We start from the raw sequence: 55,305 nt of genomic DNA on the forward strand, positions 1-55,305 counted from the left end.
TCCGAGGAACGCGCCGCGCGGTCGATTGGCATGTCGGGGGTCGTTATTCGACGCCGAGGGTGACCTCGGTGGACTTGACGAGGACCTTGACCGCGGAGCCTTCGGCGAGGCCGAGGTCGTCGGCGGCGGCGCGGGTGATCGAGGAGGTCATTTCGTCGCCGCCGTTGAGGCGGACGCGGACGACGGCCATGGCCTCGCCGAGGGTGATAGCGGTGACGGTGCCGTCGAGCTGGTTGCGGGTGCTCAATTTCATGGGGCCGACCCTACGCCGGGGGACACCGGTCGAGCGGTATTTGCTGCCGCACCGAAATGCGGTCTGATCAGGTCTTATTCCGCGAATGCGGCGGGGCGGAGGGAACAGTTCCGAGACTGAGGATCACACGCCCGTCCAGGACCGTGACTGCGGATTCGAACCCCGATCGGAGACGGAACCCCTTGTGCGCAACTCAGGCCCGGAGCTGATGAGCTCCGGGCCTGAGTAGCGAGTCGGGTGGGGATCAGCCCTTGACGCCCGGGAGGGCGCGGACGCCGTGGCGCTTGGCGGCGTCCAGCTTGTCCGGGTTCTCGTCGAGCAGCTTCAGGATCGACGGGGCGATCTGGGTGGTGGTGACGGCGTCGTTGACGACGTCCTTCTTGACGCCACCGCCGAAGACGACCAGCGGGACGTCGCGGTCGGCCGGGTTGGCGCCGCCGTGCTCGGCGATCTTGCCCTTACCACCGGTGTAGACGGTGCCGACCTGTGCGACGCCGACCAGGTCGGGGTGGCGCGGGTCATTGGCGGGGGCGCCCAGGTAGTTGGCGGCGTCCGCACCGGCGTGCACGTCGGTCAGGCCGGACTTGGTGTACGCCTTGGCATTTCCGTTGATGTCGTTACCGGTGCCGTTCTGGGCCAGCAGGAACTGCTTGGCGAAGTCGGCGGCCTCCTGCGAACGGTCGCTGAGCCACAGCAGCATGGCGTCGTCGTCCACGCTGAAGGCGACCAGGTCCTGCTTGGCGTCGGCGTGCTTGGCCTTCCAGGCCGCGTTCAGGGCGGTGATGATCGGGGCGTCGTCGATGCGGGTCAGGTCCGCAGGCTTGGTGGGCGACTGGCCGTGCTTGGCGGAGAGGATGACGGTGGTGGACTTGTCCACGCCCTTGTTCTTCAGCTCGGCGAGCAGACGGGCCAGCTGGCCGTCGACGTAGTCCAGCGCACCCGACAGCAGCGGACCGGGGGTCACGCCGTCGGCCTCGTAGCCACCGGTCTGGCCGTCGGACTTCGGCAGCTTCTGCGCGACCGAGACGGACTGGAAGTTCATGCCGAAGATGGCCGGCACGCCGACCTGCTTGGCGCCGGAGTGGTCCTTGCCGTCGATCTCGTTGAGAACGGCCTGCACCTTGTAACCGTCGTACTGCTGGGTGGACTTGTCGTCCTTGGTCCAGTCCTGGCCCGCGATCGGCGAGTTGGAGTTGACCTCGGGGGTGAACAGGTCGTCGATCGAGTTGCCGGACTTGCCCTCGAGGATCGAGTAGGCCGGGTGCTTGTCCGACCAGGCGGTCAGCTTGCCGGCGGCGTGCAGCACGTCGAAGACCGAGTTCACCTGCAGGTACTGGCTCGGGTAGACCGGCTTGCAGGTGGCCGGGTCGACCGGCATGGCGGCCGGGTTGAGGACGGTCGCCGGGTTGCCGGTCATGCCCAGGATGCTGCCCGGCAGACCCGACAGGCCCTGACCGGCGTCGAGCGCGGTCTGGTCCTTGTCCATGGCCTCGGTCATCGCGACCTCGGCGCCCTTGGTGGCGTGCGCGCAGTCGGTGGTGCCGGCGGGCAGCAGATCATGGTTGAAGGTGTCGTCGTAGTAGACGCCCGACTGACCCGCGGTCGCACCGGTGAACTGAGCGACCATGCCCGGGAACGAGTCCGACGGGTTGGTGGTCTGCGCGTGGGTGTACTGGAGGCCGTTGTTGGCCATGGCGGCCAGCGCCGAGTTCGGGTGCTGCTTGATGTACCAGGCCAGATCGGCCTGGTGCATGCCGTCGACCGAGATCAGCAGGACATGATCCTTGTCCTTGCCGCCCTTGTCCTTGTCGTTGTCGGGGCCGGCGCTGGCGATGCCGGTCGCCGTGCAGGCCAACGCGACCGCGCCGACGGCGGCAGCCACTCGAATACTCTTGCGGGACATGGATCCTCCTCATCCGACGGCACACAACTCTTGTGCCGCAGCTCTCTACACGGCACGTGCGCAGCACGGACCGGAAACATGTGGGGTTGTTACGGGATCGGCGAAGGGTCAGGCGTCGTAACCGGTTGCGGCACTGCGCACTTGGCCGACATACACCGAGGAATGGTTGTAGGCGAGGATGGCCTGGCGCCAGCCGTTCGCGGTGGATAGATCGCCGCCAGCCGCGCACAGATAGCGGCCCGCAGCCAAGGCGGCGTCGTCGATATTGTCGGGGTTACCCGAAAGATCATTGGTGGCAACAGGTTTGGCGGCTTGCAGCGCGGCCGCGAGCGCCTGATAGTCGGCGCCGGCGCGCACACCCCAGTGCTTCCAGGTGTCCGGGATGAACTGGAACGGCCCCATCGCCCGGGCATAGCCACCGTGCCCGGACTTCGGATCGAGAATGACGGCATTACCGGCGGTGCCGTTGAGCGGCACCCCACGGATCGGCGGCGCCACCAGCCCGTCCGGCGCGATGGTGGCCCCGCCGAAACGAGCGTGATTGCTTTCCACCCGGGCGATTCCGGCCAGCGTCGTCCAGCCGAGATGACATCCGGGCTGGGCCTGTGCCATCACGACGGTCGCGTACCCGTACGCCTCGAGCGCCCGCAGCGGAATGCCGTACTTGTCGGCCCGCGGCCGCGCCCACGCCTGCAACTGATCGATCTTGGCGGTCACCGCGTCGAGCCGGATGGCCGGAACCGGGCCGCCCGCGCCCGGGGCCGCCGGGGCGGGATCCGGCGCTGCGGAACACCCGGCCACCGCGACCGCGGTGGCCGCGACGACCAGGGTCAGCCGTGCCCCGGCCAACCGTCGGCCCGAACCGTACGAGTTCGTCATCATCTGCCGAAATTCACTGTCGCAATCGAGATTTCGTTCCGGTCCGCTAGCCGCAGGGGTGCACGGCGGGCGGGGCGACCGGAGCCTTGGACGCCGGGGGCGCGGCGGGCGCGGCCGTGGCGGGCTTCGAAGGCGCGGGAGCCGGCGGCTTCGCGGTTCCGGGGGCCGGGGCGGGAGCCGGCGGCTTGGGGGCGGCCGGTTTGGGCGCCGCGGGAGCCGGTGGCTTCACGACCACGGGCGGATGGGGCACCACGGTGATGATCGGCGGACCGTCGTGCAGCTCCAGCGACACCGGCTTCGCACCGACCGCCGGAATCACGCAGGTCGGCGAGGCGGCGGGCGGCTGGGTCGCGGACTGGACCTGGACCGTCGTCACCGGCGCCGTGGTCGCGGCGGGCGGCTGGGTGGTCGCGGGCACCGTGGTGGTGACGGCCGGCGCGGGGGCCGTGGTGGTCGCGGGCGGCGTGGTGGTCGCCATCGGCGTCAGCGAGATCACCGCGGACGTGGTCGGCGCGGGAGTCGTTGTGCCGGTGCCTGGATCGGGTGTCGTGGTGGTCGCGGGCGCGGTGGTCGCCGGCGTCGTGGTGACCGGGACGGTGGTCGTGGTGACCGGAACCGTGGTGGTCGAGTTCGGGTCGGCGGTCACCGTGACGGTCGTGGTCCCCGGATCCGTGGTGTACCCCGGATCGGTCGTGCTGGTTCCCGAATCGCCGCCGCCCAGGGTCAGCGACGCGCTCACGTCGACGGAGATGCCCGGCATCTCGGTGGTCGTGGCGGCGTCGGTGGTCGTCGTCACCGGCGTATCGGTGGTCGTGACCGGCGTGGTGGTCGGGTTGTCGGTATCCGTGGGCGCGGCGTCATCGGTCGTCTGCAGCGGCGAGTCCGCGGCGTCGAGGGTGGTGCCGTCGCCCGGTACCGGAGAATCACCCGGCGTCGAGCCGTCGGTGGAATCGAATGCCGCGGTGGCGGTCTGGTCGTCGTAGCTCTGCGTCGCCGGGTCGGTTGCCCCGACGGCGGTGGCGCTCGCGGCGGCGGCCGGGCTGTCGCCCCGGGTGTCGGCAGCGGCGACGGCACCGACGACCAGGCTCATCATGGCCGCGCCTGCGGCCACCTTCGTCAGATTGCGACGCAGGCGCGGCGCGATGCTGATGCCCGTGATCCACTGCCACCGTTCGGAGCTTTCGATGAAGGGCTGCTCCGAGGCGTTCGAGTGGTCGAGTTCAGGCGCGTTGTTATCCAATGGTGTCCCCAAGTGAATTCGTCGTCCACCATGAGTCGCCGCGTCAATTAGCTCTGCGGGCAGCGAATTTCAGCGTTCACTTTTCCCGGACCTTCTCAGGCGGGAATCAGGAACCTCATAGCGACGAAGACTGTGCAAGGCGCCCGAGCGGAACGCAACTCCCGCCAGACAATAAGACAAATCGGACATCACTGCTCCGCAACAGGGCAGCGGTAGCGCCGGACAGGCACTATGAGCCGCCTTAGCCATCAAGAGAATTCGCAGCAAACGGCCGCCAGACCGTTCCCGGCCACCCGCCGACCGCCGCCCGGCCGTCCGCCGAAACCACTGCCGACAAGCGACTTCCAGACCGCCGAGAAACCCGGTAGCACCGCCCCGGACCTGCCGACAGACACAAATTGTCACGCCATCCCGACGGGTGAATATGCCGTGTTTACAGGTGAATACGAGACATCTTGGCGGTGACGAGACAATCGCCGCCGTTCACGAATGTTTAAGCTGGCAACCGGTGTGATCCACCCGACATGGCGCCGATACTGTTCGGCGGGTAAAAGTTCTTGAGCGAATCTGTATTGCGTGGCCAATGAATTCGCCAGCTCGTGACGATCGATGGAGAGGCCGCCGTGCAGATCACCGCAACCCCCCTTGCCCACCCCGAGGCCCGGCCGGCCACGAAACGGCGCAAGGCGGGTCAGCGCACCTGGCCCTGTGAGCGACCGGAGATCGGCGTCTACCTGCGCCGCCGCCGTGAGGCGCTGGGGCTGACCCAGGAGGAGGTCGCCCTCGCCGCCTCCACCACGCTGTCTTCCCTGCGCAAATGGGAAGCGGGACTGCGCAATCCCTCCGTCGAGGGTCTGGCCGCCTGGTGCCGGGTGCTCAATCCCCCGGACTGGATGCTGCGCAAGATCACCTCGCTGGCCCTGGGCGGCCTGGACAACCTGCGCGCGGAGATGTCGCCACCGGTGGTCGGCGCCGACGATCTCGACCACCTGGAGGCGTTCTCCGGCCCCGCCTACTACCTGGGCTTCCCGCAACTGGACGTGCTGGCCGCCAATACCGCCGCGCGGCAACTCGTTCCCGGATTGATCCCCGCCGACGTCGGGGCGGATCGCCCCGCCAACGTGGTCGAGTGGATCATGACCGAGTCCGCCCGGGAGCTGGTGGTCAACTGGAAGGACACCGCGATCCGCGCGATCCACGCGCTGCGGGTGATGGGTCCCGGCACGGTTCCGCAATCGCGCCTCGACGAGATCTTCAACTCCTGCTATTCGCAGTCGCCGGTGGAATTCAAACGCTTCTTCACCACCGACCCCGCCGAGACGTCCGACAGCGACGACCTGATCATCCGAAACCCGTTGTCGGGCACCGTGGAACGCTATACGTACCGGACCCTCCGCCCGATGGGCCCGATGCGGCCCTACGAACTCGTCCAGCTGGCCCGGAGCACCACCGCCGGTTAGGTCACCGAGTCGAGCGAGGAGAAGACGACCACGTTGGACTCGTAGCTCTTGGCGGCCTGGTCGAAATTGCCTCCGCAGGTGACGACTTCGAGTGTCGCACCGCCGCGCGGACCGAAGACCAGCTGATCCGGGAATTGCGATTTGAGGTACATGCGGACGTCGGTCACCTTGAAGTGGGCGGTCTTACCGTCGGCGCGGGTGACGTCGATGATGTCACCGGGCTTGGTCTTCTTGAGCGAGAAGAAGACTCCCTCGCCCTTGTAGGAGTCGACGTGTCCGAGGATCACGGCCGAGCCTTCCTCACCCGGCGCGGGACCCTTTTGATACCAGCCTGCCTGCTGATAGTCGGCGGGAACCTGCACCGAGCCATCGGCATTGAGGCCCACCGAGATCAGCGAGCCGGTGGCCTTGATCGAGGAGATCGCGAAGGACACCGGAGTCGAACGAGTAATCGCCGCAGCGGTTTTCACGGCGGTGGTCGTCAGCGGTGCGCTGGTGACAGCCGCTGGATGGGTGTCACCCGAGGACGAGCAGCCCGCCAGCAGCGCGGTGATCGCCACCGCGCAGGCGAGCAAGACCCGGCGAGATCGTCCCAGTCGCAGGGTATTCCGGCCCGATGGGATCATTTGGCGCTCACCTGCTCGGCCATGCCGCCCGCACCCGTCTCCGGGGCGCCCTTGGGGATCACGTAGCCGCCGGCCGGAACCTGGTCGGTGACCGCGGTGCCGCCGGGAATCCCGGTGGTCGCGCCGACGGGAATCGTCATGCCCTGCACGGTGTCCGCTCCGGCCGCGCCCGCCCCGGCGACCACCAGATCGACACCGCCGAGCCCGCCGCCCTGCACGTCGCCGCCGATATTCGTGTTCCCGCCGACCTGGGCACCGCCCCCGACGTTCCCACCGACCTGCACACCGCCACCGACTTGCGCTCCCCCACCGGCATTCCCGCCGATCTGGGTTCCACCACCCACCTGCGCACCGCCGCCGACATTCCCACCGATTTGCGTACCGCCGCCGATCTGCGCACCACCACCGGCATCCCCGCCGATCTGGGTTCCGCCACCCACCTGGGCACCGCCACCGACGTTGCCGCCGACTTGCACACCGCCCCCGACGTTTCCGCCGCCCTGGGCATCCCCGCCGCCCTGGGCACCGCCGCCGACATTCCCGCCGCCCTGCGCGTCCCCACCGACTTGCACACCGCCGCCGAGGTTTCCGCCGCTTTGTGCGCCGCCGCCCACCTGGGCACCACCGCCGACATTCCCGCCGCCCTGCGCGTCCCCACCGACCTGAACGCCGCCACCGACATTCCCGCCGCTCTGGGCGCCGCCGCCGACCTGCACGCCACCGCTGGTGTTTCCGCCGACCTGGGCACCGCCGCCCACCTGCACGCCACCGCCGACGTTCCCGCCCGGAGCGGCGCTGGTGGTCGCCGGAGGTGTGGTGCCGCCCCCGGCCTGCACCCCGACGCCCACCTTGACTCCCCCGTCGCCGACGCCCACATCGACGCCCAGGCCGATGCCCGGGGCGGGAGGGGTGGTGGTGGCGGGGTCGGCGGAGGCCGACGATGCGCACAGCGCAACAGCGGCCGCGGCGAGCGCGGCTGCTGTGAATGTCCTTGCCGACATTGTGAATTCGCTTCCAGAAGTTCTTGTTCGACTCTCTTCCGTCGAATGGACCGGGCGGTGTGTTACCCCGTATCGGCCCGGATTCCGAAAGTTAGCGGCCGTGCCGGAGCATTCAAGACTGGACGTTTGCACAACTCCCTAATGGGCAAGCCCCGAGACGCCCCGATCCCCTAATTCGCGCCACTCGCCACCGTGGCGGCCTGCCATGTGAATCCGTCCGGATCGGTGAAACGCGCGGCACCGCCGCCGATGACCAGGCGATGCGAGCCACTCCCGTCCGAGGACACGCCGGCGTCCTTGGCCAGCGCGCGCCGCTTGTAGAGCGCCAGCTTGACCGGGCCGGACGCCTCGAACTCGACATACATCGGCCCGAAGCTCTTGCCCACGGTCAGCCCGTGCTCGACATAGAAGCGTTTGCTCGCGCCCACGTTCTCGACCCCGAGCAGCAACACCAGGGACTCGAAGCGCTTGACGGCCGGGCCGCTGTTCTTCTTCGACGAGGTCGCCACCTTCCAGATGGCCCCGTCGGGCGCCTGCACGACGCCGCCGTATCCCCACATCGACTTGGCCGCCGGTTTGAGCGAGGTCGCACCGGCGGCCAGCGCCGCGTCGAGGTAGGCGTCGGCATCGGCGGGCTGGGCCACGGTCAGCGAGAGGGTGAAGCCCCGGAATCCGGAGCTGGGCTCCTGCGCGACCCGCAGTCCCAGGCGCGTATCCAGGCCGAAGGCGGCCGCGTAGAAGTCGGCGGCGGCCTGCGCGTCTGCGACATCAAGAGTGATGTTTTCAATGGAAGTCATGTCCGCAACGCTAAGTCGGGCACGCTGACCAGCGCTTCTCGATTCCTGATCACTTCCCGCCGCCGCACCCGGACTCAGGCCGCCGGGAACTCCTCGACCGCACGCACTGCCTCGGGCAGTTCGATGTGATCCTCCGGGTAGGCCCCGAGGTGCCCGCCCGCCGGCAGGACCGTGGCCACCGCGCCGAGCTCACGAACGAAGATCCCGACATGCTCGAGCGGCTCGGGGGCGTTGACCGGATCGTCGATGGCCTGCAGCACCCGGAACCCGTTGGCGGCGGCCCGAATTCGCGGCCAGTCGAAGCCACCCTCGAAGAAGGAGGCGAGCAGGTCGTAGCCGACCTCGTGCGCCGACGCCGACACCAGCACCACGCCCGCGAAGACGCCCGCCTCGGGATCGTGGGATTCGAGCAGGCGCAGCACATTCACCGCACCGATGCTGTGCCCGACCAGGATCGTGTCTTCGGGCTTGCCGGATACGGCCGCAGTCAGCGCCGTGCGCCACGCGTCGCGTTCGGGGGCGTCGGGGCGGGGCAGATTGGGGATGACCACGTCGTGGCCGAGACGGGTCAGTTCGGCGCGAAACGTGGGGAACCAGACGCTGTCCTCGCGGGCCTGCAGGCCGTGCGACACCACGATGTTGCTCATGAAGTAACTCCTAGATCGACTGTGGAGAACCGAACGTGGCACGCGCGCCTGTCATTCCCCTGGCAGCGACCTGGACCGGGGATCGCCGTGATCAGATACCCCCGAGGGGTTACCAGCCAGGCGGCGACTATGCTGGCTGACGTGGCCGACCAGCACGTTTCCCGACGAGCCACCGGAGTCCTCCGGTGGCTGGGTGTGCTGGCCCTGCTTCTCGGCATCGCGGCCATGCACGTCGGGGTGTTCTCGGCGGCGACCGCCGGAGCACACGACATGTCGACGGTCGCGGCCCACGATCTGCGGACGGCGACCACGTCCGATGCGACCGAGCTCGCGTCGCAGACGGTCGACCACTCCCTGCGGGGGCTCCTGTCCGCCTCCGCCATGGGCAGCCATCCCTCCCCGATCCATATGCAGCACGCGTGCGAGGTATTCACTCTCGCGACCGCCGCATTCGCGCTCGGCCTGGTGCTGCTCGGCTGGTTCACGCGCGTATCGGACGCCGATCGACTGCCCGGTCCAGGCTCCCGGCGAACCCACCCTGAGCGGGCGCCACCCTGGACCGTGCCGTCTCTGAGCCAACTCTCGATTCTCCGCATCTGATGGATATGCGCGCCAACGCGATTCATACATCGCGCCGGCACTCCGCTGTGCCCGCTCGCCGACGCTGTGCCCGCTCACACGATTCCGGCGACGCGGCTCTCGATCCCTCTCGAATCCAGGAGATTTCGCATGTCCTCGAACGGTTTTCGCCCACCCCTGACCCGCCGCGGCTTCTTCGCGCTCGGCACCGGCCTGGCCTCCGCCGCCGCACTCGCCGCCTGCGCGCAGGATGCGCCGCGCACGCCCGCGCCGGTGCGACCCGACTCCGACGCGGTTCGCGCCGCCGAGCAGGCCCGGCGGGTCGCGGGCGCGGCCACCCGCGACGTGGGGTTGCGCGCCGCGCCTACCACCGTGGATCTCGGCGGGGTGCAGGTGCGGACGTGGGCCTACGGTGACGCCTTGCCCGGCAAGGAGATCCGGCTGGCCAAGGGTGAGGTACTGCGCGCCGAACTGACCAATGCCCTGCCCGCGCCGACCACCGTGCACTGGCACGGGCTCGCGCTGCGCAACGATATGGACGGCGCGCCCGACCTCACCCAGCCCGCGGTCGCACCCGGCGGCAGCTTCCGCTACGAGTTCACCGTGCCGGACGCGGGCACGTACTTCTTCCACCCGCACGTGGGCGTGCAACTGGATCGTGGCCTGTACGCGCCGCTGATCGTGGAGGATCCCGCCGACGGCAAGGACTACGACCTGGAAGCCGTTGTGGTGCTGGACGACTGGCTGGACGGAGTCGACGGGCGCGATCCCGACCAGCAGCTGCGCAAGCTCCAGCAGCAGGGCATGGGTGGGATGGACATGGGCGGGATGGACCATGGCGGAATGAGCATGTCGGGCGATCCGAACGCGCCGCTGGGCTCCGACGCGGGCGATATCACCGACTACCCGTACTACCTGCTCAACGGCCGAATCGGCACGGACCCGGTCACTTTCACCGGCCGCCCAGGGCAGCGGATGCGGCTGCGCATCATCAATGCGGCCTCCGACACCGCCTTCCGCATCGCCGTGGGCGGTCACCGGTTGCGGGTTACGCACAGCGACGGCTTTCCGGTGCAGCCCGTCAGCACCGACAGCCTGCTGCTGGCCATGGGTGAGCGCTACGACGCCGTCATCGATCTCGCCGACGGCGTCTTCCCGCTGGTGGCATCCGCCGAGGGTAAGAACGGCCAGGCCATCGCGTTGATCCGCACCGGCGGCGGCGCGGCACCGGCGGCCGATGTCCGTCCGGCCGAGCTGTCCACGCCGCCGCTCACCGGTGACAAGTTGGTCGCGGCGGAATCCGTGCGACTACCCGCACGCAAGCCCGACCGCATCCTGGAGGTGGCGCTCGGCATGGGCAAGGGCAACTATGTCTGGACCATCAACGGCAAGGCCTTCCCCGACCACGACATGCTGAATGTGTCTGCGGGCGAACGGATTCGGTTGCGCTTCGCCAACCACACGATGATGTTCCATCCCATGCACCTGCACGGCCACACCTACCAGGTGGTGAATCCGGCGGGCACCGGCGCGCGCAAGGACACCTCGATCGTGCTGCCCATGCAGACGGTCGAGGCCGACTTCGACGCGAACAACCCGGGACAGTGGATGATCCACTGCCACAATGCCTATCACGGCGAAGCCGGCATGATGAGCGTGCTGTCCTATACGTGATACGGGTGGCCGCCCAGGGCGGCGGTGTGGACCGCGACGCGGGAGCGCGACAGCCGGAGGTTGGCGCGCTCCTGATCGGTCAGGGTGTGCCGGGCACGGGCACGGCGGACCGGACCGGCGAGCACCGACAGCACGGTCAGCGGGGTGTTGTTACGGGGGAATGCGATGACGGCCATGATGAAACTCCTCCATGGGAGATAAGGGCCTACCGCGAGAAACTCTGATTAAAGGCGCGCGAAATAGGAACGTCGGGAAAAGCCGACGAACGGATTCGAATCAAGCGGCAATCAGAGTGCGGCAAGCCGGGAACGAGAATTGTTTTCGAACCGGACTCGGATACGGACTATCGCCGGACTTCATGTCGTCTCCCACCTCCTTGCCGCCAGGGCGCACGGGGGCGCCACATACCTTGATACGCAGCAACAATGGGGAGATCGCAGCCCCGAAACCGGTGGCGCGGGCACCCCTCTCGTCAGAGCTTCGGCACTGTACGACGTGATCCCGCGAGGGGAAGCCACTTCGGGTGACCCCTTAATCCGGGGAAACCTGTCCTAACCCTGGGCGTCTCTCGACGTCGTCGGATCAGTGGCCTGTGTTCGTACAGGAGCCTCGCCTAGCGAGGTGCTGACGAACCCATACTGGCCGGGAATCGCCATAAAGTCAAACAGCCGGAATTCGACGAAGGGCCGGCCCGAATATCGGACCGGCCCGTACCCCGGATCGAATTACCCTACGTGGACCGGAGATTCGGTCAGCGTGGTGCGGCGGACCGCGCCGGTGCCGACGGCCTCCAGGTTCTCGGTGCCGTGGATCACATCGGTGAAGGCGCGGGCGACCGTGTCGTCGTCCAGTGCCCGTTCACAGCGCCGAGCCAGCTCGAAACGATCCTCGGCCGGGTATTCCAGTGGCTGCAAGGCGATTTCGGCGACGACGCCCTTGGAGCGCAGCACTCGCCGGATGGAGTCGCCGAGCGAGTCGACGCCGACGAAGCCTGGGACCGTGGACAATTCGCCGTTTCGGTCCAGGTAGCGCAGCCGCATGGGCTGGATCGGCGTCCCCGAATCGACGGACGCCTGGAACAGTGCCGGGCGCAGGGTGCCGTGGGCGCGACCACACCAGGTGGTGCCCTCCGGGAAGAACGCCACCCGTTCCCCGGCGGCCGCGCGACGGGCCATGGTCTCGATGACGGCCGGAAGTGCCCGCAGCCGTTCACGTTCGATGGGGATCACACGCACCCGCTTGGCGACGTCGCCGAGCATGGGCCAGTCGATCAGGTCGGCGCGGGCCACGAAACTCATGGGCTCGACCACGGTCAGCGCGACGATATCGGTCCAGCCGACATGGCGGGCGGCGATCAACAGCCCGCCCTCGTGCGTGGACTCACCGCGATTGTCGACGATGCGGACCCGAATTCCGCAGCAGGCCAGCAGGGCTCGCGCATAGCGGCTCTGCAGTCCGGCACGGCGGCGGCGCGGGGTGACGAAGTGGGCGAGCGGGAAGCTCAGCAGCACCCCGGCGACACCGGCGATGCGGGCGGCCACTCGCAGCGTGCCGGCCTCATCGGGAGCATCGACACACGAAGGGCCACAGGGGCTGTGCGGCATCCAGGCGTGCGCGTCCGCCTCGGCGGGCGGACACGACAGCGAACCGGCGTCAGGGGAAAGAAGAGCAGGCATCATGGGGCATCACCGGGCGTCCAGGCTGTTGGCCGCGCCCTGTAGGCGCTCCAGGTAACGGGTATTGATGGTCGAAAGTCCGAGCAGGGCCACGAAATCGGCCACCGCGAAGTCGGGGTCGTGCGCGGGCTCACCGCAGATCTCCGCACCCAGGCGCAGGTAGCCGCTGAGCAGCGGGGGCAGCTTCGGGCGGGCCGGGGCGGTCAGCTCGTCGAGGGTGCGACCCTCCACCACGACCGGGTTGTACGGGCGCACATGGCGTTCCGCGTCCAGCGCGTGCTTCTTGAGCAGCATGTCGCGCACACCGCGCACGTTCACGCCCGGCTCGTCCTCGGGGTTCATCTGCATGGGCACCGAGACGCAGCCCATCACCCAGTCGTATCCGGTGAGCTGGATGTAGTGCAGGATGCCGGCCCACATGAGGGTCAGCACCGAGCCGTTGCGGTGATCGGGCACCACGCAGGCGCGGCCCATCTCGACGATCCGATTGCCGACGGGATCCAGTGCGGCCAAATCGAATTCGGTGGCGGTGTAGTAGCCGCCGGCCGCGGTGACCTTGTCCGGCGGCAGCATGCGGTAGCAGCCGACGAACTGCTCGGTGAGCTCGTCGCGCACCAGCAGGTGATCGCAGTGGTCGTCGAAACGGTCGGCGTCGAGGCCGGTTCCGTTGTCGGGGATGGTGAATCCGGGCTCATTGGCGAACACCTGGTAGCGCAGGCGCTGTGCGGCCTCGCGATGCTCGGCATCGGAGGAGACGACCAAGGAGTACTGGGACCGCCCGGACGTGCGGGGCGCTTCCGGAACGGACTTCGGCGCGGCTGCTAGCAGGCTGGAATTCGACGCTGCCATGGCTGTCATACGCTTGATCAAGCCAGTCCCAGACTGCGCTGGAGCGACTGCCGGATTACCTGCCGATGCCAGTCCGGTGAACGCGACGCAGACCGCACCGGGAGTTCATCCGGGCGCCTCGAAACGTTCCCTACCAGGACAAATGCTCGTATCCTGGCTGGGTACCGGCGAGGCCGGAGGCCCTGAATCGTGGTGCACAAGCGCCCCGCGAAACGTGGAAGAGGCAAGACTACGCCCGCCCCTCGGGGCCCGCACCACGGGGTCCAGCCCCCGATACACGACGCGTCCGAGCCTCGGAAGAACGGTGCGGTTCAGCCCGGAGAACCAGTCGGTTCAGTCCCGGAACAGCAGCGCCGAATCCCCGAATTCGTGCCACAGATACCCGGACTCCAACGCCACCCGATACGCCTCCCGCACCACCCGCGGCCCCGCCACGGACTCCAGCAGATGCAGATGCGACGCTCCCGGCGCATGCCACCCGGTAATCAACCCGTCCACCGCCCGCGCCGGACGTGACCCGTCGAGCACCAGATCCGTCCACCCCGCCACCGCCCGCACCGAACCATCCACGCCCACGGCGGATTCGAGCGCCCGCGTCACCGTCGTCCCCACCGCGACCACCCGCCCACCGGCCGCCCGCGTCGCATTCACCAGCCGCGCCGTCATCTCCGGCACCGCGAACCGCTCCGGACTCGGCGGCTCCCCCGCCTCCGGCGACGACACCCCCGTATGCAACGTGATCGGCGCAAACCCCACCCCGCCCGCCACCAACTCCGTCACCAGCGCCTCGGTGAAAGGCCGCCCCGCACTAGGCATCTCGGCACTCCCCGGAATCAACCCGAAGACAGTCCGGTAATACGACGCCGACCACCGCTCAGCCACATACGAATACGTGACCGGCCGCCCGTGCTGCGCCAACAACGCCCGCACCTCCGCTCCCGCGCCAGAAGCGGCGGATCCACCGGTACCGGTGATGTGGGCCACCCAGAGGCGGTCCGAATCGGGCAGCCAAGGTCTGCGCAGCTCGGCCAGGTGGTCGGCTGGGAGATGCACGCGCGCACCCGGTTCCGGTCCTTCTCGGCGCCACGGCACACCGGCCGGATCGCGCAGCTCGACCACCCAGTCGCCGTCGTCGAGCCAGGTCGAGAAGTGCAGGACTGCCGCGTCGCCGTTGTAGTGCGCGTCGACCGCCGCATTGATCATGGCGGAGTTGTTGACCACCACCAGGTCGCCGGGGAGCAGGAAGGTCGGCAGTTCGCGGAAGCGGGCGTGGGTCAGGGTTGCGGCGTCGGCGACCATCAGGCGGACCTGATCGCGCTCGAGTCCACGGGACTCGGGCGGACGGGTGGCCGAGAGCTCGTCGGGGAGCAGGAAGGCTAGCTCTTCCATGCCGAGTGTCATTGCGTCACCTGCATTTCCGAGGCGAGGTATCTGCCGCTGGGCGGCCGCGAATCGAGGAGGTGCAGGAGGGCGGGGACGACCGATTCCGGTTCGGGGCGGTCGGAGATGTCCTCGCCGGGGAAGGCGGCCTGGTGCATTTCGGTGCGCATGTCGCCGGGGTCGAAGCTGTAGATCCGGAGGGCGGGGTTCTCGGCGGCGAGGACGTTGGTGAGTTGGTCCAGGGCCGCTTTGGAAGCGCCGTAGCCGCCCCAGCCTTCGTAGCCGCCGACCGCGGCGTCGGAGCTGATGTCCACCACGGCACCGCCGGAGGCGCGCAGCGCCGGCAGGGTCAGTTGCAGGATCGCCAGCGGGGCAATCACATTGGTGGCGAGAACGGATGCGAGGTCGTCGAGGGGGTAGCTCTCCAGGGCGGGCAGTGGGCTGGGGCCGAGGCTGCTGGCGTTGTTGAGCACCAGGTCCAATCGGCCGGTGCCGACTGCCGCCGCGATGCGTTCGCGGACCGCCGGATCGGCGACATCCCCCGCAATGGCAAGAGCGCGAGTCGCGGACCGTACTCCTTCGAGTCGGTCCGCGCCCCGCGCCACAATGATCAATTCCCAGTCTCGGTCGGCGAGCGCGAGCGCGACCGCTCGGCCGAAGCCCGCCGATGCCCCGGTGATCAGGGCTCTTTTCTTGTTTTCAGGCATACCGCCATCGTGAAACCTGAACTTCACTCGAGGTCAAGGAGTTTCTCCCGGAGCGAATCAGGCGTTCTCCCGGGCGAAGCTGCGCGCGGCGACGACCACCAGCACCACGGTCACCGCGAGGGTCACCGCGCTGCCGATGTAGACCTCGTGCGCCCCGAAGTCGCCACGGAACAGCGCCCGCGCGGCATCGACGGTGTGCGAGAACGGATTCACCTTGCCGATGTTCTGCAGCCATTTCGGTCCGACCGTGAGCGGTAGGAGGATGCCCGACAGCAGCATGATCGGCACCGATACCGAGTTCAGCAGCGAGGCGAGGGTGTCTTCCGAGCGCGCCCACAGGCCCAGCGCGTAGGACGCGGCCGCGAGACCGCCGCCCATGATCGCGATGAGTACCAGTGACAGCACCAGTCCGAGCGGGTTGGGCCGCAGACCGAAGGCCACGGCCGCCACGCCGACCAGCACCAGCGCCTGCACGATCAGCACCGTCATATCCTTGAGCACCCGGCCCAGCAACAGTGCGCCGCGCGGGGCGGGCGTCACCCGCTGCCGTTCGATGACACCGGCCCGTAGTTCGGCCACGATGCCGAAACCGACGAACAGCGCGCCGAACAAGCCGGTTTGGATGACCAGGGCGGGGGTCAGGATCTTCCAGGGATCCGCGCCCGGCCCGAACGAGGACGAGACGCCCTTCACGAGTGGCCCGAACAGCACCAGGTAGATGATCGGCTGCATCAGCCCGATGATCACCCAGACCGGGTTGCGCAGATTGGCCCGCAGTTGGGACCAGTAGATCAGTCCGGTATCGCGCAGGAATGTCATGACCGGTCTCCTTCCCGGAGCGAACGCCCGGTGAGCGTGAGGAATACGTCGTCGAGGCTGGGCCGCTTGACCGTCAGCGCGCCGGGCCGGATGCCCTTGTCACCGAGCGCGGACAACAGCGGAACCACCGCGGCGTCACCGTGTTCCACGGTCAGATGCACGAGACTCTTTCCGGCAGGGGCGTTTTCGGTGCGCAGCCGCGAACGCAGTTCGAGCACCTCGGCCGCCACGTCCATGGCGAGATCGGCGGTGGCGGAGTCGATTTCGAGGCTGATCACGTCACCGGAGATGCGCCGCTTGAGCTCGTCGGGGGTGCCTTCGGCGACGATGGTGCCGTTGTCCATCACCAGGATGCGGTCGCACAGCGCGTCCGCCTCCTCGAGGTAGTGGGTGGTGAGGACGATGGTGGTGCCCTCGTCCCGCAGTCGCCGGATGTGATCCCACAGGTTGGCGCGACTCTGCGGATCGAGCCCGGTGGTGGGCTCGTCGAGGTAGATGAGGGTCGGGTGATGGACGAGCCCGAGCGCGATATCCACGCGCCGCCGCTGCCCGCCAGAAAGCTGACTGCATTTGCGCCGCTCCAGGCCGTCGAACTCCAGCGCCTTGGCCAGTTCGGCGGCATTACGCCCGGCCTCGGCCTTGGACAGCCCGAAAAGCCTTGCCTGCAACACCAATTCGTCGCCGACCAGCTCGTTCTCATTGGTCGATCCGCCCTGGGGCACATAGCCGATGCGGGAGCGCACGGTCCGCGGCTCGGCCCGCAGATCCGCCCCGACGACCGTGGCTTCCCCGGCGGTCGGCGCGAGCAGTGTCGAGATCATCCGCAGGGTGGTGGTCTTGCCGGCCCCGTTGGGACCGAGCAGACCGATGATCTCCCCGTAGTGCACGTCGAAGTCGATACCGGTGACGGCTTGCACGTCACCGGTTTTGGTTTTGAACGTCCGGGCCAGCCCGCGGACCCGGATGACCGGATCGGTGGGTGCACCGCGGACGGGTGATGTCGTTTCCACGTCTCAACGGTAGAAACGACAACCCGTTTAGTCAAGCTTGAGTATTAAAACTTGATTAGCTGACCGGCGGCGGCACCACCACGCCGCCCATGAACCCCGACCAGGCATCCAACTCGCCGCTCTCGATCCGCCCCAACGTCGCGCGCGACCACTCCAGATCCGCACGCACATGCGCGGCGGCCAGCCGCAGCGAATCGGCGACATGATGCGGAATCGCCTCGCGGGGATCGCCGCTGCCCGCCAGGATCCGCGCGATCTCGGTGTCGAAATACAGCAGATCCGCCTCGAACTTCAGGATCCGACTGTTCAACGCCGCCACCACCTCCGGCTTCGCGGCCTGCGGAAACAGCGCCACCGCAGCGAAATACGGATGCTTGACCATGTCCGCGGAAAACAACGCATCCCGCAGCATCCCCGCGAACTCCTTCTCCCCATCCCCCGTCAGCCGATACGTCCGCCGCTCCGGCCGCGCCCCCTCATGCCCCACACCCTCCACGGAAATCAACCCATCCCGCTCCAACGTGTTCAACGCCCCATACACCGACCCAGGCTTCACATTCGCCCAGTTATCCGCATCCCAGGACAACAGTTCACGCCGAACGTCATATCCGTGCACAGGCTGCAGCAGCCGAACCACCGCCAGCACCAGCAACCGGGTTGTAGGAAGAGCCATCTTCGCAGGTTAGCGCGAAGCCCGGGGCTCACCGAAGCCGGTGAGACCCCGCGCGGCAATCAACCTCCCGTGCACAGGAATCCGACCGGCTCGCCGTCGCGCGGCACGTCCTAATCCTCGGACAGATCGAATCGATGCACCGCGATGCGCTGGTTCTTGCCCATGGCCAGCACCAGATAGTCGATCCGCACTTCGTCATGAGTGAGAGCCGATGCGAGCGCAGGACGGTTCGACAGCACCTGACGCAGGTCGGGATCCACCCGGACCATTCCGTGCACGAACGCCCGTGAGCCCTGCTCCACGCGTCGCCCGTCGAAGGCACGAACCTCGCGGTCGAAGTGATCCGGGTCGTCGAGATCGACCACCACATCGACCACCAGCAGATGATCCGAACCGACGAGGCCGATGAAGTCCACGGTGCGATCTCGACGCGGCCAAGCCTCGTCGCCTCCGGTGAGAATCTCGACGCCTCGCTGTTGCAGATAATCGGGGCCGATAATCGCCCGCAGCTGATGCGGAGCGCGCGCGACGTTCTTGTCCGCCTCTATGATGCGGCGCTCGAGCGCGACGAGTTCCGCCCACGTGGACAGCGGCTGAGTCCGGAAGTTTTCGGCCGCATAACCTTTCAACCCCAACGCGCGGACATCGGGCAGCTCGCCACGATTGTCGTGGATGGTCTCGGCACGCAGCTCGAACGGCAGCCAGACTCCGAAGACGTCGCGAATGACCGTCACCACGTGTCCGGCCAGTTCCTCGTAGCCACCGAATTGCGCCGGCCAGGCGAGTTCCCGGACCCAGTTGTCACCTTCGGGCTCGCGCCAACCCCGCGCCGCCAGGAATGCTTCCTGATCGGGTGACATCTGATCCTCACCTTGGAGGCCGCCCCCGTTGGCGGGAACTTCGCACTGCATCCCACCCGAGTTGCGCACGAACTGCGCGCACCAGTGCTTGTCGGTCGTCAAGACCACGGCACCGCCCTCGGACAAGTTGAACATCGTCCATGCGAGCGCGGCGGTAAACCAGTCCCACGCCTCGGCTTCCAGCGCCGCCGGGTCCATCTGCTTCGGCGATCCTGCCGAACGACTGCGCCCACGGCCCCACAACTTGCCGATCCCCACCCGAAAACTCCTATCGCACATCGAATCACCGGGACCATACCCGGACAATCCGACAGCGTTGAGTCAGGCGCGTGCGGCACTCCGAACGGCGACGAGCTCCCGCCGGCAGCGTCGGCGGGAGCTCGTTCAGTGCGATCGCGGGTCAGGCCGCTACGCGGTCCTTGTTCGGAGTCTTTGTGGCGCGGGGCTTTTCGACCTCGTTGAAGCCGGGGCGGGCGCTGCCGATGAAGGCGACCAGCCAGGAAGCTACGGCGGCGAAGCGGTTGCGGAAGCCGACGAGGTAGAAGAGGTGGACGGCGAGCCAGGTGACCCAGGCGATCAGGCCGGTGAACTTCACCTTGTCGTTGATCTTGGTGACGGCGGCGAAGCGGCTGATTACGGCCATCGAGCCCTTGTCCCAGTACTTGAACGGGGTGGCGGCGGGCTTCTTACCGCGGATGATGTCGGCGACGTGGCGGCCCTCCTGCATGGCCACCGGCGACTGGCCGGGGTAGCCGTTGAGGAAGGTCATGTCGCCGATGGCGAAGATGTCGGCGTGGCCGCCGACGGTGCAATCGGCATTGATGAGAAGCCGTCCGGCACGATCGGTCTCACAACCGGTGGCCTCGGCCAGGATCTGCGCGAAACCGCCCGCGGCGACGCCGGCCGACCACACCACGGTCTCGGCGGCGATGCCGCGCTCGACACCGTCCTTGCTCTTGACGGTGACCTTACCGTCCTCGATATCGGTGACGAAGGTGTCGACCAGGACCTCGACGCCACTCTTCTCCAGCGACTGCTTCGAATACTCCGATAGCCGTCCGCCGAAGGGCGGTAGCACGACGCCCGCACCCTCCACGAGAGTGACCGTATCCTCCAGGTGGAAGTACCTTTTCGCGAGTTCCTTGAGCTGACCGGCCACCTCGACGCCGGTCGCGCCCGCACCGACCACCACGAAGCTGAGCAGGCGGCGGCGGGTCTCCGGGTCGGCGTCCTTGGCCTGCTCGAAGACGCGGGTGATCTGCGCGCGCAGGGCGCGGGCGTCATCGATGGTCTTGAGCGAGAACGTCTTGTCCGCGAAATCGTCGCGGCCGAAGTAGGACTGGTTGGCGCCGGTGGCGGCGATCAGCTTGCCGTAGCGGATCTTGCGCGGGCCGTCGGCCGTTTCGTAGGTGAGGACCGCGTTGGGGGCGTCGATCGAGGTGACCTTGCCGAGGCGGGTTTCACCGTTGCGGTGCTTGCGCAGGATATTCGCGATGGGTGGCGCGATCTCCTCCGCAGCCAGCACACCGGTCGCTACCTGGTAGAGAAGCGGCTGGAAAAGATGCTCGGGGGTACCCGAGATGAGGACATAGTTGACACCCGACTTGTTCAACTGCTTGGCGGCGGCAAGACCACCGAAGCCCGAACCGACGATGACGACATCGGCGGTTTCGATATCCGCCTCCACGTTGCGCATGACTGCTCCCTTCTGTCATGACTAACCGCGATTCGGAACGTCGTTGTTCCAGGTGTCAGGGCGCATAATCTAGATGACTCTTATCTACGTTGATCATGAATTGGAGAATTGCCGTGGAGCTGCGCCAACTGGCCTACTTCGTGGCGGTCTGCGAGGAGCTGAGCTTCAGCCGGGCCGCGAGCCGCTGCTTCATCTCGCAGTCGGCCATCAGTCACCAGATCGCCAGGCTGGAACGCGACCTCGGCGTGAACCTCTTCGAGCGGTCCACAAGATCGGTCGTGCCCACCGACGCGACCACTCGGCTACTTCCCCTTGCGAAGCAAATGCTGAGCCTGGAATCCGCCATTCGCGCAGCTGTACGGGCCTCCGGCCCACGAATTCGCCTGGCAGCCAATATGAGCTTCGCAACAAGATCGCTCTCGGCCATCGCCGGAGCACGCGAGGCGCATCCCGGCGCGGAGATCGAATTCGTCATCAAGCCCTTCCGCCAGCGCATTCAAGCCGTAGCCGACGGCGACTGTGATCTTGCTCTCATCCGGGGCAGCGTGGATCAGCCCGGCCTGACCGTCGAGAAGCTCTGGGTCGAGGATCCGGTCATCGCCACCTCCACCGCGCACCCCCTCGCCCAGCGCGGCGGCGACGCCACCCTCGCCGAATTGAGCACCTTCCCGCTGCTGCTCCCACCCGAATCCGAGCAGGTCCTGCTGCACAACGTGGTCCGCGGCGCCTTCGCCGACCTCCCCTCGGGCCCGGTCTTCGGCCCGCCCATCCCACCCGACCACACCGCCACCATGGAACTCATCAACCGCCCCGACGCCTGGACCATCCTCTACGCCGACACCCAGACCGAAGGCATCGCCACCCTCCGCCTCACCGGCCACCCGCTCCGCATCCCGGTCTCCGCCGTCACCCGCAGCGAGGGCCGCACCTCCCCCATCGTCACCACCCTGTTGGCCGCCCTGCACTGCTCCTAACCCGGATGCGCGGCCGCGTAATTCGCGAGACCTGCCGCGAAGGACTCGAACATCGGCTCGAGCATGGAACGCACGAAGCGCGCCTCGACGGGTACGAGCGCCGCGGCCGGATCCACATGCACCTGCCAGGTCAGGGTGCAGTGCTCGGCGTCGAGCGGCGCGAACGAGATGTCCTCGATCATGCGACGGGCCAGCGGAACCGACATGGCGTCGGCACCGAAGGTGAAGCGTGTCGCCGGTTCCCAGGCCAGAAACCGCTCCCGCACGGTGATCCAGCGCAGGTGGATATCGCGAATCGCGCCCGCCGCCCGGGCATTCGAATACCAGGTGGTTGCCCGATAGCCGCTCGCCCAGCGGGTCTGCCCCTCCCCGGTGGCGAGAATGTCGAAGGTGCGCGCGGCCGAGGCCGCCACCGTGCGCTCGCTGCGCAGATGCAGGCGCATGGCGTCGATGTCGCCGAGACCGCTGGGCTGTAGCGCGAACATCATTTCGCCGCCACCAGCCGCCGGGTCACCCGGATGGTGCTGCGGCGAGGAAGGATTCGCGGTAGACCCGACGAGAACGCATTGGCCAGGCCGGATACGACACTCGGCGGTGGAGTCTTGCGGTCGAGGGCGCGCAGCGCGGTCGCCACCACCTGTTGCGGGGTCTGACGGCTGCCGACGCTGGCGGCTTCGCCTGCCACGTCGAAGAATTCGGTGTCGGTCGCGCCCGGGCAGACCGCGAGTGCCGTCACTCCCGAGCCTTCCAGTTCGCCCCAGAGCGCCTCGGTGAAGGAGAGCACGAAGGCTTTCGTCGCGCCGTAGACGGCCATGAAGGGAATCGGCTGGAACGCGGCGGTCGAGGCGATATTGACGATGACGCCGCGATCGCGGCCGACCATGGGCGGGAGTGCGGCATGGGTCAGTTCCGCGAGGGCGGCCACATTCACCGCGATCTCCTCGCGGACCTTCGCGGCCGCGTGGTCAGCCAGCGCGCCGTGGGTCGCGAAACCCGCGTTGTTGATCAGGATGTCGATGGGGTTCGCCGGATCCTCGAAAAGCGCGGCCACGCTGGACAGTCCATCGGCCGACGCGAGGTCCGTGGGCAGCACGCGTACCGAGACGCCGTGCGCCGCCTGCAATTCCGTTGCCAGTTCTCGCAGCCGCGACTCGCGCCGGGCCACCAGGACGAGGTCGCAGCCGCGAGCCGCCAGGGCGGTGGCGAAGGCCGCGCCGATTCCGCTGCTCGCGCCGGTCACGACCGCTGTCGCCGGATACCAATCCCGCATGATTCCTCCTAAGTGAACAGGTGTTCAGCTATGTATACTTAACAGCTGTTCAGTGATCGATGTCAAGGAGGAAAAGTGGCGGAGACCCGTCAGCGCCGAGCCCGCGGGCAAGGAGAACAACTCCGCGCCGAACTGGTGTCGGCCGCGATCGATCTGCTGCTGCAACCGCAATCGCTGGCCGCGCCGTCGCTGCGCGCCATCGCCCGCGCCTCCGGGGTCGCACCCAGCGCGGTCTACATGCACTTCGCCTCACAGGACGAGCTGAACTACGCCGTCACCGCGGAACTGTTCGATCGATTGCGCACGGCGCTGGATACCGCAGACCCTGTCGACGCAGCGCCCGACCGGCGCATGCACGCCCTCCTGGACGCCTACCTGAACTGGTCGGAAAACCAGCCGGGCGCATATCAATTGCTGTTCGAACGCCCCGACCCGCTCGGGTCGGAGAGCCAGGGCCCCGGCCTGGACTTGCTCGACCGCATCGCCCGACTGCTACCCGGTGACGATCCCGAGGCTCACCGCGCCACGGCCCTGCGCATCTGGTGCGCCGTGCACGGAGTGGCCTCGCTGCGCGTCCACAAGCCGACCGCACCCTGGGCCTCGGACGCCCGCGCCGACGCCTGGGCACTGGTTTCCGGACTGCTCGCCGAGCCCTGATCACGCGCCGCAGCACGTGAATTCACACGGCGCGGCATCACGATTCGACCTACGCTGACTGCGTGGGGAATGAGAACATGCGCGCGTCCGATGCCGACCGCGAGCAGATCGTGAACAAACTGCGGCTGGCCATGGACGAGGGGCGGCTCACGCTCCACGAATTCGATTCGCGGCTGCAGCAGGTGTATTCGGCCCGGACGTACGGGGAACTCACACCGGTACTGTCCGACCTACCCGCGCAACGGGTTGCCGGCAAGGCCGCGAAGGGCGAGCCCGGCAATGTCCCGGTCTGGGTCAAAATCATGTGGACGCCCTGGGTTTTCGTGAACCTGCTGGTGCTGGTGGTCTGGGTGGCCACCGGCATGGGTTACTTCTGGCCGATCTGGGTGGAAGCGCCCTGGGGCCTGGCCCTGCTCATCCCCACCACCATCGGCATCGTGGTGCAGCGCGACTCGAACCGGCGGCGCGCCGCACGCGAAGAGTTTCGGCCGCAGTAGGTTTCGGCAGGGCAGCCGGTTTCAGTAGGCCAGTGCCGACGCGACCGCGAGATGCAGTCGCAGATCCTCGGGCTCCTCGTCCTCGATCGTCCACACGATCTCCTCCATCGCCCGCATGAACGCCCACGCCTGCGCCCGATCCGGCGCGACATCCAACGCCGCCGCCGTCCGCCCGACCACTGCCCGCGCATGTTCCGGCGTCCACTCGCTCTGCACCTGGATCATCACCAGGAACCCGGCATCGAACGCCGCCTCCCCCAGATACGCCTTCGGATCGATGAGCAGCCACGGCTCCCGCTCCGCCGCAACAATATTGCCCAGGTGCGTATCCCGATTCACCACCAGCAGCGGCCCCTCCGGCACCGCCAACTCGGCACACCGCTCGGCCGCCCGCTCCAACAGCCGACCCGGAATCACCTCGGCGACTTCATCTTCCGGCTCGAGAAACATCCGCTCCCACCCGGCCACCATCCCCGCCGCCGTCGGCAACTCCGGAAATCCATCCGGAACCCCCACCGCTTCCCGCCGCAGCCGCGAATACAACCGGCACGCCAGCTCAACCTTCCCGACATTCTCCGCCCGCCCCTCGAGACTCGGAAACCCCGGCTGATAAAGCAATTCCGTCCCCGGCCGCGCCCACTCCAACAACATCGCCCCGGTCTCCGCGTCGTACTCGAACAGCCGGACAGCCCCCTCCCCGCCATAGCAGTACAGCCCGGTCGCCTCCCCACAGTTCTCCTCATCCACCACCGGCACCTTCAACACCGCGACGGACCCGTCGGTACGCCGCACAGGCGCAACCCACGAATGCGTCCCGCCCCCAAAGCTTTCCCCGATAATCTCCAACCCCCACGCCCGACACCGCTCCTCCACCATCCCTGGCAGCGCCGCCAGCCACACCGGCCCCCGCTCCCCGAAGTACTTCGCAATGCTCTCGGCGACATTCGGCGGCAAGGAGATCGGCATCAGCCCACCTTGCCACGCCGATGCGCCGCCACCCGGATGCGCGTCGCGCAGGTGGTGCCGCAGTACTTCTGGGGTTGCCGACGGCCGGTGTCGATGAAGTAGCGACCGCAGTCTGCGGCAGCACAGCGACCCCAGGCGCAGCGGCCGCGGTCGCTCAGCCACAGGCCGAGCGCCAGCGCGGCCTTCGCCAGCAGCCAGTATTCGGGATCGGCGTCCTCAGGTGGGCGCGAATGCATCGACCAGGGGCGGCCGGGAAGTTGGACCAGGGTCGGGCGGGCGGGATAGTCGGCCAGCAGGGCATTGATGGCGTGTGCGGCGTCGTCCGGGGCGTCCATGTCGAGGATCGCGGCGACCTGGAGGGCGGCTGGACGAATCTCGGCGGGGTCGGCGCCGCTGTAGCGCTCGGGCGCGCGGTGGGCGCGCAGGATCCGCCGTATCTCGTCGTCCCCAGCTCCGGCCCGCACCGCGTTCGCGAGGTCGGCCAGGAAGTACAGCCCTCTCGGGTTCTGGTCATCCGCCACCCACGCAGTGTAACGTCAAATGAAACAAATGGCGTTACAGGAGGATGATGCGCACCTCGGTACTGATCGTCGGCGGCGGCCCTGTCGGGCTGACCCTGTCGATCCTGTTGTCGCGGATGGGAATCGACCACCGGGTCATCGAGGCCCGCACCGAGCCGTCCCCGCACCCGAAGGCACGTGGTATCTCCGCCCGCTCGATGGAGATCTTTCGCAGGGTTGGACTGGAGGCGGAGATCCGGGCTGCCGGATTGCCTGCCGAGCATGTTGCGTTCTTTCGCGGGCGGACCCTCGACGATCCGGATTACGTCCGCACAACGCCGGATTCGCAGGGCACCGAACACACGCCTACGCCCGGAGTGCTGTGCTCGCAGGATGCGTTGGAGCGGGTGCTGTCGGCGCGGGCTGGGGATCGGGTGCGACGGGGTGTTCGGCTTGTTTCGTTCGAGCAGAGCGATTCCGGCGTGGTCGCGACTGTTCGCGAGGAGCGAACCGGCATCGAGTCGGTGGTGCGGGCGGATTGGCTGATCGGGTGCGATGGTGCGCACAGCACTGTCCGGGAGGGCAGCGGCATCGCGATGACGGGGGCGAGTGGCCTCGGCGAATTTCTCAGCGTCCGTTTCGAAGCGCCGTTGGGTGCGGTGGTGGCCGATCGGGTCAGCGCGTCCTATTTTCTCGCGCGCGGGGGCGGCTTTCTGGCGGTCGACAATGATCGGCAGTGGATCTTTCAGCATCCGCTGGAGGGAGAACAGCCGAGCGAGCTCGATGTGATCGAGTTGATTCGGAGCGGGTCCGGTCGGGCGGATCTGGATGTCACGATTCGGAGTACCGCTGTCTGGCGGGTGAATGCTCGGCTGGCCGATGCCTACCGGTCGGGCCGGGTCCTGCTGGCAGGGGATGCTGCCCACGGTATTCCGCCGACCGGCGGGCACGGGATGAATGTGGGTATCGGCGATGCCGACAACCTTGCGTGGAAAATCGCCGCGGTCCTGACCGGCAAGGCTGACGAATCCCTGCTGGGCACTTATGAATCCGAGCGGCGGCCGGTGGCGCGGCAGGTCATCGATATTTCGACCGCCAATTCTCGTAATCGGGCGGGCTATCGCATCGACGATGAGCTGCTGCTCGGCACCGCGTATCGCGACAGCGGAACCCTGCTCGCCACTGACGGTTACGTGCCCTCAGGTGAGCCCGGCGACCGGCTCCCGCACGCTTGGCTGCCCGACGGACGCTCCACCCTCGATCTGGTCGGGCTCGATCCCGGCGGATCCGGGTACGTTCTGCTCACCGGATCCGAACTCCCCCAAGGGCTCCGCGACAGCTGTGGGCTCTCCCCCGCCGCTGCTCTGCTCGTTCGCCCCGACGGTCACATCGCCGCCCGCGTTCGCGATTGACGGCGGGGCCGGGATCGGTTGCGATGCGGCGGTTTCGGGGGCGGGAGGTGGGGTGGGGGGAGCTGGTTCTGGGACCGGGGTTTCGTGGACGGTGCGCCACAGGTGGGTGCGGCCGTCGGTGACGAGGACGGCGGTTACGGTGCGGCGGCCGGTTTTGACGGCTCCGAGGCGGTTTTCGGCGACGAAGCGGACGACGATCAGTTGGCCGCTGCGGGCTATCTCCTGGACGTCGGAGACTTCGATCTCCACGCCTGCCAGCACGTTTCGCGCCGACCACATTCCGGCCAGGAACGTCTCGCGGTCCACTGCCTGCCCGGTCGTCACCACCGAGGTGAACTGTTCGTCCAAGGCTCCGGAGATCCGGTCGAACACTTTCGGCAGCGCGTCCGAGCCCAGCCATTCGGCCAGATCGAAATGCAATGCCGCGACGATGTCGGTCAGTTCGACCGCTTCGTCGCCGGGTACAGCGGCCTCCTTGGCCCTTCCGGCTGTCGGCTCGACCCGTCCACGCCGGGGATCGAATCGCCCTCGCACCGGGCAAGACTGCCCGACCCCCGCCGCGGCGGCAACTGCTACGTCAGTGCCCGACCGGCCAACTGCCTCAGTGCACGACCGGCGGGGTGTAGGTGCAGGGGCCGAGGGAGCACAGGAAGTTCCAGATCCCGCCACCCATCGACTGGGCCGACCCGGAGGTCTGCGCCGAGCCCGAGGCCAGGTCGGAGGAGCCGTCGCCGGAACCGGTGGAGGCGATCTGGGTGACATCCGCGGCGGCGGGCCCGATCCCGGCGATCAACGCGCCGGCGACGGCAGCGGTGGCGAGCAGAGTACGCATGGTGAAACGCCTTTCGTGAACCTGCGGCCGAGAGGAGTTCCGCCCGCAGGGACAATCTAAACGGCCTCGTTTCACAATGCGCCGGAACTCCGAAACCCGCGACTAACCGACGGGCCCGCCCTCGCCCCAGCAGTGACCGTTGGTCAGCAGGCAGAAAAGTGTGCCCATGCTTTGAGCGCTTTGCGACGCGCTGCCCGTCGAGCCGCCGCCCGACCCTGAGGTATCAGTCGCCGCCGGGGTTCCCGACACGTCGATCAGCGGCAACGGCGCGGCCGCCGCCTGACCGACCCCGGCGAACAGCGCGCCGGCGGCGATGCCGACACAGATGAGAGTGCGCATGGTGCACTACCTTTCGATGAGCAACGACCCGGGCCATTCCGAGCCGCACTCAAACTTAAGTGACCATGTTTCATAACTGGCCCGAATCTGCCGCTCCCCCCTGCCCCCAATTCCCGTGCCCCTCATACCGAGGCCCCATACCGAGGCCACCGGAACTCCCGGACCCCAAAACAACTGTCCCCCGGCCGATTCCGGCCGGGGGACAGTCGATTGCGCTCAGCGCGAAGGGTTTCAGCCCTTGTGAGCCTTGACCGCCTCGGTCAGCTGCGGGGCGACATTGAACAGGTCGCCGACGATGCCGTAGTCCGAGATCTCGAAGATCGGGGCCTCTTCGTCCTTGTTGACGGCCACGATGGTCTTCGAGGTCTGCATGCCCGCGCGGTGCTGGATCGCGCCGGAGATGCCGAGGGCCACGTACAGCTGCGGGGAGACCGTCTTACCGGTCTGACCGACCTGGAACTGACCCGGGTAGTAGCCGGAGTCGACGGCGGCACGCGAAGCACCGACGGCGGCACCCAGCGCGTCGGCCAGCGGCTCGACGACCTTGCCGAAGTTGTCGGCCGAGCCGACGCCACGGCCACCGGAGACCACGATCGCGGCCTCGGTGAGCTCGGGACGGTCGCCGCCCACGTTGGGCTCACGCGAGACGATCTTGACGACGCCCTCTTCCTGCGCGGGCAGCTCGACGACGACCTTCTCGCCCGCGGCGGCGGCCGGGGCGGCCTCGATGGCACCCGGGCGCACCGAGATCACCGGCACGTCGCCGGTGGCCTTGGCGTCCACGGTGAACGCGCCACCGAAGATGCTGTGCTGCACCGAGCCGTCGCCGTTCACGGCGATGACGTCGATGAGCAGACCGGAACCGATGCGGGCGGCCAGGCGACCCGACACCTCCTTGCCCTCCGCGGTGGCGGCGACCAGGATCGCGGCCGGGGCGGCGGACTCGGACAGACCGGCCAGCACGTCCACCTTGGGGGTGACGAGGAAGCCGTCGGCCTGGTCGCCCTCGGCGACGTAGATCTTCTCGGCGCCGGCGGCGGCCAGGGCGTCGGCCAGCTTGTCGGCGGTGCCGGGGGCGGCAACGACGACGGCGGCCGGGGTGCCCAGCGAGCGCGCGGCGGTGAGGAGTTCGGTGGTGACCTTCTTGGGGGCACCTTCAGCGTGCTCCACGAGCACGAGTACTTCTGCCATTGTTCTTTCTCCTGAAGTTCGTTCGCTCGGGGGGCTTTAGATGATCTTCTGACCGACCAGGTAGGTGGCGATCTGGTTGCCGCCCTCACCCTCGTCGACGATCTTCGCGCCCGCCGTGCGCGCCGGCTTCGGGGTCACACCGGTCACCTGGGTGCCGGCGTTCGCAACGCCCACGGTCTCCGGGTCGACGCCCAGATCCGCCAGCGTGAAGGTGGAAACTTCCTTCTTCTTCGCGGCCATGATGCCCTTGAAGGACGGGAAGCGCGGCTCGTTGATCTTCTCGGTGACCGAGACGATGGCCGGGAGGGTGGCCTCGAGCTTGAAGACGCCTTCGTCGGTCTCACGCTCACCGGTGATGCGCTCGCCGTCGACGACCAGCTTGCGCAGGTGCGTCAGCTGCGGCAGGCCCAGGTACTCGGCGATGATCGCCGGAACCGCGCCCGCGCGACCGTCGGTGGCCTCGTTGCCCGCGATGACCAGTTCGATGCCTTCGATCTGGCCCAGCGCGGCGGCCAGGATGTAGGCGGTCTGCACGGCGTCCGAGCCGTGGATGGCCGGGTCGTTGATGTGGATGGCCTTGTCCGCGCCCATGGAGAGGGCCTTGCGGATCGCCTCGGTCGCCCGGTCCGGACCTGCGGCCAGCACGGTGACCTCGCCGCCCTGCGCCTCCTTGATCAACAGCGCCTCCTCGACGGCGCGCTCGTTGATCTCATCGAGGATGGCGTCGGCGGCCTCGCGGTCGAGGGTGTAGTCCCCGCTGGAGAGCTTGCGCTCGGACCAGGTGTCGGGAACCTGCTTGATCAGTACGACGATGTTCGGCATGGGTCTTCGTCGACCTCCTGTTCTGGTGGCACTGGGGTGGCGGTCGTACGAGGTAGTCACGTACGTCCACGAGTAGCTCGTTCGGGAGATTACCCTACGTTAAGTTACTCGTGGGTAACTTACGGTGTGAGTTTCTGCATCGGTTGATCCGGTCGCGGGTGTGATATGCGCAACCGCTAACGTCGGAGCAATGAGCGAGGCCGTGAGTCCTGTTGAAAATCCCACCGATCCCCTGCCTTTGACCGGTGAGCGGACCGTGCCCGGCATCGCCGAGGAGAACTACTGGTTCCGGCGGCACGAAATCGCGTATGTGCGTCTGCTCACGCACTGCGAGGGCAAGGTCGTGCTGGAGGCGGGCAGCGGAGAAGGCTACGGCGCCAACATGATCGCGGACGTCGCGGCGCAGGTCACGGGCCTGGACTATGACGACAGCGCGGTCGCGCACGTGCGCGCCAAGTACCCGCGGGTGACCATGGTGCAGGGCAACCTCGCCGATCTGCCGATCGAGAACGATTCGGTCGACATCGTCGTGAACTTCCAAGTGATCGAGCACCTTTGGGATCAGGCGCAATTCCTGCGCGAATGCCTGCGGGTGCTGCGGCCCGGCGGCAAACTGCTGATCTCCACGCCGAATCGGATCACCTTCTCGCCGGGGCGCGATACGCCGCTCAACCCTTTCCACACGCGTGAACTGAATGCGGCCGAGATGACCGAACTTCTCGTCGAGGCGGGTTTCACCGTCGAATTGATGGCGGGCATCTTCCACGGGCCGGAACTCGTCGCGCTGGACGAGAAGTGGGGCGGGTCGATCATCGACGCGCAGATCGAGCGGGCCCTCGCGGGTGAGCCGTGGCCGTCCGATCTCGCCGCCGATGTGGCCGCCGTGCGCATCGACGATTTCGAACTGCTGGCCGACTCCGAGCGCGATATCGACGCCAGCCTGGATCTGGTGGCCATCGCGGTGAAGCCGTGACCGACAGCATTTCCCCGGTGCCGGGCCAGTTCACGCTGGTCCTGCATTCCCATCTGCCGTGGCTGGCGCATCACGGGCGCTGGCCGGTCGGCGAGGAGTGGCTCTACCAGTCCTGGGCGGCCTCGTATCTGCCCGTGGCGAAGGTGTTGAGAACCCTTGCGGCCGAAGGGCGTTCGCATCTGATCAGTCTCGGCATCACGCCGGTGCTGGCGGCGCAGCTGGATGATGCGCACTGTCTCAAGGGCATGCACCATTGGCTGGGCAACTGGCGGTTGCGCGCCGACGAGGCGTCGATGGCGGGCAATACCGCGCTCGGCGGGCACGAACATCGGCTCGCCAGTGCGGCTCTGGACGATTTCGAGACCAACTGGATGCACGGCGCGTCGCCGGTGTGGCGGCAGTTGATCGACGCCGAGGCCATCGAATTGCTCGGTGGCCCACTGTCGCATCCGTTCCAGCCGCTGCTGGACGCGCGGATGCGCGAGTACGAGCTGGTCGAGGGACTGGCCGACGCGCAGGCGCGGTGGGGGCACACGCCCGCCGGAATCTGGGCTCCCGAATGCGGATTCACGCCGGGGATGGAGCGGACCTACGACAAGGTCGGCATCTCGCATTTCATGGTGGACGGTCCCGCGCTGCGCGGTGACTCCAGCCTCGGCCGCCCCGTGTGGGATTCGGATGTGGTCGCCTTCGGGCGCGACCTGACCGTCAGTTACCGGGTGTGGTCGCCGAAATCCGGGTACCCCGGGCAGCCCTACTACCGTGATTTCCATCACTATGATCACGCCACCGGACTGAAGCCCGCGCGCGTCACGGGCAAGTCCGTCGAGGGTGCCGACAAGGCCCCTTACGACCCGGAACTCGCGGCCGCCGCCATCGAGAAGGACGTCGCGGATTTCGTGGCGACCGTGCGCGAGCGGTTGATCTCAGAGTCGGAACGTATAGGTCGCCCGGCGCTGGTCGTGGCCGCGTTCGACACCGAACTGTTCGGGCACTGGTGGCACGAGGGCCCACAGTGGCTCGAACAGGTGCTGCGGGCGCTGCCCGAGGCCGGGGTCACCGTCGGCACGCTCGCCGACGCGCGAGCCCGCGGCTACGTGGGCGAACGCGTCGAATTGGCCGATTCCAGCTGGGGTTCGGGCAAGGATTGGCGGGTGTGGGCCGGGGATCAGGTCGCCGATCTGGTCGAGCTGAACGCCGATATCGTGCGGCTCGCACTGGACACCCACGACAAGATGCGCGTGGATGCCACCGGCCTGCGCGACCCGGTCGCCGACCAGCTGCTGCGCGAGGCGATTCTCGCGGTCTCCAGCGACTGGGCGTTCATGGTGTCGAAGGATTCTGCGGCCGGCTACGCGCGTGACCGAGCCCATGAACACGCCCACGCCGTGCGCGAGATCGCCGCGGCGGTAGCCGCCGGGCAACTCGCCAAAGCGGGGCAGTTGGCGGCAGGATGGTCCTCGGCCGACGGACTCTTCCCCGCGCTCGACGCGCGCAGGCTCGGCCCCGCTTCAGAAGGACCCGCATGAAGATCTTGATGGTGTCGTGGGAGTACCCACCGGTTGTTGTCGGTGGGCTGGGCCGCCACGTCCATCACCTGGCCGTCGAACTGGCCGCCGCCGGGCACGAAGTCGTCGTGCTGGCGCGCCGCCCGATGGGCACCGACGCCACCACCCACCCGACGCACTCCTTCATCGAGGAGGGCGTGCTGGTGGTCGCGGTCGCCGAGGACGCGCCCGCCTTCGACTTCGGCGAGGACATGCTGGCCTGGACGCTGGCCATGGGTCACGCCATGGTGCGGGCCGGGATCGCGCTGGACAAGCCGGGCATCGGCGAGGGCTGGACGCCCGACGTGGTGCACGCGCACGACTGGCTGGTCGCGCATCCGGCCATCACGCTGGCCGAATATTACGACGTGCCTTTGGTTTCCACGATTCACGCCACCGAGGCGGGACGGCACAGCGGCTGGGTGTCGGGCCGGGTGAACAAGCAGGTGCACTCGGTGGAGTGGTGGCTGGCGCACGAATCCGACGCGCTCATCACGTGTTCGGAGTCCATGAAGGACGAGGTGCACCGGCTCTACGGGGCCGAGCGGGTGCCGATGACGGTGATCCGCAACGGTATCGACGTGGGCGCGTGGACTTTCCGCGAACGCGCCCCGCGTTCCGGGCCGCCGCGACTGCTGTATGTCGGCCGCCTCGAATACGAGAAGGGCATCCAGGACGCCATTGCCGCGTTGCCCCGCATCCGCAAGGCGCACCCGGGCACCACGTTGACGGTCGCCGGTATCGGCACCCAATTCGATTGGCTGCGTGAGCGAGCCCGTACACATCGGGTCGCGCGCGCCGTGAATTTCGTGGGCAAGCTCGACCACACCGATCTGCTCGGCTGGCTGCACAGTGCCGACGCGGTCGTGCTGCCCAGCCGCTACGAGCCGTTCGGCATCGTGGCGCTGGAGGCGGCGGCCGCGGGCACCCCGCTGGTCACCTCCACCGCGGGCGGTCTGGGCGATCTCGTCACCGACGGCGTGACGGGTGCGTCCTTCGAGCCCGCCGACGTGAACGGTGTTGCGGAAGCGGTCATCTCGGTCCTCGACGATCCGGCCGCCGCTCAGGATCGCGCGTGGTCGGCCCGCGAACGTCTGACCGCCGACTTCTCCTGGGATGTGGTCGCCCAGGAAACCGCCTTGGTCTACCAGTCGGCCAAGCGCCGGGTTCGCACTCCCCTGGGCCGCCCGGTCATCACCGAACGTCCACTGCCGGAACGGGATCCGAACCAGCCGTACTGATCGCGACACGCCGGATCCGCCAGGATTCGCCGGGGACACCCTTTTGCTCCGAATTGGAACGTGTTCTAATTCGGGGATGACGGTCGGTGTGTACGGCGAGGCGGATCCGGCGTTCGGCGCGGTGCGCGAGGTCTTCGAGGCGAGCTTCGCCGACGGGCAGAACCTCGGCGCGAGCGTGGCCGTGTTCGTGGACGGACGGCCCGTCGTGGAGTTGTGGGGCGGCATCGCCGATGCCAAAACCGGCAGCCCGTGGGACCGCGACACACTGTGCGTGACCTTCTCCTGCACCAAGGCCGTGACAGCCACCGCCGCCCTGCGGGTGGCGACCGATCTCGGGATCTCGGTGGAGAAACCGGTGGTCGACTGGTGGCCGGAATACGGTCGCGCCGAAAAGGATTCGACGACGCTGGCGGATTTCCTCACCCACAGTGCCGGACTCCCGATCCTGCAGCAGCCCGTCTCCGCCGCCGAGGCCGCCGAACCGGGATTCGTCGCGGGCCTGCTCGCGGCTCAAACACCACTGTGGGAGCCGGGCACCCGGCACGGCTATCACGCGCTCACCTACGGTTGGCTGCTCGGCGAATTCGTCCGTCGCCACACCGATTCCACGATCGGCGACTACATCCGCACGCAACTGGGTCCCGAACTGCATGTCGGTGTGCCTGCCGCGCTGCTGGAAAAGATTGCGCGCCTGTCCTTTCCACCCGCCGACGAGCAGGCGTGGACCGGCGACCCCGATCCCGTCTCCCCCGAGGCGGCACGGCGCATGATGCACGCCTTCCGCGATCCCGAGTCGCTCGCCATCCGCTCGACCGCGAATCCTCGTGCCTCGTACAACAATCCGGAGGTCCTCACCGGCGGCTGGCCCGCCACCGGCCTGGTCACCACGGCCCGCGCGCTCGCGACCCATTACCGCGACCTGCTCGCCGGTGACCTGCTCCCACTGCCGGTCCTGAACGACGCAATCCGCGAACGGGTCCGCGGCACCGACGAGGTCCTGCTGTCGGCTTCCGCCTACGGGCTCGGCTACGCACTGCCCGCCGAGAACCTGATCGTCCCCGTCGCCGCACGCCCGACCGTCTTCGGCCATGCCGGTGCGGGCGGCTCGATCGGCCTCGCCGATCCCGAGCACCGCGTGGCCTTCGCGTTCATTCCCAACCTGCGCCGCGATTGGCTCTCCGGCGACCGTCGGGCCTACCAACTGCTCGAAGCCGTCTACGCCGCACTGTGATTCGCCGGTTGACGTCGCGGCGATTCGTCAGTTGAAGTCGCAGCCCGGGTTCGGGGCGTCCTCGGACAGCGGGCTGCCTGCGGGCAGGACGTAGAGCACGTCGAGGATCTGCGGCTCGGTGCCCAGATTCCGCTCGATATGGGTGTTGCCGACACCGGCTCGCTCCACGAATGTGGTTCCCGCGCCGCCGGTTTGATCGATCTGGCAGTCCGATCCGTAATGCGAGATCTGCCCCTGCCGCACCAGCGCGTACAGCGTCCCGTCGTGGTAGTGCCATCCGGTGGAACCGCCTGGGGCGATGGTGATTTCACGCAGAATGTAGTCGTTCCCGCCGATCGTGGTCTGCGACAGAATCACCGCCGTGATACCGCTGGAGGGCGTCGCGTGCGCGGTCGCGGCCATCGATCCCACCAGCGCCATGGACGCCAGGCCGGTCAGTACAGCTCGAAATCCGAGAGTCACGGGCCCACGGTATCCCGCGTCGGCCGATCCCGCAGCCGCTGCGCGATTCACTGCTCGTTGACGATCGACCGGATGCCCAGGTCGCGGGCGGTGTCGGCGAAGGCGCGAACGGCGGCGTTCTCGGCGGCGGTCAGCCACACCAGTGCCCATTCCGTCAGCGGCGCGTCCACGATCGGGACGTAGGTGATGTTCGGCGGGGTGTAGGTCCAGGCGACGTGCGCGTTCATCGGGGAGACGACGGCACCGGACATGATCAGCGGCAGGATCTCGAAGAAGGACGCCGCTTCGGGGCCGCGGGTGATCGGGATGCCGCTGGGAGTGGCGGCGGGCAGCATGCCTTCGGCCCAGTACTGCGGGACATTGCCCAGGCTCGGGAAGACGCAGTCGGCGAGGTCTTCCATGGTGATCGAGTCACGTGCGGCGAGTTCGGAAGTGGTCGTGGTCGCCAGGACCCGCCCTTCGGTCATCAGCACCGGCCCCACGGTGAGGTCCGGTTCCCGGACGGGTAGCCAGATGAGGCCGAGGTCGACCTCCTTGGCGCGCAGGGCGGTGAACGGTTCGCTGTGCGGGAAGTCGACCAATTCGATTGTGCAGTCCGGGTATCGGAGATTGAAGGCGTCGATGACCGGCTGCAGATAGAGGCCCAGGATGCTCATGACCGCGACGCGGAGGGTGCCCTGGATGCTGCGACCGGCGGCGCGGGCGCGAGTGAGTCCGCCCTCGATCAGGCTCTGCGCGTGTTTGAGGTCTTCGTAGAGCCGGCGGCCGACCGGCGTGAGACTGACCGAACGGGAAGTGCGTTCGAACAGGGCGGCCTGCACCTGCCGCTCCTGCTTCTTGATCGCCTGACTGACGCGGGCGGGGGTGATTCGCAGCTTCTCGGCGGTCCGGCCGAAATGCAGTTCCTCGGCCAAGGTCACGAAGATCTCGATGTCCCGCAACTCCACAACGATCTCCCGCTCGCTAGCTCCGCTCATCAGCGCTCGATGAGCGGATCCACTGTAACCCATAACAGAGCACTCGCTCTGTTATGGGTGATCGTAAACCTCTGACTTAACCGACCTTTCGATCTCTGTCGTTGTTCCTACCTGCGGAAACTCCGAAGCTTGGAACTGTCGCCGACACCGGCGACCGAACCCAGCGAAGGGAGTGAGGGCATGAAGATCCTCGGTGCGGCCATCACCTTGACCGTCTCCGACCCCACGGCATCGAGCGAGTTCTTCTGCACGCATCTGGGCTTCCACGCCACGGCGGCCAACGAGGAGTTCACCTACCTCGAGCGCGACGACCTGGACGTGGAAATCGTGCTGCGGCATCGCGATCCGAGGAAGCCGCCGACGCCGCCCGGCCCGGGACCGATCGGCGTCGAGCTGTCCTTCGAGGTCCCCGACCTTGCCGCCGAACAGGATCGGCTGCTCGAGGAGGGCGCGCCCGTGACCGATCCGCTGCGCCGCATTGCCGCCGGGCTGCTGCGGCTGCGGCTGACCGACCCGAACCGGCTCGACGTCCACCTCACCGAATGGACACCCCCTGCAGGCTGCCCACCTGATGCCGGGTCAGCGGCCGTGTAAGGCGCGTGTCAGGTCCGTATCAGCCCGGCTCGCGACCGTGGTCTCCGAACAAGGTCAACAGCCGGTCCGGTATTTCTCGAAAGGAATCCTCCAATGTTCGCTCTACTCGGGCGCATTGCCGTCAATCACCCGTGGAAGGTGATCGCCCTCTGGGTGCTCGCCACCATCGCGGTGGTGGGGCTGGCGCCGAAGCTCACCGCGACTACCGACCAATCCGCGTTCCTGCCATCACATTACGAATCCATCCAGGCGATGGACTTGCAGCAGAAGGCCTTTCCCGACGATGTGACCCCCGCCGCGTTGATCGTGGTGGAACGGGCCGACGGGACCGCGCTGACCGCAGCCGACTCGGACCGCGTCACCGCCGTCGCCGCGGACCTGAGCAGCCATAACGTCAAGGGCGTCACCGGGATTCAGGCGACACCGGCCGCTGCGAGCGGCTCGATCCAGGTGATCGCCGTGCAGATGGCCAAGACCACGGATCCGAGCGACAAGACCCAGACCGACGCGGTCAAGGCGTTGCGCGAGGAACTGAAGCAGCAGGTCTCCGGTTCGGATTTGAAGGCCGGTATCACCGGCACCGCAGCACAGACCCTCGATCAGACCGAGTCCGGCAACAAGGGCATGGCCATCATCGGGATCGCCACGGTCGTGCTGATCCTGGTCCTGATGCTGGTGATCTTCCGCAGCCCGGTGATCGCGCTGCTGCCGGTCATCACCATCGGCGCGATCTCGAGCACGGTCGGCGGGCTGATCGCCATCGTCGCCCACGCCTTCGACCTGAAGGTGGACAGCTCGGTCAACTCGCTGCTGACCGTCGTATTGTTCGGCGTCGGAACCGATTACATCCTGTTCCTGATGTTCCGCTACCGGGAACGCCTGCGCGCCGGCGAGGATCCCAAGACCGCCATGATCAGCGCGGTCACCCGGGTGGGCGAGGCCATCACCTCCGCCGCGGGTGCGGTGATCATCGCCTTCCTGGCGCTGACTCTGTCCTCGCTGGGCATGTTCCGCGCGCTCGGCCCGGCGCTGGCCATCGCCGTCGCGGTCGCCATGCTGGCGGGCCTGACCCTGGTCCCCGCCATCGTCTCCAAGCTGGGCACCAAGGTGTTCTGGCCGTCGAAGTCCTGGCAGCAGGAACCGAAGGGCGCGTTGTTCGCCGCGCTCGGCCGCGGGCTGGGCCGCCGGCCCGGCGTCTTCGCCGCCGCTGCGGGAGCGATCCTGGTGGCCCTCGGTCTGGCCGCCTTCGGCTTCCATCCGACCTTCGACATGAGCTCCGCATCCACCTCCGATACGACCGAATCCACCGTCTACAGCAAGGAACTGCTCAAGGGCATGCCTGCGGGGGCCACCCAGCCGTCACTGGTGTACCTGCACTCGGACGGCACCCTGAGCGACGCGCAACTGGGCGACTACCGGACCGCATTGGCCGCCATTTCCGGTGTCGGGCAGGTCGGCACGCCACGGGTCTCGGCAGATAAGTCGATCGCCGAATTCCAGGTCACCCTCACCACCGAGCCGACCTCCGACGCCGCACTGGCGACGGTCCGCGGACCCCTGCGGGACGGCGCGCATGCGGCGGCACCGATCGGCAGCAGCGCCTACGTCGGCGGAATGTCTTCGGTGCTGGTCGATTTCAAGGCCGCGATGAACCACGACTACAAGATCGTGTTCCCGGTGGCGGCCATCCTCATCGCCCTGGTCCTGGCCCTGCTACTGCGCAGCGTCGTCGCACCGTGGTACCTGATGGGTGCGGTCGGCCTCGGCTTCGCGGCCACCCTGGGTGCGGCGGTCCTGGTATTCCAACGGGTCCAAGGCAATTCGGGCCTGATCTTCTCGCTGCCGATCATCATGTACATGTTCGTCATCGCCCTGGGCACCGACTACAACATCCTGATGGTGGCCCGACTGCGTGAGGAAGCCGAGGAGGGCAACGATCCGCGTAGGGCGGCTGCCCTGAGCCTGCGCCACACCGGCCCCACCATCGCCGCCGCGGGCCTCATCCTGGCAGGCACCTTCGCCTCGATGATGCTGGCGGGCAACTCCATGCTCAGCCAGATGGGCTTCGCCATCTCCTTCGGCATCGCCCTCTCCGCCTTCGTCATGGCGATGTTCTTCACCCCGGCCATCACCGCACTACTCGGCCGCAAGGCATGGTGGCCGAGCCGCGTCGGCCGGGTCGAGCCCGTCGACTCCGGCTTCTACGACGAATCCGATTGGCGGACAACGCAACACAGCTACACCCGCTGAATCGAATCCCCGGATGCCTGACCGCACAGCGGTCAGGCATCCATCTTTTTCAGGGCCTTCTGGACGGTGAGGAAGGTGCGGGTGGTGATGTCATTGCCGAGGGTTTTTTCGACTACCTGCATGAAGTTCGTGGTGCTGGGGTCGGTGTTGTCGATGATCGACAGGAGGGCTGCGGCGGCGGGGTCGAAGCGGACCACCTTGACCGTGTTCGTGTCGTCGGCGGGGAATACCGGGAGCGACTCGGGGGTGTCGCGGACAAAGGTCACGGTCAGGTAGGTCTCGCGGCAGTGGGTCAAACCCGCGAAAGGGTCGGAATCGACCAGGGTCTGGAGTTGGTCGCGGGTGCGGATCAAGGTGCCGCCGGGGATGCCGAGTTCGGCGTTGAGGGCTTTCTGGATGCGGGATTCGAGGGCTGGGACCTTCGAATCCTTGGTCTGGAAGACCACGTTGCCGCTGGAGAGCAGCGGGCTCACCTTTTCGAAGCCCAGGCCCTCGAAGACGCCGCGCAGCTTGTCGTTGCGCATGTTGGGGTTGCTGGGCATGATCCCGCGCAGGAAGGCGGCGTAGTGGTTCACGACGCGGTGACGCCGTTCTTCTTGCGTTCGATGTCGGCGAGGGCCTCGAGGTGGGCGGCGCGCTTCTCGGCGGCGGAGTCCCAGGCGTCCTTGCGGTTCTTGACGACCCGGGCGGGGGCGCCGACGGCGATCGAGTAGTCGGGGACGTCGCCCTTGACCACGGCGTGTGCGCCGAGAACGCAGCCGCGGCCGACGCGGGTGGAGCGCAGGACGGTCACCTTGGCGGCGATCCAGGTGTCGGGGCCGATGCGGACCGGCGACTTCACGATGCCCTGATCCTTGATGGGCAGGTTGATGTCGTCGGTGACATGGTCGAAGTCGCAGATGTAGCACCAGTCCGCGACGAGGGTCGACTCGCCGATCTCGATATCGAGGTAGGTGTTGACGACGTTGTCCTTGCCGAACACCACCTTGTCGCCGATGCGCAGCGAACCCTCGTGGCAGCGAATGGCATTGCCGTCACCGATGTGCACCCAGCGGCCGATCTCCAACCGTCCCAGATCGGGGGTGGCGTGGATCTCGACATTGCGGCCCAGGAACACCATGCCGCGCAACACCACATGCGGGTTGGCCAGCTTGAACTTGGCCAGCCGGTAGTAGCGCACCAGATACCAGGGCGTGTACGCGCGATTGGCGAGCACCCATCTGAACGAGGCGGGAGTGAGGAAACGCGCCTGCTCCGGATCCCGGCGCCGCGATCCCCGCCAACGCGCGCTCAAGGGTGCGCCCCACATGCTCGTCACGAACTACTCCCTGTGTTCACCGGTCGTTTCAACGAGGGTATCCGCCCCCTTCTCAGGGCGTGAAAGTAGGCTGTGCTGCGGCTGTAGCGGCCCGGCGAGAATTCTCAGACTTCCGTACTGGCAGAAGGGACACCAGCAGGTGCGAAACGGCAGGCGGCAGACCGGACGTGAACGACGCACGCGCACCGGCGCCAAGGTGCTGGCACTGACGGGCGCCGGGCTATTCGCGTTGACCGCCTGCGCGTACGGCAGCACCAAGGTCGACGACATCGGCGTGGGTCCGGGCAAGGGCTGGCCGCTGGCGTTCCGCGACGCCCACAACAGTGGGTCCACCCCGGTGACGGGTTCGCGCAAGCTGGCGTTGAATTGGTCGCGCCCGGTGGGTGGTCCGGTGGCGCAGCCGGTCATGATCGGCGGGGACGGACAGCTGTACGTCACCACCCGGACCTCCGCGTGCGAGATCCTCTCCTTCCAGATGCCCACCGGGCGCAAGCGCTTCTGCAATCCGATGGGCCCCAGCGCCGTCGACGGCGGATCCGCGGTGGACGGCACCGGCAATGTGTACGTCGGCGACGACGGCGCGGTGAACTCCTTCAACAATCTCGGGCAGCCGCGCTGGCGCACGCCGGCCGCGGGCACGCCGGTCTCCGTGCAGTTCACCGGGGACGGAAATGTCCTGTCGGTGACGCAGTCCGGACAGATCGATGTGATGAGCCGCCAGACCGGCGACCGCAAGGTCCCCACCGTCCAGCTGCTCGGCGACCCGGACTTCCTGACCACCCCCGCGCTCAACCGCCCGCCGGACGGGCAGGGCCTCGAGGATTGCGCGACCGGTGGCCCGCAGTGCCCGGTCGCGAATGTGTCTGCCGTGGACCAGAAGTCGGGCCGCTTCTACGCGACCGTGTGGAAGCCGGGCGAGGGTGACGCGGAACTGGTCGCGCTCACCTACAACGGCAAGAACGTCCAGACCGACTGGAGCGCCAAAATGCTCACCGAGGGCAGCGCCACCAGCCCGGCCCTGTCGGCCGACGGCTCGACGGTGTATGTGGGCGACAACACGAATCGCCTACTGGCCGTTGATGCCTCGACCGGTAAGACCAAATGGACCCAGGACCTCGGCTTCCCGGCCCGCGGCGGCATCTCGGTCTCCGACGGTCTGCTGGTGCCCGCCGGCGACGAGGGGCACCTGATGGCCCTGCGCGACAAGGGCGATCGCGCCGAGATCGCCTGGGAGCGTAAGGATCTGGAACTACGTGGTCGCCCCGTCCAGACGGCGGGCGGCACCGGCTACACGGTGGCGCCGATCGGCGACAAGCTGACCCTGGTCACCTTCGACACCAAGTCGGGCGCGACGGTCCAGTCCAACGAGCTCCCGGGCGCGGAAGGCAGCACCGTGGGCACCTCGGTCGGCGAGCAGGGCGAGGTCGTGGTAGCCACTCGCATCGGTGAGCTGTTCACCTTCAAGCCGGAAAAGTAACTAGCGCAACGTCATTGCGAAGCGGTCGACATTGGCCGATACACGCTGCAGGAGATCCAGCAGCGTGCGGTAGTCGTCGTCGGTGAGGCCTTCGGTGACGGCTCGGCGTTGAATCTGGATGCGCTCGAACAGGTTCGCGTGTGCGGTGACACCGTCGGCGCTGAGCGAGTGCGTGCCGGTGGCGTCGATCAGCACCCAGCCACGCTCGGCGAGGGCGGCGACATACGGTGTGGCGGTGGGGTCCTGGGGGTTCAGGAACGGGGACAGCGCCACGTCGAGTGCGGTCGCGTCCAGTGGGCCGCCCGAGAGGGTGTGCATGATCTGCCAGTGGCGGCGGCGTAGACCGTCGGCGGCGAGGAGGGCAACGAAGTTGTCCTCCAGGGTCTTGTCGATGTGCTTGAACCAGTAGCCGATCGGCTTGGGGGTCGCAGTCTTGGATGGCTCGTTCATGGCGGCTTCCAATCAGTTGTTCGATTACATGTATATGTAAGATAGCAAGTAATTGTAGAATGGCAAGCATGAAGGACAGCGACCCCGCGATCGTCGCCATCGAGCGGGCCATGGTGGCCATCCGGCGCAGCCAAACCCGCCGCGCGCTCGGCAAATTCGCGGCCCGCGCGGGTGGTGCGGCGGTCGACCCGACGATCTTCGGGGTGCTCGATGCGGTCGAGACCCGGGACGGCGAAGCCACGGTCACCGATATCGCCGGGGCGCTGGGTGTGGATCAGCCGCGCGCCAGCCGACTGGTTGCGCGCGCGGTCGGCGAGGGACTCCTCGAACGCCGCGCCGACCAGCTCGACGCCCGCCGCATCCACCTGCACCTGACGGCCGCCGCCCGGTCCGCGCTCGACCGCGCCCACGCCAATCGCCAGGCCGTCTTCGCCGCGGCGACAGCGGACTGGAAGGCCGGCGACCGCACTGAGTTCGCCCGGCTGCTCACCAGATTCGTGAGCGATTTCGGAGCCGTCAGCGCTCGCGATCCGGAGTAGACGCGGAGTTCAACGGCTGAGCCCGAGAGTCAGTCCGGCCGCACCGAATCCAGCACGGTGGCCGCGCGCTCGAGCATGTCCATGAGCGCCGCGCGTTCGGCCTCGGTGAACTCGGCCGCCAGGGCTCGTTCCACCGGCACGGCGCGCTTGTCGGCGGCGTGCATGACCTTGCGGCCCTCCGCGGTGAGGCTGGTCTCGAGCACATTGCGGTGCCAGGCGTGCGGGGTGCGCTCGATGAGGCCGCGGTCGCGCAGATTGCCCAGCACCGTGTTCATGGTGGGCGGGGTGACGCCGCAGCGGCGGGCCAGTTCGGCGGCGGAGATGCCGGGGTTCTCGCTGAGCACGTAGAGCGCGGCGTACTGCGGGATGGTCACGCCCGCGGGTTTGAGGGCGGCGTTCTTCGCGCCCATGAGCGCCTGTTCGGCGCGCTTGATGAAGCTTCCGAGGCGTTCTTCGACCGGCATCGACGTCACCGGAGCATGATAACCCATCGATCTATTCGAGTCTTGACGAATATTAGAGCTCTAATCTATCTTCGCTCTCACACCTTGATGTCAGCTCGACTGGTTCGAAAGGCTCCCCCATGCCACACCCGATTCGCCGCTGGGCCGCACCGGCGGCGGCGGTCCTCCTGCTCGCGCTCACCGCGTGCGGCAACAGCGACGCAACGGCCCCTGCCGCCGACCGCATCAGCACCGCCTACGAACTGCCCGACGGGGCGTATCCGGAGAGCATCACGGCCGATCCGCGCACCGGCGACATCTACGCCAGCTCATTTCTGACCGGGGCCGTCTACCGGGCTACGCCGGGCAACCCGAAGGCCGAGACCTTCCTGCCCGCGGGCACCGACGGCCGCAAGACCGCCAACGGCGTGAAGGTGGATTCCGCCGGGCGACTGTGGGTGATCGACCACACGGCGGGAATCGCGGTGTACGACACCACGACTCGTGCCCTGGTGGCCCGATTCGACGTGCCCGCGCCAGACAAGGCGTTCCTCAACGATCTGGTGATCACCCCCGACGGCAGCGTGTACGTCACCGACAGCGGGCGGCCGGTGGTCTACCGCATCGCGCCGGAGCAGATCGCGGACGCGCTCGCGCACGGCGGGCACGGCGGCGAACTGCGTGTCCACGCCGACCTCGGGGCGGCGAAAGACCCTGCCGCACAACAGGCCATGGTGCTCAACGGTCTCGCGGCCGATGACGCGGGCCGGTACCTGATCGTGGTCGACATGACCAACGGTGACCTGTACCGGGTCGCGACCGATGCCTCGGCGGCCGTGCGCAAGGTCGCCTTGACCGGCGGGAACGCCGTCGACGGGGACGGCCTGGAAATGCACGGCGATACGCTGTGGGTGGTGCACAACAAGGGGAACGCGGTCAGCCGCTGGCAGTTCGACGCGGACGGCACGAAAGCCGAACTGCGGCACCGCATCACCGATCCCGCCCTCGACATTCCCACCTCGATCGTGCACACCGGCGGCCACGCCCTGGTGACGGTCTCCCAGTTCGACAAGAACGGCCCCTACGGCGCGGGCACACCCGCCCCGTTCCGCATCGTCGACATCACCCAACTCTGAAGGAGCACACCATGACCCACCCGATCATCCCCGACAAGTACGAAGACCTGCTGACCCGCCCGCTCTTCGCCCACCTGGCCACCCTCAACCCCGACGGCACCCCGCAGGTGACCCCGATCTGGCAGATCTGGGACGGCGAATTCCTACGCTTCACCACAACCACGACACGCGCCAAGCACCGCAACACTTCTCGCGACCCGCATGTGGCCGTCAGCATCAACGACCCGGACGCGCCCTACCGCTACCTCGAGGTGCGCGGCATCATCGAGCGCATCGACACCGACCCGGAGGGCGAGTTCTTCGACGTCCTGGCACAGCGCTACGGCCTGCCCTACGAGAAGCCGGTCGGCGACCACCCCGACCGCGTCATCCTCGTCATGCGCCCAACCCGCGTCACCTTCCAGGGCTGACCCCGGCCGATTTACGGGGTAGCGCAGAGGAAAACCGTTGCCGTCCGGCCGATTCGCGTGACCACCAGCGAATACGGCTGGCTGCCACGGGGTTTGATGCGACTACGCAACGCGTCCGGATCGATATCGACGCCCCGCGTGAGGATTTCGAGCGGCCCGCAATCGCGCCGATGCAGTTCCGCCCGCAACGGCTTCTCCCGGAACTCCATCCGATCGAGAATCCGGAACCCGCGCACCCCCTCCGGCACCTTGTCGCCGGTGAGATACGCGATCCGCGGATCCAGCTGCCACAGACCATGTTTCGCCGCGTAATGCCGCACCAGCCCGGCCCGCACCACCGCCCCGTCCGGGTCGATGATCCACTCCCCCGGCTCACGCTCGGGAATGTCATCCGAGTCGACATCGGTGAGGGTCCACGGCTCGCCGGTGGACGACAGCACCGTCGCACGTCGGGTGACGCCCGGCTCCGTGAGCCCCGGTGACCACAGGCAGGCTTCCCGCACCGCCCCGTCCAACGACACAACCTCGACCTCCCCCGCCCAGGCGAGCTTGTCGAAATCCAGTCCGGGAGCACACTTCACGGCGAGGTCGCGCCCCGCGTATGCCGCCAGCAGATCCGGCAGAGGCGGCTGCAGCTTCGCGGGGTCATGGGTACGCCGCCCATCCGCGCGCCGCGCGGGATCGGCGATCACCACCTCGGCGGAACTGCACGGCACCAACGCATCCGCCTGAACCAATACGACATTCCGTGGGGATCGGACATGGCCGGTCGATTCCAGTTGTGCCGCACCGAGATTGTGGGCGGCCATGGCCAGGCGGGTGGCGTCGAGATCGCTGCCGATGACGGCCGGGCAGGCTTCGGCGAGAGCGGCGAGTTCCGCGCCGATCGAGCAGGTGACGTCGTGGACGGTGCGGCCTGCGAGGCGTTGGGCGCGGTGGCGGGCCACGGCGGTTGGGGTTGCCTGTTGCAGGGCGTCGTCGGTGAAGAGCCAGTGCTGGGCGTTGTCGAGTTTGACGGCGGCGCGGCGGCGGAGGCGGACGGTTTCGACGAGGGCGGAGGCAAAGTCCGCGTGGGACTTGCGGACTCGCTCCAGATCTTTCAGGAGGGAGGCCGGGGTGAGCGCGAAATCGCCTACCTCGGCCAGTGCGGCCACGCCGGGGGCACTGGTGAGGTAGGCGATGTCGTCGCGAGAGAAGGTGTAGGCCACCTACTTGGCGGAGGTGCCGGGCTTCACGCCGGTGATCATGGCGTTGTAGAAGAACTGGCGGGGCACCACGTGGCGCAGGACCTTTTCGTCGAGGGCCGAGAAGGCCAGCCACGCGCGGTACTGGGCCATGCGGTAGCCGATGGTCAGCTTCTCGTCCGGCACGGCGGCCTCGAAGGTGCGGACCGGCCAGCCCCACAGGGCGGCGGCGAATTCCTCGGTCTTGGCCTGGACCTCGATGGCGCCGGCACTGGAGGCCATGCGCTCCAGGTCGGAGGGATCGAAGGTGTGCAGGTCGACGACGGCCTCGAGGGCGGCGGCGCGGGAGGACTCGTCGAGCTCCTCCTGCGGGCGACGCCAGCTGCTCAGGAACGGCAGCTTGGTGATGTTGGTGGTGACCTTCCACGTGAGCTGGCCGAGGCGGCGCGCGTAGATATTGCCGATGGTGGTCGGCTCACCGGCGAACACGAAACGCCCACCGGGCTTCAGCACGCGCAGGCACTCCTTGAGCGCGAGCTCCACATCGGGGATGTGGTGCAGCACGGCGTGGCCGACGACCAGATCGAAGGTGTCGTCCTCGTACGGGATGGTCTCGGCGTCGGCGACCCGGCCGTCCACGTCGAGGCCGAGGTTCTGGCCGTTGCGGGTGGCGACCTTGACCATGCCCGGGGACAGGTCGGTGACCGAGCCGCGCTTGGCGACCCCGGCTTGCATCAGGTTGAGCAGGAAGAAGCCGGTGCCGCAGCCGAGTTCGAGGGCGCGGTCGTAGGGCACTTCGGAGCTGGGGGCGACGGCGTCGAAACGACCGCGCGCGTACTCGATGCAGCGCTCGTCGTAGGAGATCGACCACTTGTCGTCGTAGGTCTCGGCTTCCCAGTCGTGGTAAAGGACCTGGGCCAGCTTGTTGTCGCTATACGCGGCCTGGACCTCTGCCTCGGTGGCGTGCGGGTTCGGCGCGGGGTCTTCAGGACCAACTGTCATGCAGGGCAGCCTAATGAATACCCCGGTGAGGGGTGTTATCGGGCTACTTAACGGCCCGTGAACGGGACCGCGTCCGGACCATTGTCCAAATAGGAACGCGTTCCAACCTGCTGATCTTCGGTGCCGAACAGATCCACCCATTCGCGACGCGCCCGATCATGGCCGTGCGTACCCGCCTCGAAGACCCGTTTGGCGGCGGCCAGAGCCAGGCTCGGACCACCCGTGAATTGCTTCGCCCAGCGCAGCGCGGCGGTGAACACATCGTCAGGCGCGACAACCTCGTCGACCAGGCCGAGCGCCGCGGCTTCCTTGTGGTCGACGAAGCGACCGCTGTAGACCAGATCCTTGGCGGCGGACGGGCCGATGAGCAGGCTCAGGCGGCGGATACCGGCCAGCGGAATCAGGCCCGCCTTGATCTGCGGCAGGCCGAGTTTCACGTTGTCGCCGATGATGCGGCGATCGGCGGCCAGGGCCAGTTCCAGCCCCGCGCCCAGCGCGTATCCGCTGATGGCGGCCACGGTCGGCTGGGGCAGGCGGGCCAGGGAGTTCAGCGCCGACTGGAAGTCCTCGACCATGGCCGACGCCTGCTCGCCGGTGAGCTTCGCCAGCTCGGCCATTTCGTCACCGGCACTGAACACGCGCTCGTCGCCGTAGACCACGACCGCCGAGATCGAGTCGTCCTTGCCGATCTCCTCGACCGCGCCCGCCACCTCCAGCGCCACCTGGAGATCGATCAGATTCATCGGCGGGCGTGCGATGCGCAGCACGGCAATACGCTCTGCCACACCCCGGTCCACGGTCACGAATTCGGCCACGGTGCGACACCCTACTCGGGGCGCTGGGAACCGCGGATGCGCGAGTTGTCCGGGAGCTCGGCGAAGTAGCGGTCGGCGTTCGGGAAGGCCAATGCCGGGCCGTTGCCGGAGGGGTCGTAGATCGGCATGATCGGGGCGATGGTGCGCTCGGCCGCGAGAATCTCGGCGGTGGAAGCGAATTCGTTCAGCGCGGCGAGCTGCGTCCAGGTCGGCGGGAGCAGCACGTCCAGGCCCTGATGCCAGCGGTCGATGGCCTCGGTGGGCGTGCACCAGGTGACGACCTCGGCCTCGGAGGTGTCGCCGTCGGCGAGCTGACCTTCCGGCAGCACGGCGACGAAGAAGCGGGTGTCGTAGCGGCGCGGCTCGACCTCCGGGGTGATCCAGTGATCCCAGGGCCGCAGCAGATCCGCGCGCAGCACCAGGTTTTCGCGGGTGAGGAATTCGGCGAACGACAGCTCGCGCCGTTCCAGCTGCGCCCGCGCCTCGGCGTAGACGGAGGTGTCGCTGACGATGCTGTCGGCGGTCGGTCCCGCCAGCAGCACACCGCATTCCTCGAAGGTCTCGCGCACCGCCGCGCACACCAGCGCCTGCGCGCGGCCCGCGTCGATGCCGCCGAATCGTTCGCCCCACCAGGCGGGTTCGGGTCCGGTCCAGTCCAGGGTGACGGCCGCGTCGGACGGGTCCACACCGCCGCCGGGGAAGACGGTCATGCCCGCCGCGAAGGCCATACTGCCGACGCGTCGCTGCAGGAAGACCTCGGGCCCGTGCGCTCCGTCGCGCACCAGAACGACCGTGGAAGCGTCCTTGATGGGCGCGGCGGTCGGCTGGGAATCGGGCCGGGCAATTGCTTCGCTCACATTCGGACCATAACTGTTGCCTCGGCTAAGCGACAGCACGGGTTGCGGGGCACGCTGGTCAGTCCGTCAAATGGACTGATCCGGTGCGGGTTTCGATGATCGGCCGGCCCGCGGGGTCGTGCCGGGTCCAGGTGCCCTCGACCTTGCCGGTGCGATAGTCCTGCACTTGGCTGACCACCGCGCCGGTGTCATCGGTCCAGGTGACCAGGAAGATTCCGGCCTCGACGGATTCGACAGCGACGGGGGTGCTGGTCTGGCGTCCGGTGTCGGCGGCGGTGTAGGTGACGGTGCCGCCGTCGGCGGAGAAGGTGATCGTCCCGCCCGAGCCGGAGTCGTAGCCGAGCTGCACCGTCTTACCGTTCAGATCCGACGGGACCGCGGCCTTGCCGAGGGTCTCCGCGGCGTGTGATCTCGAAACCTGCTGGGCGGCCGGTGGATCGGCGACACACCCGGTGGCGGCGAGGGCGATGGCCAGTAACGCCAACGCACCGATGCTCCGGCCCAACGCCCACTCCCTCCGTACACGGCAGTTGCGGACAGTTTGCCCACACCTGGTGCCGGATGCAATCGCAGCGCGCCGGAGACTCTGCTGAACGGTTGCCGAACAATCAGCGGTGCATCAGCGATTGCGGTGGCGGCCGAAGCGTTGCGCGCGGCGGGCGAAGTAGCGGCCGTCGATCTGGTCGAGCTGAATCGCTTGGCGGAACGCGTCACTCAAGTTCTCGGAGGTGAGGACGTCGGTGAGCAGGCCCTGCGCGACCACGCTGCCCTCGTTGAGGAGCATGCCGTGGGTGAAGCCGGGCGGGATCTCCTCCACGTGGTGGGTGACCAGCACGGTGGCGGGTGCGTCGGGGTCGGCGGCCAGGTCGCCGAGGCGTTCCACCAGTTCTTCACGCCCGCCCAGGTCGAGTCCGGCGGCGGGTTCGTCCAGCAGCAGCAGTTCCGGATCGGTCATCAGGGCGCGGGCGATGAGCACGCGTTTGCGCTCACCCTCCGACAGCGTCCCGTAGGTGCGATCGGAAAGATGTTCCGCGCCCAGGCTTTCCAGAATGTCGACCGCGCGATCGGTATCCATGTCGTCATAGCGCTCCCGCCAGCGCCCCATCACCGCGTAACCGGCGGAAACCACCAGGTCGGCGACCTTCTCGTCGAGCGGCACCCGGCTGGCGATGGCCGCCGAGGAGATCCCGATGCGCGGGCGTAGTTCATTGATGTCGACCCGGCCGAGCGTCTCACCGAGCAGGTTCGCGACGCCGGAGGTGGGGTGCATTTCGGCGGCGGCCATGCGCAGCAGGGAGGTCTTCCCGGCGCCGTTGGGGCCGAGCACCACCCAGCGTTCGTCCAATTCCACCTGCCAGGTGACCGGACCGACCAGGGTATGTCCGGAACGTCGGACGGTGACGTCGCTGAAATCGATGAGCAGATCGGGATCCGGTTGCGGCACGGGGTCCATCTTGGCCCACCGCCTCCGGCGATCGTCAACGTGGTGGGTGAACTTGGTGCGTGTCCTCCCCGGAAATGCGGCGCCGATAAGCGATTTCGTGTGTGCGCGTATCGAATTCCGATAGTTCGCGCTCCGAAGCAGGCAATCCGCGGTCTCGCGCGTCCGCACGCGTCGACCGGAACATCCGGCCCAGGATCAGCGCGACCGGGATCGAGAGCACCGCCCACACGATGAGAACAACCAGCAGTGTTGTCATTTCGGTGGTTTCCTCTCTAGGAAACTCGTGAATCGATCCTTGCCCACTCGATCGGGTAAGTCCACCGCGATCACGGTCGTCGACCCCGGAGCCACCTCGGTGAAACCGGCATCCCGCACCGCCACCGCGCCACCCTGGGCCACCTGCCGCTGCAACGCCGCCCACTGGATGGGATCGGCGTCCGCGACAGTGCACCGGAACCCTTGTGCGGCCCAGGCATACGCCCGCGCCACCGGAAGAGCGCCCGCCAGCAACATGCTCGCGTGCCCTACCTGTGCCGCGGCCTTCCCTACAGTCATACCCAATTCCGCGTTCACCCACAGCACCGGAGATTCCGGATCGATTGCGATCGGGTCATCGGACGGTAGTTCGGTGCCGCTGATCTGCAGGCGTCGAATGCGCGGATCCACCTCGCCGACCGGGCCGGGCACGAAGGCGCGGGCCTGCGCACCCGCGAATTCGACTGTGACACCGGCGACTTCCTGCACCGCCAGCCACTGCGCGCCGCGGGCACGCCGGGCCACCTTGCGGATGCGGGAACGCTTCCAGGTCAGATAGCGCTCCTCCCACTCGCCGTCGGGACCGACACGTTCGTCCAGGCACAGGGCGACCACCGACGAGGCCGCGGCCGCCAGCAGCGCGCTGCGATTGGGCGGCTCGTGCTTCGGAATGTGCAGCACCATGGGCATCGCCTGGACCAGGGCCGGATCCTCGGGGTCTCCCCCGCCGCCGTAACCCCTGGCCAGCTCCGCGTGCCGCGCCGCGAATCCGGCATCGAGGGTGGATTCGATGCTGGACAACACAACTCCTCGAACTACCTAGTGAACCGTCAGGTTCAGGGTGAAACGCTTGGCGGGGTCGATGCCTTGCTCCCACGCCCGCTTGTATTCCAGAACGAGCTGGGTGGCTCCCGGGCTCACCGCGACGAAGTTCAGCACGGATTTGCCGCCCACGCCGACCTTGCCGTCCGGGTTGGGGTCCTGCTCGTACTCGGCGGATCCGTTCTGCTTCACGATCGCCTGGTCCAGACTGCCCAGCACCCAGGCGTATCCGGTGGTCGGGTTGGCTTCCAGGGAGACGATCAAGCCCTGCCCGCCGGTCAGCGTCAGTTCCTTGCCGTCGGAATCCGCGCCGGCCGTCAAGGCGGGGTGCTCGCCGGAGGTCGCCTGCACCGCGGTGGTGACGGCGACGCTGGTGGCCGACACCGGTTTCGCCTCGTTCGGATTGGAGTGGCCGCAGGCGGTCAGCGCCAGCCCGGACAGTGCCAGCATCACCAACGGCAAACGCATGCGCACGGATACTCCTTCGGATCGTGGCCTGATACGCCGACCAACGCTACCGATCGAGCGTCCCTTACCGGGGCAACGGCACGCGCTAGCGAGGCAGGGGCACGCGCCGGATGCCGCCGTCACGAGCGTCGGCGGCCTCCACCTCGTCGCGGGTGACGCCGAGGATGAACAGCACCGCGTCCAGGAACGGATGCGACAGCGCGGCGTCGGCGACCTCGCGCAGCGCGGGCTTGGCATTGAAGGCGATGCCCAGTCCGGCGGCATTGAGCATGTCGATATCGTTCGCGCCGTCACCGACCGCGACGGTCTGCTCCATGGCCACGCCGGTCTCGGCGGCGAAACGGCGCAGCGCAACGGCTTTCGCGGCCCGGTCGACGATTTCGCCGGTGACCGCGCCGGTGAGCTTGCCGTCGCGGATCTCGAGGGTGTTGGCCTGCACGAAGTCCAGTTCCAGCTCGTGGGCCAGGGGCTCGATGACCTGACGGAAACCACCGGAGACGACACCGCAGCGGAAACCCAAGCGGCGCAGCGTGCGAATGGTGGTGCGCGCGCCGGGGGTGAGTTCGATGCGCTCGGCGACCTCGTCGATGACCGACGCGTCCAGGCCGGCGAGGGTGGCCACGCGCTGGCGCAGCGATTCGGCGAAGTCGAGTTCACCGCGCATGGCGGCCTCGGTGACCTTGCGGACCTCGTCCTCGACCCCGGCATGGGCGGCCAGCATCTCGATGACCTCGCCCTGGATCAGGGTGGAGTCCACATCGAAGACGATGAGCCGCTTGGCCCGTCGGGCCAGGCCCGCGCGCTCGACGGCGACGTCGACGCTCTCCTTGGCGGCCACGGCGGCCAGGGCGGTGCGCAGTTCGGTCTCGGATTCGGCGTCCGCGGTGGGCACGGTGACCATGAGTTCGAGACCGGTCACCGGGTAGTCGGCGATGCCGCGGATGGAGTCGATGTTGACCCGCTGTGCGGCCAGCTTGCGCGCGATGGCGCTGAAGGCGCGGGCGGTGACCGGGGAGCCGATCACGACGACCGCGTGGGTGGAGAGCTTCGCGCCCGAGACCGCGCTCGCGCCGATCGCCACATCCACGTCCATGCCGATGGACGCCATGGCGTCCTCGAGCTGATCCTGCAGGGCTTCGGGGTCGGTGGGACACGACACCAGCACGCCCAGCGTCAGGCGTCCCCGGATGACGACCTGTTCCACGTCCAGCAGGCTGACCCCGTTATTGGCCAGGGCGGCGAGGAGCACCGATGTGACGCCCGGCTTGTCGGGTCCGGTGACCGTGACCAGAACCGTCGTGTCCGACGTACTCAATCGATGACTCCCATCTCGGAAAACGCATCGACCATGCCTGCGATGCGCTGCTCATTCTGTCAGAAACAAAAATGGCGGCCGTCTCGGACGGCCGCCATTTCAGGGGTCAGGCTAGCTGGAAACCTTGTCCAGCTCGGCCACGTGGTGGGACTTGGAGCCCCAGCCCACGTGGGCCTCGGCGCGCATGCGATCCACCATGTGCGGGTAGTGCAGCTCGAAAGCCGGACGCTCCGAACGGATTCGGGGCAGTTCGTAGAAGTTGTGCCGCGGCGGCGGGCAGGAGGTCGCCCACTCCAGCGAGTTGCCGTAACCCCACGGATCGTCCACGGTCACGACCTCGCCGTAGCGGTAGGACTTGAAGACGTTCCAGATGAACGGCAGCATCGACGCACCCAGGATGAAGGCACCGATCGTGGAGATGGTGTTCAGGGTGGTGAAGCCGTCGGACGGCAGGTAGTCGGCGTAACGACGCGGCATACCCATGTTGCCCAGCCAGTGCTGCACCAGGAACGTGGTGTGGAAGCCGACGAAGGTCGCCCAGAAGTGCCACTTGCCCAGACGCTCGTCCATCATGCGGCCGGTCATCTTCGGGAACCAGAAGTAGATGCCCGCGAAGGTGGCGAACACGATGGTGCCGAAGAGCACGTAGTGGAAGTGCGCGACCACGAAGTAGGTGTCGGACACGTGGAAGTCGATCGGCGGGCTCGCGAGGATGACGCCGGACAGACCACCGAAGAGGAAGGTCACCAGGAAGCCGACCGACCAGAGCATCGGGGTTTCGAAGGTGAGCTGGCCTCGCCACATGGTGCCGATCCAGTTGAAGAACTTCACACCGGTCGGAACCGCGATGAGGAAGGTCATGAACGAGAAGTACGGCAGCAGCACCGCGCCGGTCGCGTACATGTGGTGTGCCCACACGGCGATCGAGAGGGCCGCGATACCGAGCGTCGCGTAGACCAGGGTGGTGTAACCGAAGATCGGCTTACGGCTGAAGACCGGGAAGATCTCCGAGACGATGCCGAAGAACGGCAGCGCGATGATGTACACCTCGGGGTGGCCGAAGTACCAGAACAGGTGCTGGTAGAGCAGCACACCGCCGTTGGCCGGGTCGTAGATGTGGCCGCCGAGGTGGCGGTCGTAGGCCAGGCCGAACAGGGCCGCGGTCAACAGCGGGAAGGCCAGCAGCACCAGCACCGAGGTGACGGCGATGTTCCAGGTGAAGATCGGCATCCGGAACATGGTCATACCCGGGCAGCGCAGGCAGACCACGGTGGTGAGCATGTTGACGCCACCGAGGATGGTGCCCAGACCGGAGACGGCCAGACCCAGGATCCACAGGTCACCGCCGACACCGGGCGAGTGCACGATGTCCGAGAGCGGGGCGTAGGCGGTCCAGCCGAAGTCGGCCGCGCCACCGGGGGTGATGAAACCCGCGGTCGCCATGGTGCCGCCGAACAGGTACAGCCAGTAGCTGAACGCGTTCAGACGCGGGAACGCCACGTCGGGGGCGCCGATCTGCAGCGGCAGGATGATGTTGGCGAAGCCGAACACGATCGCGGTCGCGTAGAACAGCAGCATGATCGTGCCGTGCATGGTGAACAGCTGGTTGAACTGCTCGGGCGAGAGGAACTGCATGCCCGGCCGGGCCAGCTCGGCGCGCATGAGCAGCGCCATGATGCCGCCGACGAGGAAGAAGGACATGGCCGTCACCAGGTACATGACGCCGAGAACCTTCGGGTCCGTCGTGGTGACCATCTTGAAGATGAACGAGCCCTTCGGACCTGTCCTTTGCGGATAGGGCCGCGCCGCCTCCACAAGGCTGGCCGGCCGCGGTTCTACGGCAGTCACGAAACCTCCACAGGTATGCCATCGTTCGTACGCTGCTTCCGGCGTCCGGTTCGGCAGG

General features: G+C 67.6%; 60 protein-coding genes and 1 riboswitch. Of the genes, 17 read left to right on the plus strand and 43 right to left on the minus strand.

Features of this window, described 5'->3' with window-relative positions; genetic code table 11:
• Positions 1 to 43: 43 nt before the first annotated feature.
• The 4 genes from ACFXHA_RS14520 to ACFXHA_RS14535 all read right to left on the minus strand — a co-directional run bounded on the left by ACFXHA_RS14520 (position 44) and on the right by ACFXHA_RS14535 (position 4,275).
• On the minus strand, positions 44 to 253 hold the full coding sequence (locus ACFXHA_RS14520) for a molybdopterin-binding protein (RefSeq protein WP_379356712.1): 210 nt from the start codon (positions 251 to 253) through the stop codon (positions 44 to 46).
• A 244-nt stretch (positions 254 to 497) separates the two neighbouring features.
• A complete protein-coding gene (locus ACFXHA_RS14525) occupies positions 498 to 2,156 on the minus strand; it encodes an alkaline phosphatase family protein (RefSeq protein WP_379356714.1) in 1,659 nt (552 codons plus the stop codon).
• A gap of 108 nt (positions 2,157 to 2,264) precedes the next feature.
• Complete coding sequence (locus ACFXHA_RS14530; protein ID WP_379356716.1) at positions 2,265 to 3,038, minus strand: lytic transglycosylase domain-containing protein; 774 nt, start codon at positions 3,036 to 3,038, stop codon at positions 2,265 to 2,267.
• Positions 3,039 to 3,081: 43 nt separating this feature from the next.
• A complete protein-coding gene (locus ACFXHA_RS14535; RefSeq protein WP_379356718.1) occupies positions 3,082 to 4,275 on the minus strand; it encodes a hypothetical protein in 1,194 nt (397 codons plus the stop codon).
• A 599-nt stretch (positions 4,276 to 4,874) separates the two neighbouring features.
• Between ACFXHA_RS14535 and ACFXHA_RS14540 the strand changes: the two genes are divergently transcribed.
• Complete coding sequence (locus ACFXHA_RS14540) at positions 4,875 to 5,735, plus strand: helix-turn-helix domain-containing protein (protein WP_379356720.1); 861 nt, start codon at positions 4,875 to 4,877, stop codon at positions 5,733 to 5,735.
• On the opposite strand, the gene ACFXHA_RS14545 is transcribed toward ACFXHA_RS14540, so the two are convergent.
• The 4 genes from ACFXHA_RS14545 to ACFXHA_RS14560 form a co-directional block, all read right to left on the minus strand.
• On the minus strand, positions 5,732 to 6,361 hold the full coding sequence (locus tag ACFXHA_RS14545) for a class F sortase (protein ID WP_379356721.1): 630 nt from the start codon (positions 6,359 to 6,361) through the stop codon (positions 5,732 to 5,734). The two genes, ACFXHA_RS14540 and ACFXHA_RS14545, sit on opposite strands and share 4 nt — an antisense overlap.
• A complete protein-coding gene (locus ACFXHA_RS14550; protein ID WP_379356723.1) occupies positions 6,358 to 7,362 on the minus strand; it encodes a hypothetical protein in 1,005 nt (334 codons plus the stop codon). The genes ACFXHA_RS14545 and ACFXHA_RS14550 overlap by 4 nt, the downstream gene beginning before the upstream one ends.
• A gap of 170 nt (positions 7,363 to 7,532) precedes the next feature.
• Complete coding sequence (locus tag ACFXHA_RS14555) at positions 7,533 to 8,159, minus strand: VOC family protein (protein ID WP_379356725.1); 627 nt, start codon at positions 8,157 to 8,159, stop codon at positions 7,533 to 7,535.
• A 74-nt stretch (positions 8,160 to 8,233) separates the two neighbouring features.
• A complete protein-coding gene (locus ACFXHA_RS14560; RefSeq protein ID WP_379356727.1) occupies positions 8,234 to 8,806 on the minus strand; it encodes an RBBP9/YdeN family alpha/beta hydrolase in 573 nt (190 codons plus the stop codon).
• 141 nt (positions 8,807 to 8,947) lie between these two features.
• Between ACFXHA_RS14560 and ACFXHA_RS14565 the strand changes: the two genes are divergently transcribed.
• The gene (locus ACFXHA_RS14565) at positions 8,948 to 9,406 is read left to right on the plus strand and encodes a DUF6153 family protein (protein WP_379356729.1); all 459 of its coding nucleotides are present in this window, start codon (positions 8,948 to 8,950) and stop codon (positions 9,404 to 9,406) included.
• A 129-nt stretch (positions 9,407 to 9,535) separates the two neighbouring features.
• The gene (locus ACFXHA_RS14570) at positions 9,536 to 11,059 is read left to right on the plus strand and encodes a multicopper oxidase family protein (RefSeq protein WP_379356731.1); all 1,524 of its coding nucleotides are present in this window, start codon (positions 9,536 to 9,538) and stop codon (positions 11,057 to 11,059) included.
• On the opposite strand, the gene ACFXHA_RS14575 is transcribed toward ACFXHA_RS14570, so the two are convergent.
• The 10 genes from ACFXHA_RS14575 to ACFXHA_RS14620 all read right to left on the minus strand — a co-directional run bounded on the left by ACFXHA_RS14575 (position 11,050) and on the right by ACFXHA_RS14620 (position 20,729).
• On the minus strand, positions 11,050 to 11,235 hold the full coding sequence (locus tag ACFXHA_RS14575) for a hypothetical protein (protein ID WP_379356733.1): 186 nt from the start codon (positions 11,233 to 11,235) through the stop codon (positions 11,050 to 11,052). The genes ACFXHA_RS14570 and ACFXHA_RS14575 overlap by 10 nt on opposite strands.
• A gap of 281 nt (positions 11,236 to 11,516) precedes the next feature.
• Positions 11,517 to 11,687, minus strand: a riboswitch (M-box (ykoK) riboswitch).
• Between the two features lie 97 nt (positions 11,688 to 11,784).
• Complete coding sequence (locus tag ACFXHA_RS14580; protein ID WP_379356735.1) at positions 11,785 to 12,738, minus strand: lysophospholipid acyltransferase family protein; 954 nt, start codon at positions 12,736 to 12,738, stop codon at positions 11,785 to 11,787.
• Positions 12,739 to 12,744: 6 nt separating this feature from the next.
• Positions 12,745 to 13,593 (minus strand): GNAT family N-acetyltransferase, encoded by an 849-nt coding sequence (locus ACFXHA_RS14585; protein WP_379356737.1) that lies wholly within the window; start codon positions 13,591 to 13,593, stop codon positions 12,745 to 12,747.
• Positions 13,594 to 13,917: 324 nt separating this feature from the next.
• Positions 13,918 to 14,985, minus strand: a complete 1,068-nt coding sequence (locus tag ACFXHA_RS14590) for an S-adenosylmethionine:tRNA ribosyltransferase-isomerase (protein ID WP_379356739.1) — start codon at positions 14,983 to 14,985, stop codon at positions 13,918 to 13,920.
• Positions 14,982 to 15,671, minus strand: coding sequence for an SDR family NAD(P)-dependent oxidoreductase (locus ACFXHA_RS14595; protein WP_379356741.1), 690 nt, complete (start codon positions 15,669 to 15,671; stop codon positions 14,982 to 14,984). The genes ACFXHA_RS14590 and ACFXHA_RS14595 overlap by 4 nt, the downstream gene beginning before the upstream one ends.
• A gap of 57 nt (positions 15,672 to 15,728) precedes the next feature.
• Entirely contained in the window at positions 15,729 to 16,490 is a 762-nt protein-coding gene (locus ACFXHA_RS14600; RefSeq protein WP_379356743.1) for an ABC transporter permease, read from the minus strand.
• Complete coding sequence (locus ACFXHA_RS14605) at positions 16,487 to 17,500, minus strand: ATP-binding cassette domain-containing protein (protein WP_379356745.1); 1,014 nt, start codon at positions 17,498 to 17,500, stop codon at positions 16,487 to 16,489. Before ACFXHA_RS14605 ends, ACFXHA_RS14600 begins: the two co-directional genes overlap by 4 nt.
• Before the next feature lie 55 nt (positions 17,501 to 17,555).
• Positions 17,556 to 18,173 (minus strand): PadR family transcriptional regulator, encoded by a 618-nt coding sequence (locus tag ACFXHA_RS14610; protein WP_379356747.1) that lies wholly within the window; start codon positions 18,171 to 18,173, stop codon positions 17,556 to 17,558.
• Between the two features lie 110 nt (positions 18,174 to 18,283).
• Positions 18,284 to 19,291 (minus strand): hypothetical protein, encoded by a 1,008-nt coding sequence (locus tag ACFXHA_RS14615; RefSeq protein ID WP_379356749.1) that lies wholly within the window; start codon positions 19,289 to 19,291, stop codon positions 18,284 to 18,286.
• A 142-nt stretch (positions 19,292 to 19,433) separates the two neighbouring features.
• Positions 19,434 to 20,729, minus strand: a complete 1,296-nt coding sequence (locus ACFXHA_RS14620) for an NAD(P)/FAD-dependent oxidoreductase (RefSeq protein WP_379356751.1) — start codon at positions 20,727 to 20,729, stop codon at positions 19,434 to 19,436.
• Between the two features lie 113 nt (positions 20,730 to 20,842).
• Here ACFXHA_RS14620 and ACFXHA_RS14625 point away from each other — a divergent pair, with 113 nt between their 5' ends.
• Entirely contained in the window at positions 20,843 to 21,703 is an 861-nt protein-coding gene (locus ACFXHA_RS14625) for a LysR family transcriptional regulator (protein WP_379358253.1), read from the plus strand.
• Here the strand turns inward: ACFXHA_RS14625 and ACFXHA_RS14630 are convergent.
• Positions 21,700 to 22,191, minus strand: coding sequence for an SRPBCC family protein (locus ACFXHA_RS14630; protein WP_379356753.1), 492 nt, complete (start codon positions 22,189 to 22,191; stop codon positions 21,700 to 21,702). The genes ACFXHA_RS14625 and ACFXHA_RS14630 overlap by 4 nt on opposite strands.
• Positions 22,188 to 22,973: an SDR family NAD(P)-dependent oxidoreductase gene (locus ACFXHA_RS14635; RefSeq protein ID WP_379356755.1), complete on the minus strand. Its 786-nt coding sequence runs from the start codon at positions 22,971 to 22,973 to the stop codon at positions 22,188 to 22,190. The genes ACFXHA_RS14630 and ACFXHA_RS14635 overlap by 4 nt, the downstream gene beginning before the upstream one ends.
• A 75-nt stretch (positions 22,974 to 23,048) precedes the next feature.
• Here ACFXHA_RS14635 and ACFXHA_RS14640 point away from each other — a divergent pair, with 75 nt between their 5' ends.
• Together ACFXHA_RS14640 and ACFXHA_RS14645 are read left to right on the plus strand one after the other, a co-directional pair.
• Positions 23,049 to 23,630, plus strand: a complete 582-nt coding sequence (locus ACFXHA_RS14640) for a TetR/AcrR family transcriptional regulator (protein WP_379356757.1) — start codon at positions 23,049 to 23,051, stop codon at positions 23,628 to 23,630.
• Between the two features lie 62 nt (positions 23,631 to 23,692).
• The gene (locus ACFXHA_RS14645; protein WP_379356759.1) at positions 23,693 to 24,127 is read left to right on the plus strand and encodes a DUF1707 domain-containing protein; all 435 of its coding nucleotides are present in this window, start codon (positions 23,693 to 23,695) and stop codon (positions 24,125 to 24,127) included.
• Between the two features lie 21 nt (positions 24,128 to 24,148).
• On the opposite strand, the gene ACFXHA_RS14650 is transcribed toward ACFXHA_RS14645, so the two are convergent.
• Both ACFXHA_RS14650 and ACFXHA_RS14655 read right to left on the minus strand, forming a co-directional pair.
• Positions 24,149 to 25,093, minus strand: coding sequence for an aminoglycoside phosphotransferase family protein (locus tag ACFXHA_RS14650; protein WP_379356761.1), 945 nt, complete (start codon positions 25,091 to 25,093; stop codon positions 24,149 to 24,151).
• On the minus strand, positions 25,093 to 25,614 hold the full coding sequence (locus ACFXHA_RS14655) for a CGNR zinc finger domain-containing protein (protein WP_379356763.1): 522 nt from the start codon (positions 25,612 to 25,614) through the stop codon (positions 25,093 to 25,095). Before ACFXHA_RS14655 ends, ACFXHA_RS14650 begins: the two co-directional genes overlap by 1 nt.
• A 47-nt stretch (positions 25,615 to 25,661) precedes the next feature.
• Here ACFXHA_RS14655 and ACFXHA_RS14660 point away from each other — a divergent pair, with 47 nt between their 5' ends.
• The gene (locus ACFXHA_RS14660) at positions 25,662 to 27,005 is read left to right on the plus strand and encodes an FAD-dependent monooxygenase (RefSeq protein WP_379356765.1); all 1,344 of its coding nucleotides are present in this window, start codon (positions 25,662 to 25,664) and stop codon (positions 27,003 to 27,005) included.
• Positions 27,006 to 27,606: 601 nt separating this feature from the next.
• Here ACFXHA_RS14660 and ACFXHA_RS14665 read toward each other — a convergent pair.
• The 4 genes from ACFXHA_RS14665 to ACFXHA_RS14680 form a co-directional block, all read right to left on the minus strand.
• Positions 27,607 to 27,837, minus strand: coding sequence for a hypothetical protein (locus tag ACFXHA_RS14665; protein WP_379356767.1), 231 nt, complete (start codon positions 27,835 to 27,837; stop codon positions 27,607 to 27,609).
• Between the two features lie 102 nt (positions 27,838 to 27,939).
• The gene (locus ACFXHA_RS14670; RefSeq protein ID WP_379356769.1) at positions 27,940 to 28,176 is read right to left on the minus strand and encodes a hypothetical protein; all 237 of its coding nucleotides are present in this window, start codon (positions 28,174 to 28,176) and stop codon (positions 27,940 to 27,942) included.
• 231 nt (positions 28,177 to 28,407) lie between these two features.
• Entirely contained in the window at positions 28,408 to 29,367 is a 960-nt protein-coding gene (locus ACFXHA_RS14675) for an electron transfer flavoprotein subunit alpha/FixB family protein (protein ID WP_379356771.1), read from the minus strand.
• A 36-nt stretch (positions 29,368 to 29,403) separates the two neighbouring features.
• Positions 29,404 to 30,189 (minus strand): electron transfer flavoprotein subunit beta/FixA family protein, encoded by a 786-nt coding sequence (locus ACFXHA_RS14680; protein WP_379356773.1) that lies wholly within the window; start codon positions 30,187 to 30,189, stop codon positions 29,404 to 29,406.
• 190 nt (positions 30,190 to 30,379) lie between these two features.
• On the opposite strand from ACFXHA_RS14680, the gene ACFXHA_RS14685 reads away from it, so the two are divergent.
• The 4 genes from ACFXHA_RS14685 to ACFXHA_RS14700 all read left to right on the plus strand — a co-directional run bounded on the left by ACFXHA_RS14685 (position 30,380) and on the right by ACFXHA_RS14700 (position 35,181).
• Positions 30,380 to 31,162, plus strand: coding sequence for a class I SAM-dependent methyltransferase (locus ACFXHA_RS14685; protein WP_379356775.1), 783 nt, complete (start codon positions 30,380 to 30,382; stop codon positions 31,160 to 31,162).
• Complete coding sequence (locus ACFXHA_RS14690) at positions 31,159 to 32,691, plus strand: 1,4-alpha-glucan branching protein domain-containing protein (protein ID WP_379356777.1); 1,533 nt, start codon at positions 31,159 to 31,161, stop codon at positions 32,689 to 32,691. The genes ACFXHA_RS14685 and ACFXHA_RS14690 overlap by 4 nt, the downstream gene beginning before the upstream one ends.
• Complete coding sequence (locus ACFXHA_RS14695) at positions 32,688 to 33,950, plus strand: glycosyltransferase family 4 protein (RefSeq protein ID WP_379356779.1); 1,263 nt, start codon at positions 32,688 to 32,690, stop codon at positions 33,948 to 33,950. Before ACFXHA_RS14690 ends, ACFXHA_RS14695 begins: the two co-directional genes overlap by 4 nt.
• Positions 33,951 to 34,026: 76 nt before the next feature.
• The gene (locus ACFXHA_RS14700; protein ID WP_379356781.1) at positions 34,027 to 35,181 is read left to right on the plus strand and encodes a serine hydrolase domain-containing protein; all 1,155 of its coding nucleotides are present in this window, start codon (positions 34,027 to 34,029) and stop codon (positions 35,179 to 35,181) included.
• A 27-nt stretch (positions 35,182 to 35,208) separates the two neighbouring features.
• Here the strand turns inward: ACFXHA_RS14700 and ACFXHA_RS14705 are convergent, their stop codons facing one another.
• Together ACFXHA_RS14705 and ACFXHA_RS14710 are read right to left on the minus strand one after the other, a co-directional pair.
• Positions 35,209 to 35,643, minus strand: coding sequence for a cupin (locus ACFXHA_RS14705; protein WP_379356783.1), 435 nt, complete (start codon positions 35,641 to 35,643; stop codon positions 35,209 to 35,211).
• A 47-nt stretch (positions 35,644 to 35,690) separates the two neighbouring features.
• On the minus strand, positions 35,691 to 36,620 hold the full coding sequence (locus ACFXHA_RS14710) for a LysR family transcriptional regulator (RefSeq protein ID WP_379356785.1): 930 nt from the start codon (positions 36,618 to 36,620) through the stop codon (positions 35,691 to 35,693).
• A gap of 180 nt (positions 36,621 to 36,800) precedes the next feature.
• On the opposite strand from ACFXHA_RS14710, the gene ACFXHA_RS14715 reads away from it, so the two are divergent.
• The gene (locus tag ACFXHA_RS14715; protein WP_379356787.1) at positions 36,801 to 37,214 is read left to right on the plus strand and encodes a VOC family protein; all 414 of its coding nucleotides are present in this window, start codon (positions 36,801 to 36,803) and stop codon (positions 37,212 to 37,214) included.
• 93 nt (positions 37,215 to 37,307) lie between these two features.
• Positions 37,308 to 39,464 (plus strand): MMPL family transporter, encoded by a 2,157-nt coding sequence (locus tag ACFXHA_RS14720; RefSeq protein WP_379356789.1) that lies wholly within the window; start codon positions 37,308 to 37,310, stop codon positions 39,462 to 39,464.
• Between the two features lie 32 nt (positions 39,465 to 39,496).
• Here ACFXHA_RS14720 and ACFXHA_RS14725 read toward each other — a convergent pair whose 3' ends face one another.
• Together ACFXHA_RS14725 and ACFXHA_RS14730 are read right to left on the minus strand one after the other, a co-directional pair.
• Positions 39,497 to 40,039 (minus strand): DUF1697 domain-containing protein, encoded by a 543-nt coding sequence (locus ACFXHA_RS14725; RefSeq protein ID WP_379356791.1) that lies wholly within the window; start codon positions 40,037 to 40,039, stop codon positions 39,497 to 39,499.
• Complete coding sequence (locus ACFXHA_RS14730; protein WP_379358254.1) at positions 40,036 to 40,773, minus strand: acyltransferase; 738 nt, start codon at positions 40,771 to 40,773, stop codon at positions 40,036 to 40,038. The genes ACFXHA_RS14725 and ACFXHA_RS14730 overlap by 4 nt, the downstream gene beginning before the upstream one ends.
• Positions 40,774 to 40,921: 148 nt before the next feature.
• On the opposite strand from ACFXHA_RS14730, the gene ACFXHA_RS14735 reads away from it, so the two are divergent.
• Positions 40,922 to 42,259: a PQQ-binding-like beta-propeller repeat protein gene (locus ACFXHA_RS14735; protein ID WP_379356793.1), complete on the plus strand. Its 1,338-nt coding sequence runs from the start codon at positions 40,922 to 40,924 to the stop codon at positions 42,257 to 42,259.
• Here the strand turns inward: ACFXHA_RS14735 and ACFXHA_RS14740 are convergent, their stop codons facing one another.
• The gene (locus ACFXHA_RS14740) at positions 42,260 to 42,709 is read right to left on the minus strand and encodes a MarR family winged helix-turn-helix transcriptional regulator (RefSeq protein ID WP_379356795.1); all 450 of its coding nucleotides are present in this window, start codon (positions 42,707 to 42,709) and stop codon (positions 42,260 to 42,262) included.
• Between the two features lie 68 nt (positions 42,710 to 42,777).
• Here ACFXHA_RS14740 and ACFXHA_RS14745 point away from each other — a divergent pair, with 68 nt between their 5' ends.
• Positions 42,778 to 43,248, plus strand: coding sequence for a MarR family winged helix-turn-helix transcriptional regulator (locus tag ACFXHA_RS14745; protein WP_379356797.1), 471 nt, complete (start codon positions 42,778 to 42,780; stop codon positions 43,246 to 43,248).
• Between the two features lie 29 nt (positions 43,249 to 43,277).
• Here the strand turns inward: ACFXHA_RS14745 and ACFXHA_RS14750 are convergent, their stop codons facing one another.
• Positions 43,278 to 43,712, minus strand: a complete 435-nt coding sequence (locus ACFXHA_RS14750) for a MarR family winged helix-turn-helix transcriptional regulator (RefSeq protein WP_379358255.1) — start codon at positions 43,710 to 43,712, stop codon at positions 43,278 to 43,280.
• 119 nt (positions 43,713 to 43,831) lie between these two features.
• On the opposite strand from ACFXHA_RS14750, the gene ACFXHA_RS14755 reads away from it, so the two are divergent.
• Both ACFXHA_RS14755 and ACFXHA_RS14760 read left to right on the plus strand, forming a co-directional pair.
• Positions 43,832 to 44,827: an SMP-30/gluconolactonase/LRE family protein gene (locus ACFXHA_RS14755; RefSeq protein WP_379356799.1), complete on the plus strand. Its 996-nt coding sequence runs from the start codon at positions 43,832 to 43,834 to the stop codon at positions 44,825 to 44,827.
• A gap of 11 nt (positions 44,828 to 44,838) precedes the next feature.
• Positions 44,839 to 45,237, plus strand: coding sequence for a PPOX class F420-dependent oxidoreductase (locus ACFXHA_RS14760; RefSeq protein ID WP_379356801.1), 399 nt, complete (start codon positions 44,839 to 44,841; stop codon positions 45,235 to 45,237).
• A gap of 11 nt (positions 45,238 to 45,248) precedes the next feature.
• Here the strand turns inward: ACFXHA_RS14760 and ACFXHA_RS14765 are convergent, their stop codons facing one another.
• From ACFXHA_RS14765 to ctaD, 11 genes are all read right to left on the minus strand, one after another.
• Positions 45,249 to 46,445, minus strand: coding sequence for a class I SAM-dependent methyltransferase (locus ACFXHA_RS14765; protein ID WP_379356803.1), 1,197 nt, complete (start codon positions 46,443 to 46,445; stop codon positions 45,249 to 45,251).
• Complete coding sequence (locus ACFXHA_RS14770; protein WP_379356805.1) at positions 46,446 to 47,423, minus strand: class I SAM-dependent methyltransferase; 978 nt, start codon at positions 47,421 to 47,423, stop codon at positions 46,446 to 46,448. It abuts the gene before it with no gap.
• Positions 47,424 to 47,470: 47 nt separating this feature from the next.
• Positions 47,471 to 48,238 carry an enoyl-CoA hydratase-related protein gene (locus ACFXHA_RS14775; protein WP_379356807.1) on the minus strand — a complete coding sequence of 256 codons (768 nt, stop codon included), beginning with the start codon at positions 48,236 to 48,238 and terminating at the stop codon, positions 47,471 to 47,473.
• Positions 48,239 to 48,249: 11 nt separating this feature from the next.
• Entirely contained in the window at positions 48,250 to 49,095 is an 846-nt protein-coding gene (locus tag ACFXHA_RS14780; RefSeq protein ID WP_379356809.1) for an NUDIX hydrolase, read from the minus strand.
• Between the two features lie 58 nt (positions 49,096 to 49,153).
• Positions 49,154 to 49,600, minus strand: a complete 447-nt coding sequence (locus ACFXHA_RS14785) for a MoaF N-terminal domain-containing protein (protein ID WP_379356811.1) — start codon at positions 49,598 to 49,600, stop codon at positions 49,154 to 49,156.
• A 114-nt stretch (positions 49,601 to 49,714) separates the two neighbouring features.
• Positions 49,715 to 50,548, minus strand: a complete 834-nt coding sequence (locus ACFXHA_RS14790; protein WP_379356813.1) for an ABC transporter ATP-binding protein — start codon at positions 50,546 to 50,548, stop codon at positions 49,715 to 49,717.
• Between the two features lie 25 nt (positions 50,549 to 50,573).
• Entirely contained in the window at positions 50,574 to 50,795 is a 222-nt protein-coding gene (locus tag ACFXHA_RS14795; RefSeq protein WP_379356815.1) for a hypothetical protein, read from the minus strand.
• Entirely contained in the window at positions 50,792 to 51,595 is an 804-nt protein-coding gene (locus ACFXHA_RS14800) for a peptidyl-tRNA hydrolase (RefSeq protein WP_379356817.1), read from the minus strand. Before ACFXHA_RS14800 ends, ACFXHA_RS14795 begins: the two co-directional genes overlap by 4 nt.
• Before the next feature lie 18 nt (positions 51,596 to 51,613).
• The gene (locus ACFXHA_RS14805; protein WP_379356819.1) at positions 51,614 to 52,084 is read right to left on the minus strand and encodes a protease inhibitor I42 family protein; all 471 of its coding nucleotides are present in this window, start codon (positions 52,082 to 52,084) and stop codon (positions 51,614 to 51,616) included.
• A gap of 85 nt (positions 52,085 to 52,169) precedes the next feature.
• On the minus strand, positions 52,170 to 53,399 hold the full coding sequence (gene serB, locus ACFXHA_RS14810) for a phosphoserine phosphatase SerB (protein ID WP_379356821.1): 1,230 nt from the start codon (positions 53,397 to 53,399) through the stop codon (positions 52,170 to 52,172).
• Between the two features lie 111 nt (positions 53,400 to 53,510).
• A complete protein-coding gene (gene ctaD / locus ACFXHA_RS14815; protein WP_379356823.1) occupies positions 53,511 to 55,247 on the minus strand; it encodes a cytochrome c oxidase subunit I in 1,737 nt (578 codons plus the stop codon).
• Positions 55,248 to 55,305 lie beyond the last annotated feature (58 nt).

Source organism: Nocardia sp. NPDC059240, from assembly GCF_042753865.1.
Classification (GTDB): domain Bacteria; phylum Actinomycetota; class Actinomycetes; order Mycobacteriales; family Mycobacteriaceae; genus Nocardia.

Coding starts and splice junctions, on each gene's coding strand:
- ACFXHA_RS14650 (WP_379356761.1), bottom strand. CDS start 25,093: ATGCCGATCTCCTTGCCGCCGAATGTCGCCGAGAGCATTGCGAAGTAC.
- ACFXHA_RS14750 (WP_379358255.1), bottom strand. CDS start 43,712: ATGCCGGTCGAAGAACGCCTCGGAAGCTTCATCAAGCGCGCCGAACAG.
- ACFXHA_RS14550 (WP_379356723.1), bottom strand. CDS start 7,362: ATGTCGGCAAGGACATTCACAGCAGCCGCGCTCGCCGCGGCCGCTGTT.
- ACFXHA_RS14700 (WP_379356781.1), top strand. CDS start 34,027: ATGACGGTCGGTGTGTACGGCGAGGCGGATCCGGCGTTCGGCGCGGTG.
- ACFXHA_RS14770 (WP_379356805.1), bottom strand. CDS start 47,423: ATGACAGTTGGTCCTGAAGACCCCGCGCCGAACCCGCACGCCACCGAG.
- ACFXHA_RS14630 (WP_379356753.1), bottom strand. CDS start 22,191: ATGATGTTCGCGCTACAGCCCAGCGGTCTCGGCGACATCGACGCCATG.
- ACFXHA_RS14680 (WP_379356773.1), bottom strand. CDS start 30,189: ATGCCGAACATCGTCGTACTGATCAAGCAGGTTCCCGACACCTGGTCC.
- ACFXHA_RS14590 (WP_379356739.1), bottom strand. CDS start 14,985: ATGACACTCGGCATGGAAGAGCTAGCCTTCCTGCTCCCCGACGAGCTC.
- ACFXHA_RS14760 (WP_379356801.1), top strand. CDS start 44,839: ATGACCCACCCGATCATCCCCGACAAGTACGAAGACCTGCTGACCCGC.
- ACFXHA_RS14570 (WP_379356731.1), top strand. CDS start 9,536: ATGTCCTCGAACGGTTTTCGCCCACCCCTGACCCGCCGCGGCTTCTTC.
- ACFXHA_RS14715 (WP_379356787.1), top strand. CDS start 36,801: ATGAAGATCCTCGGTGCGGCCATCACCTTGACCGTCTCCGACCCCACG.
- ACFXHA_RS14585 (WP_379356737.1), bottom strand. CDS start 13,593: ATGACAGCCATGGCAGCGTCGAATTCCAGCCTGCTAGCAGCCGCGCCG.
- ACFXHA_RS14530 (WP_379356716.1), bottom strand. CDS start 3,038: ATGATGACGAACTCGTACGGTTCGGGCCGACGGTTGGCCGGGGCACGG.
- ACFXHA_RS14695 (WP_379356779.1), top strand. CDS start 32,688: ATGAAGATCTTGATGGTGTCGTGGGAGTACCCACCGGTTGTTGTCGGT.
- ACFXHA_RS14555 (WP_379356725.1), bottom strand. CDS start 8,159: ATGACTTCCATTGAAAACATCACTCTTGATGTCGCAGACGCGCAGGCC.
- ACFXHA_RS14620 (WP_379356751.1), bottom strand. CDS start 20,729: ATGCGCAACGTGGAGGCGGATATCGAAACCGCCGATGTCGTCATCGTC.
- ACFXHA_RS14745 (WP_379356797.1), top strand. CDS start 42,778: ATGAAGGACAGCGACCCCGCGATCGTCGCCATCGAGCGGGCCATGGTG.
- ACFXHA_RS14595 (WP_379356741.1), bottom strand. CDS start 15,671: ATGCCTGAAAACAAGAAAAGAGCCCTGATCACCGGGGCATCGGCGGGC.
- ACFXHA_RS14795 (WP_379356815.1), bottom strand. CDS start 50,795: ATGACAACACTGCTGGTTGTTCTCATCGTGTGGGCGGTGCTCTCGATC.
- ACFXHA_RS14710 (WP_379356785.1), bottom strand. CDS start 36,620: ATGAGCGGAGCTAGCGAGCGGGAGATCGTTGTGGAGTTGCGGGACATC.
- ACFXHA_RS14675 (WP_379356771.1), bottom strand. CDS start 29,367: ATGGCAGAAGTACTCGTGCTCGTGGAGCACGCTGAAGGTGCCCCCAAG.
- ACFXHA_RS14665 (WP_379356767.1), bottom strand. CDS start 27,837: ATGCGTACTCTGCTCGCCACCGCTGCCGTCGCCGGCGCGTTGATCGCC.
- ACFXHA_RS14685 (WP_379356775.1), top strand. CDS start 30,380: ATGAGCGAGGCCGTGAGTCCTGTTGAAAATCCCACCGATCCCCTGCCT.
- ACFXHA_RS14720 (WP_379356789.1), top strand. CDS start 37,308: ATGTTCGCTCTACTCGGGCGCATTGCCGTCAATCACCCGTGGAAGGTG.
- ACFXHA_RS14580 (WP_379356735.1), bottom strand. CDS start 12,738: ATGATGCCTGCTCTTCTTTCCCCTGACGCCGGTTCGCTGTCGTGTCCG.
- ACFXHA_RS14670 (WP_379356769.1), bottom strand. CDS start 28,176: ATGCGCACTCTCATCTGTGTCGGCATCGCCGCCGGCGCGCTGTTCGCC.
- ACFXHA_RS14740 (WP_379356795.1), bottom strand. CDS start 42,709: ATGAACGAGCCATCCAAGACTGCGACCCCCAAGCCGATCGGCTACTGG.
- ACFXHA_RS14730 (WP_379358254.1), bottom strand. CDS start 40,773: ATGTGGGGCGCACCCTTGAGCGCGCGTTGGCGGGGATCGCGGCGCCGG.
- ACFXHA_RS14545 (WP_379356721.1), bottom strand. CDS start 6,361: ATGATCCCATCGGGCCGGAATACCCTGCGACTGGGACGATCTCGCCGG.
- ACFXHA_RS14525 (WP_379356714.1), bottom strand. CDS start 2,156: ATGTCCCGCAAGAGTATTCGAGTGGCTGCCGCCGTCGGCGCGGTCGCG.
- ACFXHA_RS14805 (WP_379356819.1), bottom strand. CDS start 52,084: ATGCGTTTGCCGTTGGTGATGCTGGCACTGTCCGGGCTGGCGCTGACC.
- ACFXHA_RS14755 (WP_379356799.1), top strand. CDS start 43,832: ATGCCACACCCGATTCGCCGCTGGGCCGCACCGGCGGCGGCGGTCCTC.
- ACFXHA_RS14575 (WP_379356733.1), bottom strand. CDS start 11,235: ATGGCCGTCATCGCATTCCCCCGTAACAACACCCCGCTGACCGTGCTG.
- ACFXHA_RS14600 (WP_379356743.1), bottom strand. CDS start 16,490: ATGACATTCCTGCGCGATACCGGACTGATCTACTGGTCCCAACTGCGG.
- ACFXHA_RS14660 (WP_379356765.1), top strand. CDS start 25,662: ATGCGCACCTCGGTACTGATCGTCGGCGGCGGCCCTGTCGGGCTGACC.
- ACFXHA_RS14560 (WP_379356727.1), bottom strand. CDS start 8,806: ATGAGCAACATCGTGGTGTCGCACGGCCTGCAGGCCCGCGAGGACAGC.
- ACFXHA_RS14610 (WP_379356747.1), bottom strand. CDS start 18,173: ATGGCTCTTCCTACAACCCGGTTGCTGGTGCTGGCGGTGGTTCGGCTG.
- ACFXHA_RS14790 (WP_379356813.1), bottom strand. CDS start 50,548: ATGGACCCCGTGCCGCAACCGGATCCCGATCTGCTCATCGATTTCAGC.
- ACFXHA_RS14520 (WP_379356712.1), bottom strand. CDS start 253: ATGAAATTGAGCACCCGCAACCAGCTCGACGGCACCGTCACCGCTATC.
- ACFXHA_RS14635 (WP_379356755.1), bottom strand. CDS start 22,973: ATGCGGGATTGGTATCCGGCGACAGCGGTCGTGACCGGCGCGAGCAGC.